Source organism: Spirillospora sp. NPDC052269, assembly GCF_040679435.1.
Taxonomy (GTDB): Bacteria; Actinomycetota; Actinomycetes; order Streptosporangiales; family Streptosporangiaceae; genus Spirillospora.
Map to the genome: position 1 here is coordinate 1 of NZ_JBFAUU010000019.1, position 57,126 is coordinate 57,126.

The window sequence follows — 57,126 nt, forward strand, 5'->3', positions numbered from 1 at the left end:
ATCCTGTCGGCCAGCTCCTACTTCATGAAGTCCCCGCCGGAGCAGTACTCCGACGACGACGCGCGCGACGCCGTCGAGGCCTTCATCAACGGCGAGCTCTGAGCAGGGAAGACGGCGCAAGCCGCCGAGGCCCGGGGGCCCGGCGGCTTCACCATGCCCGGCCGGTCAGTGCACCGTGAGGGCGCACGGCTCCGTCCCGGAGAGGGCGACGGCCGCGCCGAAGCCCTGGGGAACCGGGACGTCCCTCACCAGCCAGGGACCGGGCAGCGCGCCCGAGGGGTCGTGGACGGTCTCCCCGCCGACCAGCAGCGGGAGCCCCTGGACGAGCCGCCCGCCCGCCGCCTTCACGCAGGCCTCCTTGCGGCTCCACAGGCGGGTGAACTGCCCGGCCGCCACGAGCGCGCGTTCCGAGGCGGGGAAGAAGCGCGCCGCGAACGCGTCGGCGTCGAAGGCGGGTTCGGCCTCGACGTCCACTCCGATGGAGCGTCCGGCGGCCACGCCGAGCAGGGCCCGGTCCCCCGAATGGGACAGGCTGAACGACGTGTCGGGGCTGCCGGCGATCGCGGGCTTGCCGTGCGGCCCCCTGGTCCAGCGCAGGGAGCGCGGCGGGACGGACAGGTACGAGCCCAGCAGCCGTCGCGTGACGCCGTGGGACACCGTGTGGCGGCGGCGCCTCGCCGGGTCGTCGAAACCGTCCGCCCGCCGCAGCTCGTCGGGGTCGAGGAGGGCGCGCAGGAGGAGCACCTCCTGGACGGGGACGTCCAGTGAGATGCTCCACACGTGCACGCTCAATGAACGCTCAGCCGGTTCTGGGAAAGCCCCTGGAACACGGTGAGGTTCTGGATGTTGCTCGTGCCCTCCATGAACTCCACGCCTCGCGCGTCCCGCGCGTACTTGTCCAGCAGCGGGTGTTCCCAGCGCGCGCCGGGGCCGAAGTAGTCAAGCATCGCCAGGGTCACCTCCTCGGCGAGCCGCGCCGCCCGCGCCTTCGCCATGGACGCCAGGTACCCGAGCATCGGGTCGTTCTCGTCCATCGCCACGCCGGCCCTGCGCACCAGCTGCCGGACCCCGGCGATGCGCCGGGAGACCCGGTCGAGCTCGTCCCGCTCCCAGGAGGTCAGGTCGCTCCGATGCTCCAGGACGTAGTCCATCGCGCCCCTGGCGATCCCCACGCCGAGCGCGGCGACGCCCGGACGGAGCCGGTTGAACCCCTGCACCGCCCCGGCCAGCCCGCGCCGCGTCGCCGAGAGGTGCCGGCCGAGGACCCGCTCGGCGGGCACCTCCAGGTCGGTGAAGACCACCTCGCTGACCTGGTTGCCCTTGAGGCCGACGGTCGGGAACGGCTCGGCCCTGAAGCCGGGGGTGGCCGTGTCCACGAGGACCGAGATGATCCCGAGCGGTCCCGGGCGCACCCGGGCGAAGACCATGCCGACCGCGGCCCGGGCCGCGTTGCCGATGAACCGCTTGGTCCCGTTCAGCAGCAGCGGTCCGCCCTCGGGACCCGCCGGGGTCAGCGTGGACTCCAGGGCGGGCGCGTCCGAGCCCCGGTCCGGCTCGGTCAGCGCGAAGAACGACCAGGTCGGCCGCTCCAGCAGCCGGCCGTAGAACCAGCGTTTCTGCTCCTCGTCGCCGAGCAGCGCCACGAAGATCCCCGACAGGGAGGATCCCGGCGCGGCCAGCAGCATCCCGGTGTCGCAGGCGGCGAACTCCTCGACGAACGTCACCCGTTCGAGCCCGCCCATGCCGTCGAACAGGTGACCGTCCAGGACGATCGGGGCCGGGTTGTACGCGGCGGGGATGGCCGCCCGCGCCAGGAACGCGAGGCCGGGCCTGTCGAGGAGGTCGTGGACGAGCTCGGGGTCCACTTCGAGGTCCAGCGCGAGGGGCCGCAGGTCCCGCGCCCACTCGCGGGCGTGGCCCTGGAGCACGGTCAGCCGCTCATCGAGCTCGATCATGCCGGTCCTCCCGGTAGAAGTCCGCGAGCAGCTCGGACGCGTGGGCCGCCTGGCCCGGACCGTCGGCGCGGAAGCCGCTGCCGCCCAGCAGGCGGAGCAGGACGCGGTCGGCGCGGGTGATCTGGCGGTGCGGGTCGTCCAGCCGGTCCGGCGCGCGTCCAGCCAGCAGGGTCGAGAGCTCCACCTGCTCGGTGACGGCCTCGGCCAGCTGCCCCTTGACCATCTGCTGGAGCAGGAGCGGAGTGCCGCCCGTGGTGCGCGCGCCGAGATAGGCCACGGTCCGGTCCAGCAGCCACTCCGAGACGCCGAGCCGCAGCCAGAGCAGTCCGAGCGTCCACTCCCTGGGGGCGGGCGGCGCGGACGGATCCCTCACCACGCTCAGGCCGACGCCCTGGAGTTCGAGGTGGGCGGGCCTCCCGACCACCAGCGCGTGACCGGCGGGGCCGTGCCGGACCCCGTCCTTGTGCAGCAGTTCGAGCGCCGCGACCAGGCCCTCCTCACGGGCGGTCCGGCGGATCCCGGGGTACCCGCTCATTCGACCTCCACGGTGCACAGGCTCAGATAGCGCAGGACGGGGTCGTACTCGGCGATCACCACGCGGCGCCCCCGCCAGTCGGGGAGCGCCTCGGCGAGGGTCTGCCAGACCCCGGTGCAGGGCTGCCCGGACGGGGCGAACCGCACCTCCGCGACGTCCTCGGGGACGTGTCCGCGCAGGCCGTTCCCCGCGATGAGGGAGTGGTCCCCGGACGGGATCAGCGATGCCAGGTCGCCGGGGGCGACGTCGGTACGGCGCTCGACGGTGAAGCCGCCCGCGACGCCCGACGGCCCGAACACCAGGGCCACCCCGCAATCCGCCTCGGGCCGCTGCTCCGGGCCCAGCGGCAGGTCGTACCAGAGGCGGCTCTGGTCCAGGACCATGAGGATCGCGCGCTCCGCCCGGTACCCCTGGACGATCCGGAGCGCCGTGAACGGGCCGGCCGATCCCTGGTCCGTGACGCCGAGCGGCAGCGGCGCGCCGGGCACCAGCTCGGTCAGGACCGACGTCGGCGACCGCAGCACGTCGGCATCGGGTGCGCTGCCGGCGATCGCGACCACGTCCACCGGAAGGTCCGGCAGGTCCAGCCGCGGCACCAGGTCCTCGACCATCTCGGCGTAGCTGGTCCGGACGGTCTCGGTGAGCAGCCCCGCCCGCGGCTCCACTCCCCAGAGCGCGCCGAGGTCGTGGACGTAGTCGCGTAGCAGCGGGCTGTCGGTCTCTGACAGGTAGGCGCGGCCCTCTCCGTACAAGTGCCAGGTGATCCGCTCCAGCCGCATCGTCACCCCTGCTCGGTGGCGAAGTCGGCGAGGGTGCCCACGGTCTCGAAGTGGCGCTGCTCCAGGGAGTCGGTGTCGAACTCCAGGTCGAGCTCGTCCTCCAGGCGCATCAGCACCTCGAGCACGCTGGTGGAGTCCAGGCCGAGGTCGTCGAAGAGGCGGGTGTGCTCGCCGATCGTGGCCTGGTCGCGCCTCAGCACCGCGGCCAGCGCCTCGGACACGGCGAAGACGATCTTCTCGCGGTCGGTGGTCATGCCGGTCTCCTTCTCAGGGGGTCGGGTTCTGCGGGCGGAGCAGGTCGGCGGGAGTGTCGGGCACCCTCACCAGGAAGGGCTTGCCGTCCTTCACCAGCACCTCGGCGGGGGCGCCGTGGCTGAGGAACAGGACAGGCGAGGCGGTCGGCCCATAGGCTCCGGACCGCAGGACGCCGAGCAGGTCGCCCGGGCGGACGGGCGGCAGCGGGACGCCCTTGCCGATCGTGTCGTTGGGCGTGCACAGCGGCCCGGTGACGTACCAGCGCTCGGTGGGTTCCTCGTCGATCCGGCTCAGGGAGCGCATGGGGAAGTTCCGCTTGATGACCGAGCCGATCCCCACGGCGGCCATGTGGTGGTTGGTGCCGCCGTCGGCCACGGCGAAGTTGTCGCCCATCGAGGTCTTCACGTACCGGACGCGGACCACGTACGTGCCCGCCTTGGCCGTCAGGTAGCGGCCGAGCTCCAGGATGATCCGGGTGCCGGGGTACCGGTCCGCGAACGCCGCGACCACCGGGTTGAGCCGGTCGGTCAGGGTCTCGTGGTCGAGGTCGCCCTCGTTGTCGAAGTAGGCGATGCCGAGGCCGCCGCCCACGTCCACGACCTCCAGCGGGAAGCCGAGGGCGGCCGAGAGCCGCTCGGCCATCTCCAGGATCCTGGACGTGTTGGCCACGACGACGTCCTCGCTGAGGAACCGGGTCCCCAGGTAGGCGTGGACGCCCATCAGCCGCACGTTCGGGAACTCCCGCGCAAGGCCGGGCCGGGCCAGCAGCTGCTCCTCGTCGATGCCGAACTGCCGGGGCCTGCCGCCCATCGTCAGCCCCGAGCCCTTGACCTCGAAGGCGGGGTTGACCCGCAGGGTGACGTCGGCGGGGCGGCCCCTGGCCGCGCAGAGTCCGTCGATCAGTTCCAGCTCGCCGAAGGACTCGCAGACGATGGTGAAGACGTCGTGGTCCAGGCAGGCCTGGAGCTCCGCGCGGCTCTTGCCGGGGCCCAGGAAGATGATGTCGCCCGGCGCCACCCCGGCCTCCAGGGCCGTCAGGAGTTCCGTCATCGACGACACCTCCGCCCTGGCCCCGAAGGAGCGCAGCAGCGAGCAGACGGCGAGGTTCGGGTTGGACTTGAGGGAGAAGAAGATCTCCATGCGGGGGTGGAGCCGGTCGCGCAGGTTGCCGAACTGGCTCGCAAGGACGTCGCCGTCGTACACGTAGAAGGGGGTGCCGAACCGTTCGGCCAGCTCGGAGACGGGGATCCCCTGGACCTCGAACTCGACGCTCACGACGTGCTCCTCTCGCTCTCCTCGGCCAGGCGCTCGGCGATCCGCATGTCCAGGTCGTCCAGCCGGTGCCGGTCGCCTGCGATGAGGAGGCCATGGAGGCGTCCCTCCACCGGATGGGCGCCCTCGGCGGGTCCGGCCGCGTTCACGGTCGCGAAGTTGTTGACGATCAGCCCCTCTCCCCCTCCCTTCACGAACAGGAGGCCGTCGAGAAGGCGGCGCAGGGCGGCGTAGGGCAGGGGCCTGCCGAGCCGCAGCGGGTACTGCCGGGCGAGGGCGACCCGCCCCGGCCCGAGGAAGAGCTCCTGGAGCCGAAGCTGGTAGGTGGACATGTTGCTGCGGGCGTTGATCTCGACGACGGGGTAGATCCCGCCGTCGGGGTCCACCATGGCGTCGACGCCGACCACCCCGTGGAACCCGTCGGCGCTCAGCCGCTCGCCCAGGACCTGCGCGGCCTTCCGCAGCTCGGCGACCTGCGTCTCGTCCAGCCGCGCCGGGATGCGGTGGCCCTTGTGGACCCCGCCCTCGGTCAGGGCCTCCTTGACGAAGTCGAAGCGCACCTCGCCCGACCGGGCGATCGTGAACTGGTAGTTCAGGTCGGCCTTCTTGGCCACCCACTCCTCCAGGAGCAGCGCGACCCGGTCCTCCTCGTGCTTGAAGGCACGGCGCCTGACCATGGTGGCGAGCCGGTCGAGGCGCTGCTCGTCCCGGACCACGAGGATGCCCTTGCCCGAGACGCCGAACGCGTCCTTGGCGACCACGGTCCGGCCGGACGCGAGCAGGCCCTTGGCCTCCGCGGCGATCGCCTCGAACTCCCCGGCCGTCTCGGCGACCCAGCCCTCGGCCTGGCGCAGCCCGGTGTCGGCGGCGACCCTCCGGCTGTAGATCTTGCTGTTGACCGTCCGGCAGGTCGCGGCGTCCGGGCCGACCAGCGGCAGCCCGGTCCGCCGCGCGAGCTCCTCCTCCAGGTCCGAGGTGCCGTGCGTGAGCAGCCAGGCGCCCCGCGCGGCCAGGTCCGTGAGCTCCGCGACGAGCGCGGGGTCGTCGAGGACGTCCTGGGTGACGGTCCGCTGCGGGTCGTGCCGGGCCGCGCACAGGATCCGCGGGAGCTCGATCCCCAGCTCGGCCAGGTGGTCCAGGTACGCCGGGTCGGACGCCTCCTTGAGCAGGACGTGGTCGTCCGGACCGCCGAGGAGCAGGGTGAACTCCTCCATCCGGTTCACCAGGGCCGAGCTCGTGGAGAAGCCCATCTTCGGCAGGCCGGGCACGTCGCCCGCCCACCGCTCCTCGACCTCGAAGTTCCCGAGGAGGACGAGCGGGGTGCCGGGCGAGCCGGTCACGGCCGCCTTCAGCCTGCGGAGAAAGTCCTGCATGGGAACTCCTAGTGCTGGAATGCCATGGCCGAGAAGGTCGCCCCGAGGCCGACCGCGACCATGAGATAGCGGTCGCCCGGGTGGAGACGGTCGAGTTCGCGCGCGGACTGGTAGTTCAGGAACGGGTCGGCGCAGAAGCAGTGGCCGGTGACCGGGACGTTGTCGAGGAGGACCCGCTCCGGCGGGTAGCCGACCGCCTGGCAGAACCGGATCCAGGAGACCCGGTTGACGTTGTGCGGGAGGATCAGGTCGAGCTCGTCCAGGGTCAGCCCCGCCTGCTCCACCGCGCCCAGGACGACCTCCGCGAGCGCCTCCGGGTAGAGCTTCTGGAACTCGGCGGGCGCGTCGTCGGTCAGGGGCAGGAAGGCGTTGAACCGGCCGTGGGTGCGGGTGACATAGCTGAGCACCCGGTCGCGGTCGCCGTCCTGCCGGACCAGGAAGGCGCTGGCGCCCTCCCCGTTGAGCGCGGTCCCGGGGACCGTCCGCGCCGCCGGGGTGAACGTCTTCTCGCCCGTGAGGACGAGGGCGAGCGCGTCGGGGTCCCCGTCGGCCTCGAGCAGCCGTCCGCAGAGGTCGATGGCGAGCAGGCCCGACGCGCAGGCGTGCTGGAACAGCGCGAACGCCTCGGCGTGCCGGAGCCCGAGCCGGTCGCGGACGTCGTGGACCGGGTTGACCGGGTAGGGGGCGACCGTCGGCATGGTCCTCGCCTGGACCACGTACCGGACGAGGTGCTCCCGGCCGCGGAGCGCGTCCAGCTTCCCCGCGGCGGCCAGCATCAGGTCCGTCCCCGTACCCTCGGGCTCCCTGAGCACGTGCGACAGGCCGTAGAAGCGCCGGAACACCTTGATCTGCGTGTCGGTCAGCCCGAGGCCGTCCTGGAGGTCCCCGATCGGGACGCTCTCCGACGGGAGGTGGGTCGCGAGGCCGTCCAGGGCCGGCATCAGACCTCCGTCCGGTAGCGGCGGCGCACCGCCGGGGACAGGTCCTCGTGCACGACGTCGAGCTCGCCGGCCCTGAAGAGGTCCCGGGTGAGGGTCCGCTGGATCTTCCCGCTGGTGGTCCGCTGCACCTCCGAGGGCCGGACGAGGACGACGCCGCCGAGCAGGACGCCGAACTCCCGGGCCATCGCGTGCCGGATCAGCTGAGTCAGCTCCGCCGCGGAGAGTTCGCCGAGGTCACTGGCCCGGCACTCCTGGACGACGACGACCTCCTCGTCCGGCGCGGGCACCGCGAAGACCGCGCCGACGCCGCGCGACAGGGCCGGGTGGACGGCGCGGACCTCGGCCTCGAGGTCCTGCGGGTAGAGGTTGCGGCCCCGCACGATGAGCAGTTCCTTGATGCGCCCGGTCACGTAGACCTGGCCGTCCCAGATCGTCCCGAGGTCCTCCGAGCGCAGGTAGCCGCCGTCGCCGTCGGCGGTCTCCCAGCCGAACACCCGCCGGGTGGCCTCCTCCTGGCCCCAGTAGCCGCGCGCGACGTGGCCGCCCTTGATCCAGATCTCGCCGATCGCGCCGTCCTCGAGGCGACGGCGGGTGTCGGGGTCGACCACGATCGTGCCCGGTTCGAGGACGCCGCTGCCAGCGAGGGGCCGTCCGTCCGGGGCGGGCACGAACTCGCCCTTCTCCAGCAGTTCGGCGTCGACGTTCGTGACCACGGGGCCAGTCGTCCAGCGGGTCCCGCTGATGACGAGCGTGGCCTCGGCCATCCCGTAGCCCGGCAGCATCGCGGTGGGCGGCAGCCCGTGGGCCGCGAACCTCTCGCCGAAGGCGCGCAGGGTGGCCGCCCTGATCGGCTCCGACCCGTTCACCGCGTACAGCCAGCGGGAGAGGTCGAGCCCCTCGATCTGGTCGTCCTTGATCCGGCGCACGCACAGGTCGTAGGCGAAGTCCGGGGCCGGGGAGAGGTTCACCCGGTAGCGGTCGATCATGTGCAGCCAGCTGTGCGGACGCTTCACGAACGCGATCGGCGGCATCAGCACGGTGCTCGCGCCGTGCGCCAGCGGGATGAGCAGCATGCCGATGAGGCCGAAGTCGTGGTACATCGGCAGCCAGCCGCCGAACCGCATCGTCCGGGACGCCCCGGTCATCGCGCCGAACAGTTCCGCGTTGGCCAGGATGTTGCCGTGGTCGACCATCACGCCCTTGGGGCCGCCCGTCGAGCCCGACGTGTACTGGAGGAACGCGATCGTCCTGGGGCCGGTCTCCGGCCGGGTCCAGCCGTCGGGCGCGGGCAGGTCGGCGGGGGCGAGGCAGGCGAGGTCGCCGAGCCCCGCCTCCTCGGCCCACTCCTGGAGCACGTCCAGGCCGGACGGGTCGCACAACGCCACGGCCACGCGCGCGTCGCGGGCGATCGAGGCCAGGCGCTCGCGCTGCCTGCGGAAGCCGTCGGGCTGCGGGGCGGGCACCGCGATCATGCCCGCGTACAGGCAGCCGAGGAAGGCGCGCGCGAACCCGAGCGCGGTCTCGTGGACCAGGAGCACCCGGTCGCCCGGCCGGGCGTGGCCGCCGAGGAACACCGCCATCCGGCGCGCCTCGCGGTCCAGCGCGGCGTAGTCGAGCGTCGTGTCGGTGGACGGGTCGGCGGGGTTGTGGGCGATGAGGGCGACGTCGGTGCCGCCCGCCTCCACCCGCGCCCGGATCAGCGCGATGAGGTCGTCATGCTCGAACATGCGCTCGGCCTCTCCCTGAGTGTCGGTGTCGGAGTCCTTGCTCGACCGCGGTGACGCCGAGGTCGGCCAGGGCCTCCCGGGCGCCCGGGCCGAGCCGGGAGCGGTCGGACGGGCAGAGGCCGGAGTCGATCCAGGAGCCGACGGCCGCGCGGACCAGGTCGTCCCGGGCCGGGACGGCTCCGGGAGGGATCGTGGCGGCGTCCGCACCGAGGAGGTATCCGGCGGCCCAGAGTTCGGTCTGCGTCTCCCGGGGCAACCCGGCCGGTGCGCGCGCGGTGTCGAATCCGGCGAGCACCCGCGCGGCGTCGAGACCGTCGAGCACCTGCGCGTCGTCGAAGCCGGCAAGGCCGCACCAGTCGCGCCAGTGCCATCCGTAGTAGTGCTCCACCGGCTCGCCGGAGCCGGGCCTGATGAACTTGAGCTGGCAGCGGGACCGGACGAACTCCACGACGTGGGAGCCCGGGTCGCGGAACCCGGCCCGGTCCGCGAGTTCCCCGACCGTCCGCTCGTCCACCCGCCAGTGCTCGGACGGCAGGGGGCGTCCGGCCGCGAAGACCGTCGCGTGGAACGCGCCCGGATGGTCCGCGAGCGTCGGCCCCGCCGCGTGGTCCACCAGGTGCGGCACCGTCGCGACGACGGGGACGCCGCGGGACGCGCAGAACAGCGCGATCATCTCGTCGTCGTCGCGGACGTGGTCGGGGATCGGCTCCAGGTAGGCCGCCAGTTCCCGGGCGAGGGCGACGGGCAGGACGAACCCCTGGGTCGGCGTCCACTCCGCGGACGAGAGCGGGGCCCAGGCCGACCCCGCCACCGCCGCCCGGCGGACCAGGTAGGAGTTCTGGGGGCTGTTCCAGTGGGAGTAGAGCGTGACCCCGTGCTCCGGACGCCGGGACAGCGCGTCCGTCAGATGTCCGGCGAAACCCGGGGTCAGGGCGGCGTCGTCCTGGAGGACGAGGTGGTGGGTGGCGCCGTCCTCGATCTGCGCCCAGGCCCGTTTGGCGGTGCGCAGCGGGCTGGACGGGCCGGTCGGGTCGGGGTCGCGGACGACGCGCGGCAGCAGCGGACGGCAGGCGTCGACCAGGGCCGGCAGCCGTTCCGCCCGGGCCGGATGGTGCATGATCGCGACGCTGATCAGCACGGGTTCAGCCCTGCCCCGCGAACGTCGCGGGCCGGCCGTCCCGCCGGGCCGACGCGTACGCCGCCTCGATGACCTGCGCGGTCGACAGGATCTCGTCGAGGGGTCCCGCCCAGCGCTCCGGCTCGGCCCTCACCTCGGTGAAGTCCGCGAACATCGCGGCGAACCACTCCTCGTGGGCGCCGCCCTTCGCGGGCGACTCCAGCTCCCGCCGCTCGGTCCCGTCCGGGCCGGACAGGACGGCCACGTCGTCGGTGACGTCCAGCGTCCCGGTGGGCCCGGTCAGCCCGTAGTGGTTCGACCGGCGCTCGGCGACCCAGCTGAGCCGGATCTCCGCCGAGCCGAGGGGGAACTCGAGCCGGACGTCGATCGCCTCCTCGATGCCGTTGTCCTGGAACCGCGCGGTCGCGGCGACGGTGTCCGGGCGTCCGCCGAACAGCCGGGTCAGCATGTAGACGCAGTGCGAGCCGTGGTCGAGGAGGATGCCGCCGCCCGCGACGTCCGGGTCGCGCCGCCAGTCGGGACGCCAGGACGCGGTCCCGGCGGCGTGGGTGCTCCGCTCGATCCGGAAGGTCGCCGTGGCGGGCGTGCCCACCACCTTGACCACCGCCTCTTCGAGCAGCCGCATCATCGGCGAGAACCTGTAGTTGTGCGCCGGGTACAGCAGGCGGCCCGTCCGCCTGGAGGTCTCGGCCAGCGCCAGGGCGTCGGCCGTGGTGAAGGCGACCGGCTTCTCGCAGATCACGTCGCACGACGCCCGGAGCGCGAGCGTCGAGAGCTCGCGGTGGTAGGCGGGCGGCGTGCAGACGTCCACCACGTCGACGGACTCGGCCGCGAGGAGCTCCGCGAGGCCCGCGTAGGCCCGGACCCCGGCCTGGGCGCGGCGGTGCGGCGACGGGTCCGCGACGGCGACCACCTCGACTCCGGGCAGCGGAGCGTAGGAGCCGAGCCTGGACGTGCCCGCCATGCCGAGTCCCGCGATCGCGACCTTCATCGGGGACCTCCGGTGAGCGTGCGGACGATGATGTCGGCCGCCTCGCGGGCCTGGTCCTCGCCGAGGGTGAGCGGCGGGTAGAGGCGCAGCGTGTTGCCGCCGGTCATGGTGAGGACCCCGGCGTCCAGCAGGGCCATGAACGTCTCGCGCAGGACGGCCTTGGAGACGGGCTCCCTGGTCTCCTTGTCGGCCACCAGCTCGATGCCGATGGCCAGCCCCGCCCCGCGGACGTCGCCGACCAGCGGCGCCTCGTCGACCAGCGGGATCAGCGCGTCCAGGAGCTCGCCGCCCACCTTGCGGGCGTGGTCGACGAGCCGCTCCTCGACGAGGATGTCCACGACGGTGCCGACGGCGCGGCACGCCATGGGGAAGGCGCCGAAGCTGGAGGAGCTGGCGCTCGGGTCCGAGAAGGGCGGCGCGGCCATGTGCCCGGCGCTGGACAGCACACCGGTGACCGGGTAGCCGCCGCCCATGCCCTTGCCCACGGTCACGATGTCGGGGGTGACCTCGTCGCGGACGAACGCGAAGGTCTCGCCGGTGCGGCCGAAGCCCGTCATCATCTCGTCCACGAAGAGCAGGGCGTCGAACTCCTCCGCGACCTCCTTCAGCGCCTTCAGGTAGCCCTCGGGCGGCACGACGTTGCCGGAGCGGCCCTGGACCGGCTCCACCACGATCGCCGCGAGGTCGCCGGTGGAGTTCTGCTTGACCGTCTCGCGGGCCTGCTCGACGCACGCGAACCCGCAGGACGGGGCCGTCAGCTTGAAGGGGCAGCGGTAGCAGTTGGCGTAGGGCGTGCTGAAGTTCCCGGGAGGCAGCGGGCCCAGCCCGGTCCTGGCCCCCACGGTCAGGGCGAGGCTGCCCAGCGTCTTGCCGTGGAAGCCGCCCCAGAAGGAGAGGAACTCGGTCTTGCCGGTGACCGACTTGGCGAGCCTGAGGCCGGCCTCCACCGCCTCGGTGCCGCCGCTGTAGAGCTGGACGCGGTCGAGCGGCTCCGGCACGAAGTCGCGGAGCGACTCGGCCATGTCGCGCCGCGCGCCGGACCCGAAGGCCCCGATGGGCGCGGTGGTCAGCTCGTCGGCGAGCGCGCCGGTGAACCTCGGGTTCGCGTGGCCGACGGAGTTCACGCCGCCCGCGCCCTGGAAGTCGAGGACCCGGTTGCCGTCGAGGTCGGTGAGGACCGCGCCGTCCGCGGACTCGACGCACAGCTCGGACCAGAGCATGACCGCCTGAAGCCCCGGGCCGACCACCTCCTGTTCCGCCGCCCAGTGCTCTTTCGAAGCCTCTCGGGTGTTGTTGAGACCCCATGCATGCATGCTGCGCCCTCTTCAGCGTTGGCGTTCGACGATGCTGACCGGGTCCAGCGTGCAGAACCGGGTCCGGCGGCGATAAGCCTCGTTGGGCCGCCCACTCGGACCGGGGAGGTCGGCTATACCCATCGGGTGTCGACATTTGTCCTGAATGCGACAAATGGCACACCGAGCGGCGGCGCGGCGCTTTGATGTCGCTATGACGAACCAGACCTCCGCCATGGCGACCGCGAAACTGAACGTCGGGATCCTCGCGGCCAACGAGCTTCTCCATCGCGGGCTGGACACGGTCCTGTCGCAGGTCGCCCTCGTCGGCGCCGTCGCCCACTGCCGGCACCCCGCCGAGGTAGACCGGCTGCTGGCCGCCGGCGACGTCGACGTCCTGATCCTCGCCGGCCCCTGGACCCGGCCGCCGGCCCTCGCCCGCACGAGGATCCTGATGCTGCTCGACGAGGCGTCGGCCGCCGACCCCTCCGCGGCGTCCCTGGACGCCGACGGCTTCCTGTTCCAGCAGGAGCTGACCCAGGAGTCGCTCTCCGACGCGATCCGGCGCGTCGCGGCCGGCGAGACCCCGATGCCCGGACGCCTGGCCCGGCACCTGATCTCCCAGGTCACCGCCCCCGGCCGGGGCGCCGTCCCCGCGCGCAGGCTCATCGACCTCACCTCGCGCGAGAAGAGCACCCTCGACCTCCTCTACGAGGGGCTGAGCAACAAGCAGATCGCCCGGCGGCTCGGCATCTCCGAGCACGGCGTGAAGCGGCTGGTCGCCAGCGTGCTGCTGAAGCTCGACTCGCCCAACCGGACGAGCGCCGTCGTCACCGCGATCAAGGCCGGTCTCATTGACCACACCGCCTGACCGACGACCGCACCGTCCGACCATCGACCGTCCGACCATCGACCACACGGCCTGACCGCGGCCGTTCGGGCCTGGCCCTCCCCCGGGAGGACCAGGCCGTCCCGCTCAGCTCGCCAGGACGTAGCCGACCAGGTCGCCGACCGAGGTGAAGGCGTAGACGCTCTCGACCGGGATGCCCACGCCGAACTCGGTCTCGATCTCCTCGATGACCACCATCAGCGCCAGCGAGTCCAGGGCGAGGGTCACCATCGGGGTCTCCGGGACGATGGCGTCCAGGTCCCACTCCTTGAGGTACTCCTGGGGAAGGGCCATCTCCAGGGTGCTGCGCAGCACCTTGAGTACCTCGTCGGCGTCGATCTTTCGCTGGGTCACAGGGATCTCCTCATCCGTGGTCGGTTCCGGACCGCAGGCCCTTGCCCCGGGCCAGGGCGGCGAAGAAGACGTCGCGCATCGTCTCGGAGCTGCCGGCGAAGACGCCGAGCACCCGGGCGTCCCGGAACGCGCGCGAGACCAGGGTCCGCTCGTCGAACGCGCCGACGCCGAGGTGCTGGGCGGCGCTCCTGATCGCGCGCTGGGTGATCTCGACCGTCAGGAACTTGGCCGCGGCGACGTCCTCGACGCGGTACGCGCCCGCGTCCATCCCGTCGAGGGTCTGCCGGACGAACGCGAACCCCGCCTCCACCTCGGCCCGCTGCGCCGCGAGCCCCGGCCCGTCCCCCGCCGAGGCGAGGAGCGAGCGGGCGTTGGCCAGCGCCGAGACGGCGACCAGGATCCGCTCGTTGAGCAGCTTCGCCGTGGCCAGCGGGAACCCCCGGTTCACGGGGCCGAGCAGCGCGTCCTTCGGGATCCGGCAGTCGGTGAAGCGGATCCATCCGGTGGGCGAGCACCGGGCGCCCATCTTGTCCAGCCGCTCCTTGACCGAGAAGCCGTCCGCGGCCGTGTCGACGACGAACAGCGACATGCCGAGCGGCCCGCGGTCGGGCCTGGTCCGGACGAGCACGACCAGGAAGTCGGCGACCGGCGCGTTGGTGATGAACATCTTCTCGCCGTTCAGCACCCAGTGGTCGCCGTCCTCCACCGCGGTCGTCCGGATCGCGCCGATGAGGTCCGATCCGCCGGTCGGCTCGGTGATCGCAATCCCGGAGACCAGCTCACCGCGGAGCGACGGACGCAGGTACCGCTCCTTCTGCCGCTCGGTCCCAAGCTCCTCCAGCAGGGGCAGCACCGAGTGTGCCTGGGCGAGGAGGCTGGTGGCCATGCCGAGCACGGAGTGCTCCATCATCTCCTCGACCATGGCCCCCGCGTGCCGCATGGACAGGCCGAGCCCGCCGTTCCGGACGGCGACCCGGTGCCCGGTGAGGCCTCCCTCCGCGAACGCCTCGAACGCCTCGGGCGGCAGGTCCTCCGCGTCCTCCCAGGCCGCCATCCGCGGCAGGATCCGCTCGGCCAGGTACGCGCGCACCTGGTTCCTGAAGGCGGAGACGGACGCGGACTCGGCCGGCGCGCTCTCCCCTTCGAGGTTCAGGAGGTCCTCCCGGCCCAGCAGGACCGGCAGGAGCGCGGCGTCCCGGAAGGCGCTCGAGATCCAGTGGTCGTTGAGGAAGCCCCTGCCGCCGAAGAACTGGCAGCACTCCTCGACGCCCTCGGCGACCAGGCGGCCGGTGACCAGGGCGATGAGACCGGCGTCCGCCGGTTCCGCGGCGATCAGCTGGGCGTGGGCCATCCGGAGCCGGGCCCCGATCGTAGCCAGCCGATGCCGGATCGCCTGCTGGTTGACCAGCCGCCCGTCGCCGAAGGGCCGGTCCACCACGTGGTCGAGCGCGGCGGACAGCGCCCTGGCCTGGAGGCCGAGGCCGACCGCGGCGATCAGCAGGCGGGTGTTCGCGACGATCTCGGCGAGCTCGTCCGGACGCTCGGTGATGTCGGCCACCACCTGCTCGTCGCCGACGCGGCAGGCGCGCAGCGTGTAGGTGCCGAAGGCGAGGCCCTCCAGCCCGACGGGACGCACCCGGGCCAGGCTCAGCCCCTCGCCGCCGGCGGGGATCCGCACGACCAGCCGCCTGGGCCCGGCGTGGACCTCGACGAGCAGCGCGGCCGTCTCGTCCGGCAGCGGGACGTCGGCGGCGACGCCGTCGACCACCAGCCCTCCGCCGGCCGACGGCACGGCGTCCACCCGGACGGTCGTCCCGAAGATGCCTCCGGTGAGGTCCTCGCCGAGCGCCACCGCGGCGGCGGCCGGGCCCGGGGCGCCCGCGAGCAGGGTCCAGACCGGCAGCGCGTAGTCCTCCCGGAATATGCGGTCTATCTGATCGCCCGCTTTCCCCTGAGGAACCGCGCCGTGAATTCCCGCGCAGAGTTCAACGATCCGGGCGCCGACTGCTTCGTCCAAGGCGACCATTCCTCTCGCCGTTTCCTGGAGCCACATCATGACCAGGCACGATCGGCGGAGGTAAGACTCGATCAGACGCGCGGCCTGCTATACCCGAAAGAGCCCGGCGTCTTTCGTTCCGTCATTGCTAGCGTGCGGGCATGACCACCACCGAGATCGGTTCCCTTCTGCGCACCGCCGAACAGGCCGCCCTGGCGGCCGGACGGTATCTGGCACGGCATCACCGGTCCGGCGCGTCCACGCGGGTCAAGGGGCTGCCCCACGACGTGGTCACCGACGCGGACGCGCGGGCCGAGGCCATGATCCGCGAGGCGCTGACCGCCGCCCACCCGGCGAGCGAGGTGGTCGGGGAGGAGTCGGGACGCAGCGGCTACGGCGAGGTCACGTGGTACGTGGACCCGATCGACGGCACCCACAACTTCGCTCGGGGCCTCGGGCTGTTCGCCGTCTCCATCGGCGTCCACCTGGGTGGCGCGCCGGTCGCGGGAGTGGTCTACGAGCCGTTCGGCGAAGAACTGTTCACCGGCGCGGACGGCACGCTCCTGGTCAACGGGGTCACCCCGGAGAGGCGCGTCCCGGACCCGCTGCCGGTCGTCCTCACCGACATCCCCACCGCCGGGCTGCGCGACCCGGTCGAGTACGAGCTGTTCGCCGACCTGAACGACACCACCGACCTGCGGCGGATCGGATCGTCCGCGCTGGCCCTGGCCTATGTGGCCGGCGGCCGCGCCGACCTCGCGGCCAACGCGGACGTCTTCGCCTGGGACGTCGCCGCGGGCCGGGCCCTGGTCACCGCGGCGGGAGGCGGCTTCACCGGCGTCCCGGACGAGCCGGGGGCCGAGCGCCGGGGCGGCTTCGTCGCCTGGGGACCGGGCTTCGACCGGCACGGGGCCCGGCTGGCCGAGGCGATGGGCGCGATCTCCCATCTGACGGTCAGCGCACCCCGCTGACCCCCATGAGCCCCGTGAGCCCCGTGAGCCCGGCGATCTCCGCGAGCGGCACGTCCCACTCCACCAGCTCGATGAGCAGCGACTCCATGCCGAACAGCAGTGCCTCGTGCGCCGCGGGCGGGAGGAGGCAGGTGTCGGCGAACAGGGACAACCGGGTCATGTCCGGTTCGCCGAAGACGTCGCCGAACTCCATGAAGAAGGTCCCGCCGGTGGCCCGGCGGTCCTCCCAGGAGAAGACGGTCTCGCGGGCCGCCGTCCTCAGCTCGGCGGCGGTGCGGTCCTGCGGAAGGCGGTCCTTCCTCCCGCGCATGTCGTTGAAGAAGCAGTCCAGCTCCGGACGGCCGCCACGGCTCCGGGTGACGTCGTCGATCTCCTGCCAGGCCTTGGCGGGCGCGAACCGGCCGTGCCGGTAGGCGCCCATCGAGGCCGACCAGACCGTCCGGACCAGGTCCGCGAAACCGGGGCCCGCGAGATCGATCAGCACCGGGACGTTCTGGGCGAGCGAGCCGACGGCATACCGGAGCTCGGACGGGATCCTGTTGCCCACGATCAGCAGCAGCCCGCAGCGCGCCTCACCGGTGGCCGCGCCGAGCATCGCCGCCGTCGCCGCCAGGCAGACGGTCGAGGTGCTCACGCGGTAGCGCGTCGCGAGCACCTCCAGCGCCAAGGTGACGGCCTTGGACGTCAGGCCGCCGCGCCAGTGCCGCAGCTCCTCGGCCTTCCCCGGCGGGGTGGTGAAGTTGGAGGCGGGGAAGGCCGTCAGCGTGTCCCGGAGATGGGCCAGCGCCGAGGCCTCCCGCCTCAGCCCCCGCTCCGAACCCTCGTAGGCCGCGACGTCCACGGGCTGGAGGGCCGGAGCAGGACGGTGCGACCCCGCCAGCTCCTCGGCGACCAGACGGGTGCTCTGCAGATCCGCCGTGAGATGCGTGACGCAGACGATCACCGCCTGGGGAACTCCGCCCGGCGCGCAGATCGCGGCCCGGAAGGGAGGCTCGGAGTCGTGGGCGAACACCGCGTCCTCGAGGCGGCGGTTCAGCTCCATGGCCCCCGCGAGCAGTTCCTCCGGAGAACCCTCGGCGGTCCAGACCTCGACCTGGACCTCGCCCGAGTCGAGGACGCGCTGGACGAGCTCCCCCCGGTCGTCCTCGGAGAAGAGCGTCCGGAGCGCCTCGTGACGGCCGACGGTCTCGGAGATCTGGTCGAGCACCTGCCCGATCGTCCGCCCCTCGGGGACGAGCAGGACCTGGGTCACGTTGTACGGGGTGCCGGGCTTCATCCGTCCCATGTCCAGCCACGCCTGCCGCTGGCCCCAGGTCGAGGGCGCGGTGACCGAGCGCTCCCCGGTGAACGGCACCTTCTCCGTGCGCAGGTCACGCATGCCGTGCTCCCGCCAGCTCCGCCTCCGCCGCGCGCAGGCGCTCGCTCAGGTACAGGTCGTTCAGCCCGCCGGGCTCCGTGTGCGGGCCAAGGAACAGCGGAACGAGCCCGTCGCCGTCCGTCGGGCGGGTCGCGGCCGGGAGGGTGAGCGTTCCCACGAAGTCACCGGCGTCCAGGGCGTCGGACCACCGCTCCTCCGCGTCGAGCAGGCGGACGGCCTCGGGCGGCGCGGGCCGCCCGAGACGGACGAGCGACGCCGCCCGCGTGCTGAACCGGGCCATCACGGCACCGTGCCGCTCGATCGCGATCGCCATCGGCAGGACGGCGCGAGGGGCGAGCCATTCGCACCCGAGGATCGTCAGGGTCGGCAGCCCCTCGCCCTCCTCCCGCACCTCCCAGTGGGCGAACGGCACCGACCTGCCGTAGCGCCGGACCGCGTCGGCGTCCGCACCGCACTCCGGGCACGTCCGGACCAGCACCGTCACCGGCGGCGCCGGCGGACGGACCTCGCCCGGCGCCTGGTCGGACGGCACCAGGAAATGCGCCCGGACCTCCCGCAGGGCCATCCGCTTCACCACGGACTCGATGTCCATCACAGGTTCCTCCCGCATGTTCCGCCGTGGGCGACGGCCTTGACCGCGAGGTCCACGAGCTCGGCTCTGCCCTCGGCGCCCAGGGAGTCCCGGTCCTCGGCCGTCAGCCCCGATCCGACCCACGAGGCGACGGCCTCGGTGAGCCACGCGCCTGGGGCGCCGAGGTCGATCGCGGCGACGTCCGCGCCGAGGAGGAACCCCGCCGCCTGGAGCTCGGTCACGACACGTCCCGGCAGGTGGCCGGGCCTCTCCATCCGCCGCACCTCGTCCGGGTCCACGCCGAGGAGCCCGCACCAGTCGTGCCAGTACCACCCGTACTCGTGCCCGGACGGCTCCGTCGGCAGGGGCAGCCGCAGCACGCACCGGGACTCCCTCACCTCGACGATGTAGTCGAGGGACGCGGCAAGGACCTTGTCCTCCCGGGCGTCCGTCACCCAGTGCCCGGGCGGCAGCGGCCTGCCGCCGGCGAAGACGGTCGCGTGGCAGCCGGGGAGGTGACCGGGCGTGAGGCTCGGCACCTCGGACTCGTCGACCAGGTGCGGCACGGTGGCGACCATGGGGACGCCGCGCTCCCGGCAGAACCTCGCGATCATCTGGTCGTCGTCGGCGACCGCGTCGGGGATGGGCGCCAGGTACGCCGCGAGGTCGCGGGCCAGCGGAGCCGGCAGGACGAGCCCGAGCGCGGGGGCCCAGTCGGTGTCGGACAGCGGCGCCCACGAGGCGCCCGCCGCGGCGGCCCGGCGCACCAGGTAGGAGTTCTGGGGGCTGCGCCAGTGCGAGTAGAGCGCGACGGCGTGGTTCGGCCGCTGCGCGATCGCGCTCCGGAGCTGACCGGCGAAGTCGGCGCTGAGGCCCACGTCGTCCTGGAGCACCAGGTGGTGGGTGGCGTCCGGCGCGATCGCGGCCCAGGCCCGTTTCGCGGTGCGCAGGGGGCTGCGCACGCCGTCCGGATCCGGGTCCGGGACGATCCTGGGCGCCAGCGGCGCGGTGTCGCGCAGCAGCCTCCCGATGAGCCCGGCCCTGGCCGGGTGGTGCATGACGGCGACACTGATCTCGATCATGTGAGTTCCCGGGGCGCGCGGACCATCCGTCGGACGAACAGCCAGGTGATGAGCGGGACGGTGAGGATCCCGAGGAGGTTCAGGGCGGCGATCGTGCCGTACAGTCCCGCGGACTCGTGCCGGGACCTGGCGATCACGCCGCCGATCACGAACATCCCCCCGAAGTACGGGATGTTGGCCACCAGGGCGATGACGCCGCCGCCGATCTGCTCGATCAGGACGACGGCCGTGACGGTCACGCCCAGGCAGCCGTAGGAGAGTCCGACGATCGACAGGAAGTGCGCGGTCTCCACGGCCACCCGCGGGTCGTCGGTCATGAGCCGGGCGATGCCGTCCCGCCCGAGCCAGAGGGCGAGGCCGATCACCGCGTAGACCGCGACGGCGTGCCGCATCCCGCTGCCGAGCACCCTCGGGACGTCGTCCAACCGTCCCGCGCCGCGCAGCCGGTTCATGACGATCGCCGTGGCCGAGCCGATCGCGGTGGACGGGACGAGGACCAGGCTCTCCAGGGTCGCGGCGGCGGCGAACCCCGAGACCACGTCCGGTCCGAACGGCCCCAGGATCCAGAGCAGGCCGAAGTTGCTCGCCCCGATCACGACGAAGGACATCGCCAGGGGCAGGCCCGTCCGGGTGAGCTGCTCGGTCGCCTCGGACCGCCAGACCAGGGGGCCACGCGCCTTCCACACGCCGCGGCGGTGGACCTGGACGAGGCCGACCACCAGCGACACGGTGCCTCCAGCCCCGATCGCGATCGGCAGCGAGTACACGCCGAGGTCGGTCCCGTAGCCGAGCAGGGCCACGCCGCCGACCTCCACGGAACCACCCATCACGACGATCACGGCGGCGGAACCGGCGTGCCCGAGCCCGCGGAGGCTGGACGCGCAGAGGGTGGTCGGCAGGAACAGCATGCTGGCCAGGCACGTCCAGCGGACGAAGGCGGTGAACGTCCCGATCAGCTCCGGTCTCATGTGCATCAGCGACGCCAGGCCGGGCGCGCTCACCATCACCAGGACGGTCAGCGCCCCCCAGATCACCGCGCCCACCCGGCCCATGCTGAGCGCGACCGGGACGACGTCCCGCACGCGGTCGCGTCCCCGGGAGATCGCCGCGGCCACCTGGTTGCTGACGTCGAAGCCCATCTGGAGCGAGATGTACAGGAAGGCCAGCGGCATGTAGACCGAGCGGATGTACAGGACCTCCCCGTTGATCCGCCCCATGATCGCCATGACCGCCAGCGGGACGATCACCCCGGCGGCGCCGCTGAGCGCGAGCGAACCCGCCGACCGCCGGATCTCGCCCCCGCGGCCCGGGCCGTCCGCCAGCGGCTCCGCCGCCCGAAGTTGGTCGGTCCCAGCCATGACACCCCTCTGGTCGAAGCCGTGCGATCCGAAGCCGTGCGATCGAGACCGAGTGATCCGCGACCGCCGGTCGTGCGCGTGAGTTCGAAACTGCCAGTAGTGCGCGCGGGGGTTAAGCCCCTGTCGGGCGGTCCATCCGGGCGTTCGAACGGGGATGCCCGGTCGTGCGCCCGCCCCCTTGGGACCTGCACAGCGTGCAAACGGGACCGGTCGGGGAGTCGGCGAGCCTGGCGCTCCGGTCGGCCAGCATGATCCCCAGCTCGAGCCGGCTCCGCGCCCCGAACAGGGCCATGGTCTTCGCCACGTGGCGTTGCACGGTCCGGGCGGTGACGTCGAGCTTCTTCGCCACCGATTCGTCGGTGTAGCCGCAGGTCACCAGTTGCAGGATCGCCTTCTGCGTGTCGCCGATGAGACCCCTGTCGGAGAAGAGGTCGAGCAGTTCGGTGATGTTCGCGTGCCGCTGCGAGGCCGGCACCTCCCCGGGCACGGACCCGCCATGCACTATCTGCAGTCCAGAGCGTGATCGGGACATCTCTTCAACACCCTCCGATCGAGTCGACGTTCCCTGGCTCAGCCGAGCGGGGCGACGGCCGGGGCCGACACGTCCGCCAGCACGCGGCCGAACTCTGGCGAGGCGAGATAGGGACGAGGCGCTCGGAGCCTCGGGTCGCAGTCCAGCCAGGTGTCGGACACCAGGCCGTAGCTGGAGACCAGGCCCTCGTTGAAGGCGAGGGTGTCATGCACGTCCACGACGTTGCACCAGCGGCGGACGACCGGTCCCACCTGCGGGTTCAGCGCCAGCGGCGATCCCACCGTGACGAGCGCGTCCGCCGGGGCGCGGCAGACGGCGTTGAAGGCCGCCACCGCGCCGAGCGCGTGCCCGATGACGACGTCCGCGCCCTCCTCCATCGCCTCGAGGACCCGGTCGGCGCCGCGCCGCTCGAAGAGGAAGGCGCGCATGGCCGCCAGGGTGGACTTCAGCTCGTCGGCCGGTATCCCCGCGAAGTAGCGCGACCTGCCGAGCCGCTCCAGGATCTCCTCGGGCGACAGTGGTCCCCGCACGGGTTCGGGGACGTCGAACCGCGCGGTCTGCCACCAGCCGGAGATCACCGTGAGGTCCCAGGCGGTGAGCTCTCCCCGCCAGGGTTCGACGTCCCCGTCGTCGAGGTTGACGAAGGAGACGTCGGGCTCCACGATCGGCCGGCCGGCCAGCGCGAGTCCGTCCATCATGGAGGTGACCCATTCAAGCCGGAGCGAGTCCGGCGTCCTGCGCGGACCTCCGGTCCCATGGACCACCACGACGCGTGACACCACGAAACCCCGTTTCCGCGAGGCTGTAGCCGTGTCCGTTCACGGCGTCCTCGAGATCGTGGAGGTCGTGCCCCTCGGGGGACGACCTCCATTGTTCGAAATACCTGTCGTTGGCGGCGTCGTCGACACTCGACGCGTCGAACGACGGAGCGAGCCCGATGAAGTCGGAGATCTCCGCGAGCGTCTCCGACGGGCGCTTCATCAGTTGCTCGTAGCGAACCGTCATGAACGCGTCCAGGAAAGCCGAGTCGGCCATGGCCAGATCGTGGGCGTGGATCCAGTGCTCGACCAGCCGGCGGACGGAGAGCGCGGGCGTCCATTTCCGGGTGCTCAGTGAGACCGGAACGGGATGCCGGGTGATCAGAATGAATTTCGAATGGGGGAACGCCTGCTGAAGGAACCGGAACCTGAGCATGTTCGGCGGCGATTTCTCCAGGAGCACGGGCAGCGACAGGTCCCAGTAGCGCGACCACTGCGCGGCCAGGCGTTCGGCGACCTCCGGGGACGCCTCGGTCATGTGGGCCTCTTCGGTGAAGGCGAAACGGCCGGGGCCGCCGTGGTGCTCGTCCGTCGGGCAGACGGTCTGGAGGTGCTCGCCCTCGTCCATCGGGGCGCCGGTGTTCTCGAACGCGCTGATCTCGGGGTGCGTCCCCAGGAGCGACGCGAGGAGAGTGGTGCCGCTCCGGTGGAGGCCACCGATGAACACCGTCAACTGACCGTCCGGCCGAATCCGCCTCATGAGACCATCCGATCACGGTGTTCGATATGTCAGAAGAATTCTGTCGTATTCATGACACCAACTACGATCAGTGGCCTTATGGCGACGCATTGGAGGCGACCGGAGAGTGGGCGGAACGTTCAATTAACGATAATTCAAAAACCGTTCCCGGCGGCCCGATGGTACGGCGAGGCGACTCGGCGCCCGCCCCGTGATCCGGCCACACGGTCCAGGCATGCTCACGACGATTCCCCGCAGACAGAGCTCCCTTCCCCGGCCCCTTGACACTCTCGGAGTTCCGTGGTCATGCCGATGGTGCGGAACAGGCCGGGCACGAGTGCCGTCGCCAGAGCGGGCCGCCGCGATCCGAGCGTATGCAGGGAGGCTTACAGGTCGCTTACAGCTTCCGCTTCCGTCCTTTCACAAGCGTCGATATTCGCCTGGACGGCCGTGAGGGGAAGGGCGGCGGCCACCTCCTGGAGCAGATGATCGGCCTCCTGCCGGCTGCGGGCCGCCGCGACCTCGTCGCCCGCGGCCGCGTAGGCGCGGCCAAGGGCATGGAGCGTCTCGCCGAGGAAGGCGCGCCAGCCACGGGCGCGCCAGAGCCGGGTGGCCTCCTCCAGGCGCGCGACGGCCGCGGAGGGGCGCCCCTCGGCCAGGTCGAGTTCGCCGAGGATCTGCAGCGTCTCGGCGTGGTGGTGGCCCATGTCGTTGCGGAGGCTGATCGTCAGCGCCGCCTCGGCGGTGGGACGGGCGCGTTCGTCGCCGAGGGAGGTGTAGAGCCTGGCCAGGTGGATCAGGGAGAACGCCTGGGTGAAGTGGTCACCGAGGGCGCGGGCCACGTCCAGGGACCGGGTGAGCAGGTCGTGGCCGCGCTCCACCTGGCCGGCCTTGCAGAGGCCCGCGCCGAGGAACTGCATCGCCGTCGCCTCGAAGCGGGCGTTGCCGAGCAGCCGCGCCAGGTCCCACGCCTGCGTCATGTGGTCGATGACCCGGTCGAGGTCGGGGTCGAGCTCGGCGTCGCGGCGGGCGCGGGCGCCGGCGTCGGCGTCGGCGTCGGCGTTGCGGCGCGCGCGGGTGTGGGCGTCGTGGTGGGCGATGGCGAGGATCTGGTGGGCGCGGGCCTGCCCGCCCAGGTGGCCGCTGTCGGTGGCGAGGCGCAGCGCCTGCTCACCGGTGTCCAGGGCCTGCCGCGTGCGGCCCTGGGCGACCTGGCTCCAGGCGATCATCACCAGGGCGTCGGCCATGCCGCGCCGCTCGTTCAGGCGCTCGAACAGCTCCAGGAGACGCTGGGCCCGGTCGTACAGGGCGACCATGGTCTGCGCGCCCTGGTCGGGAGTGGCCCAGATGGTGACCTCGATGACGCCGCGCTGGAGCACCGCCTCGCCGAGCCGGTCGCCGTCGGCCCTGCAGGCCCGGAGGGCGTGCCGGTGGGTGCCGCGCCACTCGGCGTACAAACCGCGCAGGTCGCAGTACTTCTCCTGGCACGCCGCCAGGTCCCAGGCAGCCTGGGCGAGGTGCAGCCGGGCGGCCTGGCGGACGGCGGCGCTCAGGGCGGGCTGTTCCGCGTCGAACCAGGCCATCGGGTCGTCGAGGAGGCGCGCGGCGAGCGGCGAGGGGAGCGGCCAGCGCCGCGCGGGCCCGTGGATGGACGCGTGGCAGCGTCCGGGGATCTGGTCGGCGGCGCGTTCGGCCAGCCACAGCCAGCCGCCGAAGGCGCGTTCCACCGCGGCCAGGCGCGCGTCCGCGTCGTCCTCGGCGACGGACCGTTCCCGCGCGTACAGGCGGACCAGGTCGTGGACGCGGTAGCGCGGTCGCGGCTCGGTCCCGACCTCGGTGAGCAGCTGGGCGTCGATGAGCGCCTCGAGGTGCCGCTGGGCGTCGTCGACGCCGATGTCGGCGACGGCGGCCGCCGTCCAGGAGGCGAAGTCCGCGCACTCCAGCAGGCCCAGCAGCCGGAACACGCGGCGGGTCTCGGCCCGCAGGCGGGCGTAGCTGAGCGCGAAGCTGGCGTGCACCGCCAGGTCGTCGTCGCTCAGTTCGGTCAGGCGGCGGCGCTCGTCGCCCAGCAGGCCCGCCAACCGGGTCAGGGCCCAGCGCGGCCGCCTGGCCAGCCGCGCCCCGGCGATCCGCACCGCCAGCGGGATGTACCCGCAGAGCCGGACGATGTCGGACGCGGCCTGGTGCTCGGCGGCGGTCCGGTCGTGCCCGGCGATGCTGCCGAGCAGGTGGACGGCCGCGCCGGGGTCGAGCACGTCCACCTCGACCAGCACCGCCCCGGGCAGGCCGGTCGCGGCGGACCGGCTGGTGATGACGGCGGCCGGTCCGGACGCCCCCCGCGCGGCGGTGCCGGGCAGCAGCGGCCGCACCTGCCGCTGGTCGGCGGCGTTGTCGAGGACGACCAGGACGCGCCGTCCCGCCAGGACGCTGCGGTACAGCGCCGACCGCTCCTCCGTCGTCTCGGGGATCCGGCAGGCCGCCACGCCCAGCGCCCGCAGGAACCGGGCGAGCACCTGCCCGGGGTCGACCGGCTGCGCCTCGGCCCCGCGCAGGTCCACATACAGCTGCCCGTCGGGGAACTCGGCGGCGATCTGGTACCCGGCGTGCACGGCGAGGGTCGTCTTGCCGATGCCCCCCATGCCCACGATCACCGGCAGCCCGCCCTGCCGCAGGACGCGCTTCACCGAGGCCAGGTGCTCCCGGCGGCCGGCGAAGTCGGGAACGTCGGCGGGCAGCTCCGCCGGGGTCACGGGCGATCCGGCGCCGGCGTCGCCCTCCGGGGCGCCGTCGTGCGCGAGGATGGCGAGGAACGCCTGCTGGACCGCTCCCCCGGGTTCGACGCCGAGCTCGTCCGCCAGCCGCCGCCGCAGGGCGTGGAAGCACCGCAGGGCCTGGGCGGGGCGGTCGTCGGCGGCCAGCAGCCGCATCCGGGCGGCCTGCAGCGGCTCGTCCAGCGGGAAGTCCTCGGCCATCGCGGTCACGACCCCGATCCCCGTCGCGGCCGTCCCCGCGTCCAGGGCGCGGTCGGCGAGCGCGAGGGCCGCCGAGCGGACCCGGTCGTCGATCGTCGTCAGCAGCGGGTCGCTGCGCTCCAGCCGGGCCAGGCCCGCGAGCACCGGCCCGCGCCGCAGCGCCAAGGCGGCCGCCAGGTCACCGCGGGCCACCAAGGCGCGGAACCGGCCCAGATCGACGGCGGACGGCGCGACGACCAGCCGGTACCCGTCCTCGTCGAAGTCCACCGCCACGCCGTCGTCGCCGAACTGGCCGAGCCAGTCGCGCAGGCGCGACACCCCGGTGTGGACGGCGCCGCGCCCGACCCTGTCGCCCTGCCCCGCCCACACCAACTCGACCAGCCGGGCCAGTGGCACCCGCTGCCCCTCGGCGGCGAGCAGGACCCCGAGCAGCGCTCTGAGCACGGGAGCGCGCGGCATCGGCACCGGAGTCCCGTCCGCCTCCACCCGCAGAGGGCCGAGCACGCCGAAATTCAAGATCATCCATTCCCACGCTCTCTGACGGAACGGTGGACCGCCCTTTCGGCGACCACCGGGTTTTCGACGGCCACCGGGCATCGCGCCTCTCCGAACCGTGCGGGGAAAACGAGAGAAACGAAACCCATCGACGTTTCCTCGACATCATCGATTCGGGCCGTCCGGATTTCCCGGACATGAACGAACGCGGCAGGGCGGGCCGCGGGCGAACCCGCCCTGCCGAATCGAGCGTGAATCCCCGGACGGCACGAGTCGTCGCGACCGGCCTCCCTCCCTGGCCGGACGGCTCCCTCTGATCACCCGCCTCGCGGCCGCCGGCGTCCGGGCGGCCCGCGCGCAGCGGCGCGACGCGCGCCCGGCCCTCCTGCCGCCGCTGGCCGAATCCGGCCATCAAGGCGCAGGCCAGGGACGCCCCGGTCGCGTTCGAGCGGGGCGTCCCGATGGCCGGGCACATCGACGATCGCGCCCGCGTCGACCCGCGCTCCGCGCGCGGGGTCGGCGAACACGACATCGGGGTTCTCGTCGAACGGTGGACCACGCCCAAGCCCACACCACCCAGCGTCCGGATCGGCGACCTGTCCGGGCAGAGCCCGGCCTGGTCCACTTCGAATATCGTCGAATCGACACCAAGTCAATGACGAAAACGTCAGCCGACGCGTGAACGACGTGACCGGCAAGCAATCCCGTCGATCTTTCCCGTACGATGGCACATCAGCTCGACGGGGGTCTCATCAGGAGATGACAATAGGGGTCAACCTCCGGGTCCAGGCCAAATCCTCCCCGCCGGATCCCGGTCACCAGGGGTGGCGGTCCAGGAAGTCGCCGACCTCCTTGGCGAAGGTCTCGGGCTCGACGTTGAGGACGGTCATGTCGACGACGACCAACGCCGACACGAGGTCGGGGCGCTGGGCCGCCAGCAGGAACTCGACCGCGCCGCCCATCGAGTGTCCGAGGACGGTGACGGGCCCGCCGCCGAGCGCCTCGATGACCGCGGCGGCGTCCACCTCGCCGCGCACGTCGCCGTCCGGCGGGTACAGAAGGGTGACACCAGGGTCACCTGATCTCCGTTGACCTGTCCGCGGGCAGGTCTCATCCTCGCAAGAGGAATCACTCGCTGTGATCGGTGAGGTCGACGAGCGTCGCGGGGACGAGGCGGCGCGGCCATCGCGCAGGTGGCGGCCCACGCGCCGAGCCCAGCGGGTCAGCGGGTCAGCGGGTCAGCGACCGAAAGGGAGGCCGGTCATGGGAGATGCCGACGATCACGCGATCGTCATCGGCGCCGGTGTCACCGGGGTGCTCACCGCCCGGGCGCTGGCCCGCCGCTTCGCCCGCGTCACCGTCGTCGAGCGCGACGCGCTGCCGGAGCGGGAACCGGGTTTCCGGCCCGGGATTCCGCAGTCCCCTCAGATCCACGCGTTCTGGAAGCGCGGTGTCGACTCCGCCGAGTACCTGCTCCCGGGGCTGACCAGGGAACTCACCGAGCGGGGCGCACACCGGCTGGTCGTCCCCAGGGACTTCCTGTGGCTGAGCCCCGCCGGCTGGTTCCCCAGGGTCTCGGGCACCGGCGACCTGTCCTGCAGCCGGGTCCTGCTCGACTGGGTCCTGCGGCGCAGGGCGGGTGAGGACCCGCGCATCGAGTTCCTGCCGGAGAGCCGGGTCACGGGATTGGTGGCCGCACCTGACGGGGAGGGCGTCCAGGGCGTCCGCGTGCGCACTGTGGGCTCCGCCGAGCGGCTCCTCACCGCGGGCCTGGTCGCCGACGCCAGCGGACGCCGGTCCACCACCGCCGAGTGGTTGGCCGAACTCGGTTACCCCGCACCCGAAGTGGAGCGCTACGACGCCGGATTCGGCTACTCGACCCGCTCCTACAAGCCGTCCGGGTCCGCCGCGCGGGACTGGAAGGCCATCTACATCCAGACCAGCCCGGACACGCCCCGCGGCGGGGCGCTGGTCCCCGTCGAAGGCGGCCGCTGGCTGGTCACCCTGATGGGCTGCGGCGAGCATGTCCCGCCCACCAAGGACGACCAGTTCCTCGACTACGTGCGCAGCCTGCGCAGTCCCGTCCTGTACGAGGCCCTCCGGGAGGCCGAACCCCTGTCCGACGCGCAGGCGTTCCGCGACACCGCCAACGAATGGCGCCACTACGAGGCCCTGGACCGCTCGCCGCGCGGCTTCGTGGTCCTGGGCGACGCGCTGTGCCGTTTCAACCCCGTCTACGGCCAGGGCATGACGGTCGGGGCCATGACCGCCAAGGCCATCGCCGACACGATCGACGGCATGGATCCCGCGCGGATCCACCGCGAATCCCATCGCCTGCAGCGGGCGGCCGCCGCGCAGTCGGCCGACGCCTGGGGCCTGGCCACCGGAGAGGACCTGCGCTTCCCCTGGACCCGGGGCCGTCCCCCGGGAGCGGCGGTCAAGGTCCTGCACCGGTACATGGACCACGTCGTGGCGGCCGGGAACGTCGACGCGGCGACCTGCCGGGCGATCTTCCGGGTCTTCGGCATGGCCGCCCCGCCCGCGACGCTGTTCAGCCCGCCGGTCGTCGCCCGGGTCCTGGCCCGCTGGCGCGTCCCGGCCCGCCCGTCCCGCTTGGCGGCCGCCCCTCCGTCCCCGTCCTCGGCCAGGTGACCCGCCCGGCGGGACCGCCGGGGTCGGCCTGACAGGGTCTCGGCGGCCCTGCCGGGGTCAGTGGGGCGCGGGGGACGGGAGCGGTTCGGCGGCGGCCTCGGGGAGGCCCAGCCCGTCCAGGATCACCGCGAGCATCCGGGTGGCGTTCACGACGGGCTCGGCGGTGCGCTCGGCGGCGATGCCGACGGCGTTGGCGAGCCGGACCAGGTCGCGTGCGTCCACGTCGCCGCGCGCCTCGCCCGCCTCCTGCGCGCGCACGAGGAGGCGCTCGGTGACGGTGCAGATGGCGGCCTGCGAGTCGCCCAGCGCGGACGCGCCCCACGGCGAGGACATAGCGGCGATCAGGGCCGCGGACGTCCCCTTCTGCGCGGACACACCGGAGAGGTAGACGCGTAGCCAGGCGCCGAGCGCGACGCCGGGGGACGGCTCGTCCGCGAGCCGCCCGGCCTCGGCGACCAGGCCCTCGATCCAGTCCGACAGGACGGCGTGCAGCAGGTCGTCGCGGGTCGGGAAGTGCCGGTACAGGGTTCCCGGGCCCACGCCGGAGCGCTTGGCGATGTCGTCCAGGGACGCGTCGACGCCGTGCTCCTCGAACGCGACGCGGGCCGTGGCCAGCAGCCGCTCGTAGTTGCGCCGCGCGTCGGCGCGCTTCGGTCGCGTTGCCATCGCCCTCTCCTCGGACCCGTTGCGATCCGGAGACAGTCTCCGTATATTCGCAGTCAAGCGGAGACAGTCTCCGAATGATGCTCGCCGCCTCCGCGACGCCCGCCGTCCGCTGCCTCCCGTCCAGTGTCCCCCACCTCGGAGGAGGTCTCCCTCGTGGTCGAGTCCACCGTCTCCGACGCCCCGCCCGGCACGCGTCCGCACCGGTTCGGGTTCGCGCTCGCCCTGAGTGTGATCGCCGCCTGCCAGCTCATGATGGTCCTGGACAACACGGTCGTCACCATCGCGCTCCCGCGGATCCAGGACGGGCTGGGCTTCTCCCCGACCGCGCTGTCCTGGGTGATGAACGCCTACGTGGTCGCCTTCGGCGGGCTGATGCTGCTCGGCGGCCGGACCGGCGACCTGCTCGGACGGCGCCCGGTGTTCGTCGTCTCGGTCGTCGCGTTCACCGTGGCATCCCTGCTGTGCGGGATCGCCGCGGACGGCGCCTGGCTGCTCGCCGCCCGGACCCTCCAGGGCGTCGCGGCCGCGTTCGCCTCGCCCGCGGCGCTCGCCCTGATCGCGGGCTCCTTCGAGGGTGAGCGCCGGGCCCGGGCGCTCGGCGTCTACGCCGGCGTGTCCAGCGTCGGCTGGGCCGCCGGGATGATCCTCGGCGGCCTCTTCACCTCCTGGCTGTCGTGGCGGTGGGTGTTCTTCGTCAACCTCCCGGTCGGCGCCGCGATCGCCCTCGCCTCCCCCCGCGTCCTGCCCGCGCCCTCCCGCAGGCCCGGACGGTTCGACACGGCGGGCGCGCTCACCTCGACGCTCGGCTGCGGCGCCCTCGTGTACGCGCTGGTCCGGGTGGCGGACAGGGGCTGGGGCGACGCGTCCGCGCTCGCCGCGTCCGCGGTCGCGGCCGTCCTGCTGGCGGCCTTCGTGTTCGCCGAGTCCCGGGCGTCCCAGCCGATCACGCCGCTGCGGCTGTTCGCCGGCCGCACCCGGACCACCGCGCTGCTCGCCCGGATGTGCGTCAACGGCGCGATGATGGGGATGTTCTTCTACCTCACCCAGGTCCTCCAGAGGGTCATGGGCTACAGCGCCCTCCGAACCGGGCTGGCGTTCGTGCCGATCGCGGTGGCCATGCTGGTCTCGACGCGCGTCGCCCCGAGGCTCGCCGCCCGGACGGGACATCGGTCACCGGCGGTCGTCGCCGCGCTGGCGCTGGCCGGGGGCATGTGGTGGCTCGGGCGCCTCGGCCCGGACAGCGGGTACGGCGCGGGCATCGTGGTCCCGCTCGTCCTCGCCGGGCTCGGGATGGGCGTCGCCTTCGTGCTGCTCACCGCCATCGCCCTGGACGGCGTGGGCGCCGAGGACGCCGGGGCGGCGTCCGGCCTGGTGACGGTCTCCCAGCAGCTCGGCGGCGCGCTCGGCATGTCCGTCCTGGTCACCGCCTACGGGACCGCCGCCCGAGGGACGCACGGGACCGAGGCGCGGGTCTTCCTGCACGGCGCGCGCTCCGCGTTCGACACCGCGGCGATCCTCTGCCTGCTGGCCGCGGTCGCCGTCCTGGCCGGACTCCGGCGCACCGGCGACGGGAGGACGACGGGAGGACGACGGCATGAGCGATGACGGATCGGGCGCCGTGAGCCTGACGGCCCTTCCGGCCGGGGTCAGTGGCCTTGCTGCTTGAGGCGGTCCTGGGCCTGGGTGGCGAGGACGGCGGCCTGGATGCGGCGCTCCACGCCGAGCTTGGCCAGGAGGCGGGAGATGTGGTTCTTGACCGTCTTCTCGGCCAGGAACAGGCGCTGCCCGATCTGGCGGTTGGTGAGGCCCTCGCCGATCAGGACGAGGATCTCCCGCTCCCGGTCCGTCAGGCCCGGCAGGGCGTCGGGCTCCGCCTCCGGCTCCGGGCCCTGGCGCAGGCGGGCCATCAGCTTGGCGGTGGCGCTGGGGTCGAGCAGGGACTGGCCGCCCGCGACCGTCCGGACGGCCGACACCAGGTCCGAGCCCTGGATCTGCTTGAGGACGTAGCCGGAGGCGCCGGCCATGATCGAGTCGAGCAGCGCCTCCTCGTCGTCGAACGAGGTCAGCATCAGGCACGCCAGCTCCGGCATGCGCGAGCGCAGCTCCCGGCACACGGTCACGCCGTCGCCGTCGGGCAGGCGGACGTCCAGCACCGCCACCTGCGGGCGCAGCGCGGGGATCCGCACGAGGGCCTGCTCGACCGTGCCCGCGTCGCCGACCACCGTGATGTCCGGCTCGTCGCTCAGCAGGTCCTGGACCCCGCGCCGCACCACTTCGTGGTCGTCCAGCAGGAAGACCCGGATCGGGTCGTCGGGTCCGGGCCGCTCGCCGTCCGCCATCGGAAATGCTCCTCGTTCTGCGCCGTCTGGTGCCTGCCCCGGATGGCGCCCACCTGGGCGGACGGCACCCACCAGCGACGATATTGCACGATCCAGGGTCGAACGGCCAGGGCCGAACGGCCCTATCACCCGGGCCGAATCCACCTCGGGCGGCCTCGGGCGGGACCAACAGCCCTCGGCGAAGGGGCTGTTCGGCCCGAGCGTCCCACCGGCCGTCCGGAGCTGCTGTTCCAGACCGAGCGGGAGGGCGGCGCGGACTCCCGCTCCCAGGAGGTCAGCCGGTGCGGGGCGGGCGGGTCGTCCACACCTGGGCCATCAGGACGGCGCCCATGCCGAACAGCACCACGCCGAGCGGGACGTGGACGGCGACGTCGCCGTTGGAGCCGAGCATGAACTGGACGCTGGTGAGCACGATCATCAGCAGGGTGACCGCCGCGTAGCGTCCCGGTCCGCGGCCGACCCGCCACACCAGGAGCGCGGCGATGATCTGAAGCAGCAGCGCGACCGACACGACGCCGCCCGTGGCGTGGTGCACATGCCGGTGGGAGTCGTCCTCGTCGGCTATCAGCTGTCCGGCGGTGATCCCCTGCGTCAGCAGCGCGGTGGCCAGGAACACCGTGGTCGCCTTCATCAGGCCGAAGAACCGCGGACGCGACCCCTGCTCCGTATGGGCCAGAGGGGGCGACATGGTCGGTGAAGACATGGATCACTCCTTGTTGGACGTCGCCCTGGGCGGGACGAGCGGGCGAGGTCGACGCTGTGGGGATGGGCGCGGGCGGTGCCCCGACGAACACAAGACGCCGGTGCCGCGGCCTCTGTAACAGCCGAGGGGTGTGACATGGGCCACCGGCCGCGGGTCGCCGGCTCACCTACCGGGCACGGTCGCAAGTGGAAGCAGCCCGGCGGGAGGACGGTCGGACCGGTGCGGGTCAACGGTGGCCCGGGACTGCTCCTCCGCGTCGATGGGGAGGTCGACGGCGTGCCGGCGATCCAGGTCGTGAACGGTTACGTCACCGGAGCGGGGGTGGTGGGCCATTGGGCGGCGAGGGTGGAGGCGCGTTGGGCTGCGGCGGCCACTGCTTCCGGGCCGCCGTCGGCGCGTCCGGCGGCGTAGCCGACCAGGAAGGTCGTCAAGGGGGCGGCCGGACGGGCGACGCTGTGGGCGGCGTCGCCCGCCAGGGCCAGGAGGAGGGCCTGGTCGACCTCCAGGTCGATGCCCAGGTCGGCCTTCACGGCGGCCGTCCATTCCTTCAGTACGTCGGACATGGGTGTCGTCTTTCGTCGTTGTGCGGTCGGCCCGCGGGTCAGGCGTGGTGGCGGGAGGTGGGGGTCGGGCGGGGGCGGCGCGCGGCGCGTGAGGACGGGGCGGTCCGCCTGCGGTAGACGAGGTAGGGGCGGACGAGGTAGCCGATCGGGGCGCTCCACACGTGGACGAGGCGGGTGAACGGCCAGGCCGCGAAGAGCAGGCAGGCGGTCAGGGCGTGCAGCTGGAACAGGAGCGGCGCGCCGGCCATGGCCTCGGGGTGCGGGTGGAGGGAGAACAGGCCGCGGAACCAGACGGAGACGGTTTCGCGGTAGTCGTAGCCGGGGCCGAAGACGTTGTGCGCGGCGGTGGCGGTCATGCCGAGCAGGACGGTGACCGACAGCAGCGGGAAGAGGAGCTTGTCGCTCCGGTTGGTGCCGAGGCGGATCTGCCGGTTCAGCAGCCGCCGGGCGCACAGCATGCCCAGTCCGGCGACCATGGTGACCCCGGCGATCGAACCGAGCACGGTCGCCGCCGTGTGGTACATGTGCTCGGTGATCCCGGCGGCCTCGGTCCAGGAGTCCGGGACGGCGAGTCCCACCACGTGGCCGCCGATCACCATGAAGGCGCCCAGGTGGAACAGCGGGCTGCCCCAGCGGAGCCAGCGGTGCTCCAGGAGCTGGCTGGTGCGGGACGTCCAGCCGAACTGGTCCTGGCGGTAGCGCCAGACGTGCCCGACCGCGAACACGGCGAGGCAGACGTAGGGGACGGCGACCCACAGGAGGAGGTCGCCGCCGCTCGTGGACGCGGCGGCCAGGGGGGTGGGTGCGGCGTTCATCGGGAGCCCTCCGGACGGCTGGACGGGGCGGGTGGCACGCGGGTGGGCGGGGCGGGGATGGGGGGCACGAAGGTGCCGGGGGGCGCGAACTCGCCGTCGCCGTAGGCGCCGTAGGGGTCGAGGCCGACGTCCTCGTTCGGCGGGCCCTCGGCGACGAGCCGGGCCACCGCCTCGCGGTCCGCCTCGGTGGACGGCGGCAGCAGGGTGAGCAGCGCGGCCAGGACGTGCCGGTACGGGGAGGCGGAGTCGGACAGCGCGCGGTGGATCAGCTCCAGTCCGCGCCGGTGCTGGCGCAGCGGCGCCTCGCCGTCCCCGGGGCCCGCCAGGGCGGCGAACTCCAGCACGACCGGCAGGTGGTCGGGCAGCTCACCGCCGCCCGTGTCCCATCCGGCGGCCCGGTAGCGCTGGTTCAGGGTGAGCAGGGCCATGCCGCGGCGGCGCGTGTCGCCGTGCAGGTAGTAGGTGACGTAGAGGCTGCTCTTGCGGCGCAGGTCGAACATCTCGACGTAGTGCCGCTCCAGCGCCTCGGGCTCCTGACCGGTGAGCCACGTGGTGAACGCGGCCAGGTGCTCGGCGGCGGGCGACTCCGGCAGCCCTTCGACCGCGGACTTCAGCTCCGGCCGGGCGGCGGTGAGTTCGGCGTCCGGGTACTGGAGCAGCAGCGAGCACAGGCGCAGCAGCAGGGTTCGCTCCTCGGACGCCTCGGGCAGGGGCCGGGACGGGCGGCGGGCGGCCGTCCGGGGGCGGCCGAGGACGGGGATCGTCGGGGGCAGGAGGTTCATGGACGGCCTCCGGTGGGGCCTTCGGGCGCGCGGCGGCGCAGGGTGGGAATGCCGAGTGACACCCGCCGGCCGCCGTCCGCCGGGGCGCCGGACGACTCGACCGGGCAGCGGTCCTCCATCGCGGTCAGCGCGGCGGCGTCCTCCTTGTGCGCGGCGGGGACGACGTACCGGTCGGCGTACTTGGCGACGGCGATCAGCCGGTGCAGGTCCCGCGCCTCATCCGCCGTGAGGCCCACGGCCTTCAGGACGGCCTCGTCGCCCTCCTCGCCGAGGGTGCGCTCGCGCATGTACGAGCGCAGCGCGGTGAGCTTCATCAGGACCCCGGCGACGACGTCGGCGTCCCCTGCGGTGAACAGCTCCGCGAGGTACTCCAGCGGGATGCGCAGCCGGGTGACGGCGGCGAAGACGTGGTCGGGGTCGTCCTGGTTCCCGCCCGCCGAGCCGACGGCGTCGAGGACGGGCGACAGCGGCGGGACGTACCAGACCATCGGCAGGGTGCGGTACTCCGGGTGGAGCGGCAGCGCCACCTTGTACCGCATGACCAGGTCGTACACCGGGGAGCGGCGCGCTGCGTCCAGCCAGTCCTCCGGGATGCCGGACTCCCGTGCCGCGGCGATCACCTCGGGGTCGCGCGGGTCGAGGAAGACGCGGCGCTGGGCGTCCAGGAGGTCCTTCGGGTCGGGGGTGGCCGCGGCCTCGCCGACGCGGTCGGCGTCGTACAGCATCAGGCCGAGGTAGCGCAGCCGTCCGACGCAGGTCTCGGAGCAGACGGTGGGCTGCCCGGCCTCGATGCGCGGGAAGCAGAAGGTGCACTTCTCGGCCTTGCCGGTGGCGTGGTTGACGTACACCTTCTTGTACGGGCAGGCCGTGACGCACATGCGCCAGCCTCGGCAGGCGTCCTGGTCGACCAGGACGATGCCGTCCTCGACCCGCTTGTACATCGCGCCGGACGGGCAGGCGGAGACGCAGGCCGGGTTGAGGCAGTGCTCGCAGAGCCGGGGCAGGTGGAAGAGGAAGGTCTGCTCGAACTCGAACTTGACCTTCTCCGCCCACTCCCCCGTGAGGTTGGGGTCGCCGCCGGCGTGCTCGGGGGCTCCGCCGAGGCCGTCCTCCCAGTTGGCGCCCCAGGTGATGTCCGTGGGCTCGCCGGTCAGGACGGAGCGGGGACGGGCGACGGGCATGTCGTTGCCCGCCGGGGCGTTGACGAGGTTGTCGTAGTCGTAGGTGACCGGCTCGTAGTAGTCCTCGAGGGACGGCAGGTCCGGGTTGGAGAACAGCGAGAGGAGCCGCTTGCCGCGGCCGCCCGAGCGCAGGACGAGCCGTCCGTGCTTGTCGAGCGTCCAGCCGCCCTTCCAGTGCTCCTGGTCCTCGTAGCGGCGCGGGTAGCCGACCCCGGGCTTGGTCTCGACGTTGTTGAACCAGGCGTACTCGACCCCGGCGCGGTTGGTCCACGTCTGCTTGCAGGTGACCGAGCAGGTGTGGCAGCCGATGCACTTGTCGAGGTTCATCACCATCGCGATCTGTGCCATGACGCGCATGTCAGTACTCCACTCGCTGGCCGCGGCGGCGGATGACGGTGACCTCGTCGCGCTGGTTGCCGGTCGGGCCGTAGTAGTTGAAGGCGTAGGTGAACTGGGCGTAGCCGCCCGCGAGGTGCGTCGGCTTGAGCAGGAGCCGCGTGAGCGAGTTGTGCATGCCGCCGCGCCTGCCGCTGACCTCGGTCTTCGGGACGTTCACGTTGCGGTCCTGGGCGTGGTACATGTACACGGTGCCTTCGGGCATGCGGTGCGTGACCACGGCGCGGGCGGCGACGACGCCGTTGCGGTTGTAGGCCTCGATCCACTCGTTGTCCTTGACGCCGATCTTCTCGGCGTCGGCGGTGGACATCCAGATCACCGGGCCGCCGCGGGACAGGTCGAGCATGAACTTGTTGTCCTGGTAGTTCGAGTGGATGGACCACTTGGAGTGCGGGGTGAGGTAGCGGACGGTCACCTCCGCGCGGCCCTCCTCGTGCAGGTGCTCGTCGCCGAAGTGCCGGGAGGCGTTCAGCGGGGGCCGGAACACCGGGAGCTGCTCGCCGAGCTCGGTCGTCCAGTCGTGCTGGACGAAGAAGTGCTGCCGTCCGGTGAGGGTGTGCCAGGGCTTCTTGTGCTCGGTGTTGATCACGAAGGGCGAGTAGCGGCGTCCGCCGGTCTCCGAGCCCGACCACTCGTAGGACGTCATCACCGAGCGCGGCTGGGCGCGGGTGTCGGCGAAGGTGATCCGCTCGGCCTCGCGTTCGGCGGACAGCTCCACCAGGCCCTCGCTGCCGGTCTGCCGCTCCATCTCGCGGAAGCCCTCGGTGGCCAGGCGTCCGTTGGTGGTGCCGGACAGCGCGAGGATCGCCTCGCACATGTCGGACGCGGTGGCCAGTGAGGGGCGTCCGGCGGCGACGCCGTCCCGGACGGTCCCGCAGCGGTGCCGCAGGGCGTCGATCTCCTGGTCGGGGTGGACGGTGATGCCCTTGGTGGTGGTGCCAAGGGTGTCGAGGAGCGGGCCGACGGCGCGCATCTTCTGCGCGGTCGCGGCGTAGTCGCGTTCGACGACGACCAGCTTCGGCATCGTCCGGCCCGGGACGGGCTCGCACTCGCCCTTCTTCCAGTCCAGGACCGTCCCGCCCGGCTGGGCGAGCTCGTCGGGGGTGTCGTGCGTCAGCGGCACGGCGAGGACGTCGGTGCGGGTGCCGAGGTGCTCGGCGGCCAGCTCGCTGAACCGGTCGGCGAGGCCGAGGAAGGTGTCGTAGTCGGTGCGGGCCTGCCAGGGCGGCGCGATGGCCGGGGTGAAGGCGTGCACGAAGGGGTGCATGTCCGTGCTGGACAGGTCGTCCTTCTCGTACCAGGTCGCGGCCGGCAGGACGACGTCGGAGAGCAGCCCGGTGGACGTCATCCGGAAGTCCATGGTGACCAGCAGGTCCAGCTTGCCCTCGGGGGCCTCGTCCCGCCACACCACGTCCTTCGGACGTCCCTCGGGCGGGGTCTCCTCGGAGCGGACGGCCGCGTCGGTGCCCAGCAGGTGGCGCAGGAAGTACTCGTTGCCCTTGCCGGACGAGCCGAGCAGGTTGGCCCGCCACACGGTGAGGACGCGCGGGAAGTTGGCCGGGTCGTCGGGGTCCTCGGCGGCGAACCGCAGCCGTCCGGCCTTGAGCTCGTCGACGATGTGCTCGGCGACCGGACGGCCCGCCGCCTTCGCCTCGTCCGCCAGGTCGAGGGGGTTGCGGTCGAAGCCGGGGTGGCCGGGCGTCCAGCCCAGCCGGACGGCCTGCGCCAGGCAGTCGGCGAAGCCCTTGCCGGTGAAGCGGCCGTCGCCGAGGGGGGACGCCAGTTCGTCGGGTCCGAACGCCTCGTAGCGCCACTGGTCGGAGTTCAGGTACCAGTAGGAGGTGCCCGTCATGTGCCGGGTGGGCCGCTGCCAGTCGAAGGCGAACGCCAGGTGCTGGAAGCCGGTGATCGGACGGACCTTCTCCTGCCCGACGTAGTGCGCCCAGCCGCCGCCGTTGACGCCCTGGCAGCCGGTCATCGTGGTGAGCGCCAGGAACGCCCGGTAGATCGTGTCGGAGTGGAACCAGTGGTTGGTGCCGCCGCCCATCGCGATCATCGAACGGCCGCGGGTGCGCTCGGCGTTGCGGGCGAACTCCCGGGCGATCCGGGCCGCCTGCTCCGCCGGGACGGACGTGATGGTCTCCTGCCACGCGGGCGTGTACGGCTCCGACGCGTCCTCGTACGAGGACGGCCAGCTGCCCGGCAGACCGGGACGCTGGACGCCGTACTGCGCGAGCATCAGGTCGAACACCGTGGTGACCAGGCGTCCGCCGATCCGGCGCACGGGCACCCCGCGCACCATGACCGAGCCGCCCTCGGTGGCGCCCTCGTCGAAGCGGGGCAGCGACACGGCGACCGTGTCCTCCGCGCTCTCGAACAGGCTGAGCTCGGGGGTGGTGTCCCCCAGGTCGAGGTTCCAGCGGCCCGCCCCGGTCTTCCCCCAGCGGAAGCCGAGCGAGCCGTTCGGCACGACGGGCTCGCCGGTGGCGGCGTCCAGGAGGACGGTCTTGGACCCGGCGTTCTCGTCGTCGCGGCCGAGGTCGGCGGCGGTGAGGAAGCCGTCCGGGACCAGGCCCAGCCCGTGCTCGCGCAGCGTCACCAGGAACGGCGCGTCGGTGAACGTCCGCAGGTACTCCTGGAAGTACGGCACCTCGCGGTCGACCAGGAACTCGCGCAGGATCACGTGGCCCATGGCCATCGCCAGCGCGCCGTCCGTGCCGGGGTGCGGGGCCATCCACTCGTCGGCGTGCTTGACGTTGTCGGCGTAGTCGGGGCTGACCGCGACGACCTTGGTCCCGTTGTAGCGGGACTCGGTGAGGAAGTGCGCGTCGGGCGTGCGGGTCACCGGGATGTTGGAGCCCCACATGACCAGGTAGCCGGAGTTCCACCAGTCCGCGGCCTCCGGCACGTCGGTCTGGTCGCCGAAGACCTGGGGCGAGGCGACCGGCAGGTCGGCGTACCAGTCGTAGAACGACAGCAGGGTGCCGCCGATCAGCGACATGAAGCGGGAGCCCGCCGCGAAGGACGCCATCGACATCGCCGGGATCGGCGAGAAGCCCACGACGCGGTCCGGGCCGTACCGCTTGACGGTGTGGACGTGGGCGGCGGCGACCAGCTCGTTCACCTCGTCCCAGCCGGCGCGCACCAGGCCGCCCTTGCCCCGGGCCCGCTTGTAGGCGCTCGTCTTCGCGGGGTCGCCGGTGATCTCCGCCCACGCGGCGACCGGGTCGCCGAGGCGGTTCCGCGCCTCGCGCCACATCTCCAGCAGCGCGCCGCGCACGTACGGGTAGCGGACCCGGCTCGGCGAGTAGGTGTACCAGGAGAACGACGCGCCGCGGGGGCAGCCGCGGGGCTCGTACTCGGGGCAGTCGGAGCCGATGGACGGGTAGTCCGTGGCCTGGTGCTCCCAGGTGATGATGCCGTCCTTGACGTACACCATCCACGAGCAGGACCCGGTGCAGTTGACGCCGTGGGTGGAGCGCACCACCTTGTCGTGCGCCCACCGGTCCCGGTAGAAGCTCTCCCATTTCGGGTCGCCGTCCCCGAACACGGCGCGCCCGTCGGCCGACACCTCACGGCGGGTCAGCAGCCGACGGGCCGCCAGCGGCCAGCCCTCCCCTGCGGGGGACTCCTGGCGCCGCGCGTTCTGATCGTTCTCCATGCTCGGAACGCTAGAAGCCGCACCCCTTGGCGTGCCCGGGGCAGGCGGTCCACACCTGGCGGACTTCCGGCCCAATCCGTCCGGTCGCAATAGGGACCATCGGCCCCTCACTCGGGCCCGGTCGGCGCGGTCGGCGGCGGCGTCCGGCGTGCAGGCTGGTCACTGATCGAACCGACGGCCCTCCGCACGACCGCCTCCGTGCCCCGTCGGACGACCATTCCCCCGGCGCCCGCCGCCTCCCGCACGGCGCGCCCGGCGGAGGGCCCCCGGTTCGATCGGAAGTCCGGCCGCGCGCCGCGGCCGGACACGGCACCCGGATCCTCCCTTCGCACGGACCCTCCGCCGCACGGGCCTCCCGTTCGCGGATCCTCCCGTCGAACGGATCGTCCGCCCGCCACGGAGTCCCCTTCACACCGGCCGGCCCGCGCCGGCCCGACCCGCTGGAGCCACGACATGAGCGTGCTCACCCTCGCCTCCGACCCCAAGGACGCCGCGGCCCTCGACGCCGCGCGGGCCCACCACGCCCAGCTGACCGGGGAACTGGCCGGACGCGTGACGATGCTGGTCACCGCCGTGGACTGGGACCCGAACGCCGCCGAGAGGATCCACGCCGACCTCGTCGTGTTCTGCGACCGCTCGCTGCTGCCGCACGCCGCCGCCGAGGAGGCCGCGATCTACCCCGAGGCCCACCGCGTCCCCGAGGCCCGCCTGCTCGTCGAGAGCATGATCGGCGAGCACCGCCGCATCGCCGCGCTCGTCGAGGCCCTGCGCGTCGCGCCCGGCCCGGTGGAGGCCGCGCCGGACGCGCGGGCCCTGCAGGTGCTCTTCGAGGAGCACGCGGCCAAGGAGAACGACCTCGTCCTGCCCCTGCTCGCCATGACGCCCACGGTCTCCCTGGCGAAGCTGCTCGCGGACACCCACCACCGGCTCACGGGGCCCGCCACGGGCTCCCACGGAGATCAGAACGCCGAGGAAGGACGGGACATGCGGGATCAGGCCGAGGAGGCGGGCGGTTGCGGCGGAACGTGCGACTGCGGCGGCGCGGACGGGACGGGCGAGCCCGAGCTGGACGTCCGGACGGTCCCGCACGCCCTGCGCCACGCCACGGTCTTCGGCGCGCTCGACGCCGTCCCGGCGGGCACCGCGATGGTGCTGGTCGCCCCGCACGACCCGCTGCCGCTGCTCGCGCAGATCGAGCAGCGCAGCCCCGGCGCGTTCTCGGTGGAGTACCTGGAACGCGGCCCCGAGGCCTGGCGGCTGCGGCTCGCCCACAACTGATCCCGACGTCGCGGGAAGAAGGGAAGACACGTCATGGACGGATCCCGCCTTCGGGCCGGCGCCCTGCTCGGGACGGTCGGCCTGGGCCTGGCGGTCGCCGGGCCGGTCATGGTGCTCCGCGGACGCGGCGGCAGGAAGGAGATCCGGGCCGAGCTGGCCGCCCAGAAGATCACCTTCCCCGACCAGGGGCTGCCCGCCGAGCTCGCCGCCTACGCGGGCCGCCAGGTGGAGACCGGCCCCGAGGCCCATGCCTACGCCCAGTACATCAAGGGCAATCTCGCCAAGGCCACCGGCGGACGCACCTACTCCGAGCTCGCGACGGAGCTGCACGCCGCCGGAGGCGACGACGAGAAGCTCGTCAGGCTGCGCCAGACCGCGTTCATGGGCCAGTCCCTGCGGGCCTCGCTGATGTCGGCCTACCAGGCGTGGCAGCTCACGACCCTGGCCACGGGCCTGGGCGCCGCGCTGACCGGCCTGGGAGCCGCGCTGGTGGCCACCGCGGGCGTCCTCGCGCCCCGGTCCCCGAACCAGTCCTGACACGGAGGATCCGATGAGCGGCGCAGCCCACCCGACAGGCACGGCCCAGGTCACGGACGCAGCCGAGGTCACAGGCGCGGCCCGGGTCACAGGCGCAGCCGAAGTCACAGGCGCGGCCCGGGCGATTCGGCGGCAGCGGCACGACGCGGGCGAGCGGCCGTTCATCGTCATCTGGGAGTCCACCCGGGCCTGTCCGCTGGCCTGCCGCCACTGCCGCGCCGAGGCCGTCCCCGACCGCGATCCGCGCGAGCTGGACACCGCCGCGGCCAAGGACCTGCTGGAGCAGGTGGCGGCCTTCGGGCAGCCCGCCCCGCTGTTCGTGATCACCGGTGGCGACCCGTTCCAGCGGCCCGACCTGGCCGAGCTCGTCGCCCACGGCAGGGAGACCGGGGTCCGGGTGGCCGTGTCCCCGTCCGGCACGCCGACGCTCACCGAGGAGCGCCTGCGGGCCGTCCACGCCGCGGGCGCGTCCGGGCTCTCGCTCAGCCTGGACGGCTCGACGGCCGCGCTCCACGACGACTTCCGTGGCGTCCCCGGCGTGTTCCGCCTGACCCTGGACGCCTGGGACACCGCCCGCGCCCTCGGCCTGAAGGTGCAGATCAACACCACGGTCGCCCGGCACAACCTGCATGACCTGCCCGACATCGTCCGCCTGGTCGCCGATCACGGGGCGATGCTGTGGAGCGCCTTCTTCCTGGTGCCCACGGGCCGCGGCCGCGACCTCGGCGCGCTGACGCCCGGCGAGGTCGAGGACGTCCTGAACTTCGTCTACGACGTCGGCCTGACCGTCCCCGCCAAGACCACCGAGGCCCACCACTTCCGCCGCGTCGCCCTTCAGCGCCGGGTCCTCGCCGAACGCGGCGACGACCACGCGGCGGCGCTGGGCCTCGGGCCGCTCTACCGGGAGCTGACCGGCCGGGCCGCCGACCTGGGCCTGGACGCCGCCACGCGCCGGGTGCGGCGGCCGCCGCTGGACGTCAACGCGGGCCGCGGCTTCGTCTTCGTCTCGCACACCGGCAGCGTGCACCCCAGCGGCTTCCTGCCGCTGAGCGCGGGGAACGTGCGCGAGACGCCCCTGACCTCGATCTACCGCTCCTCGGCGCTGTTCACCGGCCTGCGGGCCGCCGACAGGCTCGGCGGACGGTGCGGGCAGTGCGAGTTCCGCCGTGTCTGCGGCGGTTCGCGGTCGCGCGCGTACGGCGTCACCGGCGATCCCTACGCCGAAGAGCCGTGGTGCGGATACGTCCCGGGGTCCTTCCCCTATCAGGAGGAGCTGGCGGCGCTGCTGCCCGACAGCGCCCTTGCGGCACCCGCGCCGCCTCCTCGTCCCGGCCCTGCGGCCGGCATTGGCGGCAGGGAGCCCCATGGACGTCAAGAAGGTTGATCCGGCGCTGGGCGGCGGTCGTCCGCCCAACAGGTTCAAGGCGTCCGGACTGCGCAGTCGGCACCTGGTCGCCCACGCGGTGGTCGCGGCGTGGGTGGTGCTCGCGCTGCTCGCGGGGAGCGTCCAGCACACGCTGCCGGTGGCCCGCTGGCTGGCCGTCCACCTGTTCCTGCTCGGCGCGGCCACCACCGCGATCATGGTGTGGAGCGAGCACTTCGCCACCGCCATGCTCCATGCCCAGCGGCCCGACCGGCACTGGAGCGACGCCCGGCTGGCCGGTGCGAACCTCGGGGTCGTCGGCGTCCTCGGCGGCGTGTGGGCCGACCTTCCGGCCCTGACCGGCGCCGGGTGCGTCCTGCTGATCCCCGCCGTCGCCGCGCACCTGGTGGTGCTGGTCCGCATGGGCCGAGGAGCGCTGGGAGGACGGCTCGCCCCGATCGCCGACTACTACCGCGCCGCCGCGATGGCGCTGATCGTCGGCGCGGCGCTGGGCTGGCTGCTCGCCGCCGGCAAGGTCGGGCCCCAGCACTTCAGCGCGCTGAAACTGGCCCACGTCCACGTCACGCTCCTCGGCTGGATCGGACTGCCCGTCCTCGGCACGCTGTTCATGCTGTGGCCGACGGTGCTGGGCGTCCGGATGGCCGAACGCACCACCCGGCTGGCGCGCTGGGTGCTGGGACTGACGGCGGGCGGCCTCGCCGTCACGGTCACCGGGCTGGCGGCCGGGTGGCGTCCCGCCGCCGTCCTCGGGATCGCCTCCTACGCGGCCGGTCTCGTCGTCACGATGCAACTGCTGGCGCGCACAGTGCGGCGACGGCCCGCGATCTCGACGGCGGCCGCGTGGACGCTGGCCGCCGCCGCGGCCTGGCTGTGCGTCGGCGTGGTGGCGGACCTGGTGCTGCTGATCGTCCGGCCGCTCGCCGAGGTCCTGAACGGTGTCGCGTCCCTGGTCCCGGTGCTGCTCGTCGGACTGGTCGCGCAGGTGCTCATCGGGGCACTCACGTATCTGCTGCCCATCGTCCTCACCGGCGGCCCCAAGGAGCGGGCCGCGCTTCGGACGGTGCTCGAGTGGGGCTGGGTACCGCGGCTCGCCGTCCTCAATGCCGGAGTGGCCCTGTTCGGGCTTCCGCTGCCCGGCCTCTTCGGCCGGGTGGGTGTGCTGCTCGCTGGTGCGTCCGGGGCCGTGTTCCTCACCGTGGTGGTGCGCGTGCTGCTCCGCAGCGGACAGGGGCTCCGCCGGGACGCGGGCAAGGCCGGAGTGCGGCGGCGTCCCATCCTGTGGGGTGCCGGCGCGGGGGTTGTGCTGCTCGTCCTGGCTGTGCTGGTGGCGAACGGCGGCCGGGACACCGGCGGCCCTGCCGTCGCGGGCGGGACGACCGGTACCGGCACTCGCACGGTCGCCGTCACCCTGGCCGACATGCGCATCCGCCCGGCCAAGATCGAGGTCGCCGCGGGCACCGTCCTGCGACTGGAGGTCACCAACGCCGACGCGCAACAGCACGACCTCAAGGTGGAGGGCGGCCCCACCACCCCGATGCTCTCCAAGGGCCGCACCCATGTGCTCGACGTCGGACGGATCACCAAGAACCGCCAGGCCTGGTGCACCCTGCCGGGCCACCGGGCGGCCGGAATGACCATGGACATCGTCGTGACGGACGGCGGGACCACAGGCGGGACGGCGAGCGGGACGACGGGCGGCACCGGACACGAGGGGCACACGTCCACCGCCGGGGGAAGCGGCGAACTGGACCTGTCCGCCCCCTTCTCCGCCGGCTGGCGTCCGCGCACCGCCGATCTCGCGCCCGCGCCCGGCGGCAAGGTCCACAAGGTCGAGCTGCACGCCGTCCACGCCACGGTCGAAGTGGCCCCTGAGGTGAGGCAGGAGATGTGGACCTTCGGCGGGACCGCGCCCGGCCCCACCCTCCACGGCGAGGTCGGCGACACGTTCGAGGTCACCCTCATCAACGACGATCCGTCCATGGGGCACGGCATCGACTTCCATCCCGGCTCGCTCTCCCCCGACGAGCCCATGCGCACCATCCCGCCGGGGCAGCGCCTGGTCTACCGGTTCCGTGCCGAGAGGGCCGGGGCCTGGCTGTACCACTGCAGCACCATGCCGATGCTCCAGCACATGGGCAACGGCATGTACGGCGCCGTCATCATCGACCCGCCCGGCCTGAGGAAGGTCGACCACGAGTACGCCCTGGTCTCGTCCGAGATCTACCTCGGGACGCCCGGCAGCACCGCCCAGGTGACCAAGATGCGCCAGAACACCCCCGACGCCTGGGTGTTCAACGGCGTCGCCGATCAGTACGCCCAGCGTCCCCTGAAGGTGAGGGCCGGTGAACGGGCCCGGTTCTGGCTGGTCGCCGCGGGTCCCAGCGACGGCGTCGCCTTCCACATCGTCGGCACCGTCTTCGACACCGTGTACAAGGAGGGCTCGTACCTGCTCAGGCCGGACGAGGCGGGCGGCTCGCAGGCGCTGGACCTGGGCCCCGCGCAGGGCGGCTTCGTCGAGACGACGTTCCCCGCGGCAGGCCACTACGCGTTCATCGACCACGACATGCGGCGCGGCGAGGCCGGAGCCCACGGCATGGTCGAGGTGACCGGCTGACCGTCCGGCGTCCGTGTGGCCTGTCGGTGATTCCGTGTGGCCTGTCGGTGATCAGGACCCCGGCCACCGGGCTTCGGCCTGCCTCCTGAACCTGATCAGGCCCCGAGCAGCGGGCTTCGGCTCGCGGGGCCGAGGGCGCGGGGGGAGCCGTTGAGCTCGCGGCCGGTGATGATCTCGGATTCGATCCGCACGAACACGGCGTCCCGCAGGGGCATCCAGGACGTGGGCCCGGTCCGCGTCAGCCGTTCGTGCTCGGCGGGGTCGGTCACCAGGGTGGCCTGGCCGGTGACGACGACGCTCCAGCCGGACCGGGTCTCCGCGTCGTACTCGTCCGCCTCGAACGCGACCACGACGCCGTCGATGGCGCGGACGAGCTCGGAGTCCGGCGAGGTGCTCAGCACCACCGAGGCGTCCACGTCCAGCGAGAAGTTGATGGGCAGCACCGCGGGCAGCGCCCGCCTCGTGTAGACCACACGGCCGACGGGCGCCTTGGCGAGCAGGCTCAGGCTCTCCAGCCGGTCGAGTGCACGAAAGGCGTCGTTCTTGAGCATGACCCCATCGTGCCTGGCAGGAGCGGTGGGGGGTTAGGGCCGGTCGGCCCTAACCCCCCACCGGCCGGGCGCCGGACCCGGGGCGCGGGGAGGGACGACCGGGTCCCTGGTCCGGGGACCGTTCGCCCGCCGGCAGGGACTGATGGCCCCTGCTTCCGGCGGCCCGCCGGGCGGAGAGTGGAGGCGCACAAACCCCCTTTCGCAGGCAAGGGGCTCGCGCTGAGCCTGCGAACCCGGTGGCGTCGTACCGCCAGAAACAGGAAAGGGACGGACACCATGGTCCAGCCGTTGAAGTCGAAGAGCGGCAGCTCACCGTCGGGCGCTCCGGTGCCCGGCCAGGCCTGGCTGATGCTGGTCCTGGCCACGGCCGGTTTCGCCGTGAACTTCTGGGCGTGGGCGCTGCTCAGCCCGCTCGGCCCCCGGTTCAAGGACGGCCTCGACCTGAGCTCCTTCCAGCAGTCGCTGCTGGTGGCGGTGCCGGTCGTGGTCGGCTCGCTGGGCCGCATCCCGGTGGGCGCGCTGACCGACCGGTTCGGCGGACGGGTCATGTTCCCGATCGTCTCGGCGGCCACGATCGTCCCGGTGCTCTACCTCGGCCTGGCCGGACACTCCTCCCTCACCGCGCTGCTGGCCGGAGGGTTCTTCCTGGGCCTCGGCGGCACCGCCTTCGCCGTCGGCGTGCCGCTCGTGAACGCCTGGTTCCCGCCCGCGCGGCGCGGACTCGGCATCGGCCTGTTCGGCGCCGGCATGGGCGGGACCGCGATCAGCGCCCTGACCACGGTGAAGCTGGTGGACGCGCACAGCATGTCCACCCCGTTCCTGATCACCGCCGCCGTCCTGGCCGTGTACGCCATGATCGCCGCGCTGCTGCTGCGGGACGCGCCGGGCCGCAGCGTGCCGTCCGAGCCCCTGGCCCGCCGGCTGGCCGCCACCGCCCGGCTGGGCATCACCTGGCAGGCGTCCGCGCTGTACGCGGTGGCCTTCGGCGGCTACGTCGCCTTCTCGGTCTACCTGCCGACCTACCTCAAGACCGGCTACGGCCTCACCCAGGCCGACGCCGCCAACCGCATGGCCGGGTTCGTCCTGCTCGCGGTGGCGATGCGTCCGATCGGCGGCTGGCTGTCGGACCGGATCGGCCCGGTCCGGGTGCTCACGGGCACGCTGGTCGTGGTCGTGGCCGGCGCCACCGCGCAGGCGTTCACCCCGGCCCTGGCGCCGGTCGGCACGATCGCCTTCCTGGCCATGGCCGCCGCGCTCGGCGCGGGCAGCGGGGCGACCTTCGCCCTGGTGGCCCAGCGCACCCCGGCAGCCCAGGTCGGCTCGGTCACCGGCGTGGTCGGCGCGGCGGGCGGACTGGGCGGATTCCTGCCGCCCCTGGTGATGGGGTCGCTGTACGGGAAGTACGGAACCTACGCGGCGGGCCTCGTCCTGCTCGCCATCGTGGCCGCCGCGGCGCTGGTCTTCACCGTCACCGGCGTCCGCGCCGCGTCCGAAGGCGGGAAGGAGCCGCGCACCGGCCGCCGGGGCGGAAGCCGCCCCGCGGGCACCACCGCGTAGACCGAACCACCGCGTAGACCGAACCACCGCGTGGACCGAACCACCGCGTGGACCGAACCACCGCGTGGACCGAGCCACCGCGCAGGACGGGTGGCCAGGGCCACCGGCACATCCGGCCAGGCCGGGTCCGACGGCACGACGCCGTCAGACCCGGCCTGGCCGTTCCGGGCGCCGGAGACGCCCGGCTAGGCGATCACGCTCATCCGTCGGCCGAGGGCAGGGGCACGGCCCAGACCAGGATCGTGCCGCAGGGCTCGTTCGGGGAGACCTCGAAGTGCCCGCCCAGCTCCTCGGCGCGCTGCCGGAGGTTGGCCAGGCCGCTGCGCCGGGTGACGGCCGGGTCGATGCCGCAGCCGTTGTCGGTCACCCGCAGGCGGAGGGTCCGGTCGCTCGCGTCGACGCCGACGTCGACGGCCGTGGCCCGGGCGTGCCGGGCGGCGTTGGACAGCGCCTCGCCCAGGACGGCCAGGAGGCGCTCGGCGTACTCGGCGGGCACCTCGGTGTCCAGCAGGCCGGTCATCCGCAGCGCCGGGGTGAAGCCGAGGGCCGCGGCGGCCCGGTCGGTGGCCGTGACCAGCTTCGCCCGCAGGCCGCCGTCGCTGCCGCGGTCGCTCTCCCGCAGGCCGTAGATGGTGGAGCGGATGACCTTGATCGTGTCGTCCAGGTCGTCCACGACCCGCTGGATGCGCTCGCTCACCCGGGGCCGGTCGGCGACGCGCCCGAGCGTGGACTGCAGCGTCAGGGCGCCGGCGAACAGCCGCTGGATGACCAGGTCGTGCAGGTCGCGGGCGATGCGGTCCCGGTCGCCGAGGACCAGCATGTGCTCGGCGTCCTGGCGGTGCTCGGCGACCTCCAGGGTCAGCGCCGCCTGGTTGCCGAAGCCGATGATCATGTCGACGACCGCGTCCGGGAACGCCCGTCCGCCGGGCGCGTTCGCCACCAGCAGGACGCCGCGCACGTGGTCGCGGGTGCCGAGCGGCACGTAGAACGCCGGTCCGAGGTCGACCGCGGACGGGCCGCCGCCCTCGGCGCGCAGGTCGGCGCCGACCGCGTCGCTGGTGACCGTCTCCCCGGTGGTGAACACCTTCGACGCCAGCGTCGTGGCGGGCAGGACCAGGCCGCGGATCTCGTCCTCCCGCGTGCCGGAGGCGACCTCGACGACCAGCTCGCCGCTGTCGCCGACCGGGACGGCCAGCGTGACCAGGTCGGCGCGGGCCAGCTCGCGGACGGTCGCGGCGACCGACGCCAGGACCTCCGACGGCGCCCGTCCGGCCAGCAGGCTGCGGGTGAGCTCGCCGCTCGCCGCCAGCCACTGCTGCTTGCGGCGGGCGTCGTCGTACAGCCGGGCGTTGTCGATCGAGACCCCGGCCGCCGCCGCGAGGGTGCGCAGGACCGCCTCGTCGTCGGCGTCGAACTCCGCGCCGCCGTGCTTGTCGGTCAGGTACAGGTTGCCGAACACCTCGTCGCGCACCCGGACGGGGGCGCCGAGGAAGGTGGTCATCGGCGGGTGCCCGTCCGGGAAGCCCGCGGAGGCCGGGTGGTCCTTCAGGTCGGCCAGGCGCAGCGGCTCCGGACGGTGGATCAGCTCGCCGAGGATGCCCTCGCCGCGCGGGTAGTGCCCGATCCGGGCGACGACGTCCTCGCCGACGCCGACGGTGATGAACTGCTTGATCGTGCCTTCCTCGCCCAGCACGCCGAGCGCCCCGTACCGGGCGTCGACCAGGGTGACCGCCGACTCCACGATGCGGCGCAGCACCACCTCGAGGTCCAGGTCGGAGCCGACCGCCAGGACCGCGTCCAGCAGGGTGCGCATCCGGTCGCGCGCCGCCCGCACCTGGTGGACCTGCTGCTGCAGGCCGTCCAGCAGGTCGTCCAGCCGCAGCTGCGGGGAACCCCCAGGCACCGCGCCTTGGCCCCGTTCCTGCGCGCCCTCGTCCACCAGAACACCCCTCACACCAGCACCGTCGAAGCACTGTTCAGCATGCCCGATGGGTCGACCATGTTCGATACCGCCCCGGCCCACGACCTCGGCGGACGGTTCCTCCGGGCGATTCCGGCCTTCCGTCACAGGCTGCTCCGCGTGCCGAAACGCCTGCCCGGGCGGTGAGTGCCCGCTCCCCGCCGCGCTGGAGTGGCTCCACAGGGCTCCCGAGTGTACGAAGCGCAGGTCATGCTCAGACCATCACGCTCCGTGACCGCAACTCCTAGGAGACGACCATGCCCGGCACGACGACGACCCTCGCACTGGCGGCCGGCGCGGCGATGCTCGCCGGCGGCGCCGCCCTCGCCCTCCCGACGCAGGCCGCCGGCCCCGGGGTGAAGGCGCCCATCACCGCCTACGCCAACGTCACCGCCAACGGCAGGATCAAGTGGGGGTGGGGCATCGGTTCGGTCACCAAGCCCAGCGCCGGCATCTACTGCGTCCGCGCCAACAGGGCCGACATCAGCAAGACCTTCCCGGAAGCCACCGCCGTCAACTACGGCCGCGTCGTGTCGATCATCGCCGAACCGCACAAGGACTGCGGCAACCGGAACGACACCTACCGCGTGACCGTCTACAACGCCGACACCCGCAAGGTCACCGACGGCGGCTTCTACATCACCGTCGTCCCCTGACAGGGGGTCACAAGGGGCGGACGGACTGTTCGACGACCTCGACGGCCGCGTCCACCGTGGCCCGCACGTCGCCGTCCGGCGGGTAGAGCAGAGAGCGGCCGACGATCAGCCCGCGCACGTTCGGCGGACGCAGCGCCCGGCGCCACCCTTCCAGGACGGCCCGCCGGTCGTCGGACACCTCGCCGCCGAGGATCAGCGCGGGCAGCGTGGTCGCCGCCATCACCCGCTCCATCTCCGGCACGACCGGGACCTTCAGCCACGTCCGGGCCGAGGTGGTGCCCAGCGCGGACGCCACCGAGATCGCGCGGATCATCGCGTCCGCGGTGAGGACGTTGCGCAGCCGGCCGTCCTCGCGGCGCGCCGAGAACGGCTCCACGACCGCCATCAGCCCGTGCCCGGCCAGCTCCGACACGGCCCGCCCGCACGCCTCCAGCATCGGCGCGGTCGCCGGGTCGGACTCGTCGATCCGCAGCAGCATCTTGCCGCCGTCCAGCCGGGACGCCGCGACCGCGGCCGCGTCGTAGCCGGTGAACCGGTCGTCGGTCTCGAACGCCGCCCCGGCGAGCCCGCCCCGGTTCATCGAGCCGAGCACGACCATCCCGTCCAGGACGCCGAGGAGCAGCAGGTCCTCGATCACGTCGGGGGTGCCGAGCACGCCGTCCACGCCGGGCCGCGCCAGCGCCGCGCAGACCCGCGCGAGGTAGTCCGACCGGTCGGTCATCGCGCGCGGGTCGCCGCCCGCGCTGAGCACGCCGCGTCCCGGATGGTCGGCCGCGACGATCATCAGCCGCCCGGTCTCCCCCGCCGGCCGCGTCCGCCGCACCCGCGACGCCGCCCGCTCGGCCACCGCCCCAGGGCTGCGCACCCGGACGGCGGTCAGCTCCGCGATCCGTTCCGCCCACTCGGTGGTCGCCGGCACCACGGCCTCACCTCACGCCTGAACATGGAACGTTCTCACCAAGACCTTGTCACCCGGACGTCCTCCCGCCAACCCCCCGTTTCCCACAGCCACCTCGCATGCCGTTCCCAGGACGTTGAAGGGGCGGTTATGGCGCGTTGATCCCGAACGGACAGCCTTCGCGTGGTAGCGGGCGGCGGGACGAGCCGCCCGCCGTCGAGGCACGAAGGAGCGCCCGTGAGAAGACTGACCGCCGCGTTGGCGGCCGGTGCGGCCCTGGTGGCGATGGCCGCCACGCCAGGGCAGGCCATGGCGACCTCGCCGGGGAGGGCGGCGCCCGCGCCTCCCTCCGGGCAGGGGGAGGCGTCGAGGCAGAAGGCGGTCATCGCGTCCCTGCAGCGCGATCTGCACCTGTCGGACGCGCAGGCGCGGGACCGGTACAGGGTCGAGGCGGAGTCCGGGCGGACGTTCGTCCGGGCGGTGCGCGCCGGGCTCCCCCGCGAGTCGATGTGGATCGACCGGACGACCGGGCGGCTGCGCGCCAACGCGGTGAGCGCGGCCGAGAGCGACCGGTTCCGCCGGGCCGGAGTCCTCCCCCGGACGGCTCGCCACTCCACCGCCGACCTCGCCGCGACCAAGCGCAAGCTGGACCGGTTCGTCCAGGGCGGCGGCAAGGCGGCCGGGGCGGGCGGGTCCTGGCACGCCGACGCGGCCACCGACAGCGTCGAACTGCGGGTGCCCGACGACCGGACGGCCCGCGCCCTGCTGGACGGGGCGCGCCTGACGGCGTCCGACCGGGCGAGGATCCGGATCGTGCGGAGTCCGGGCACGCCCCGGACGCACGGGATCATCAGCGGCGACGACATGGGCCCGCGGGACCGCTCGGTCTGCAGCGTGGGATTCATCGCGCGGGACCGGCAGGGCAACAACCGGGTCCTGACCGCGGGCCACTGCACCGGGGCGTACAACGACTGGTACCGGGACGGCGAGCGGATCGGGGCGCAGGTGCTCGCCGACTTCCCCGGCCGGGACTTCGGCCTGGTCAACATCGCCGACCCGTCCCTCTGGACGCCCCTGGGCGGCTACATCAAGACCGGCGGCGCGTGGCTGAACCTGTTCGGGTCGTGGGAGGCGCCGAACGGCGCGACGATCTGCAAGTACGGCATGACCACGTCCTGGACCTGCGGCGCCCAGGTCGCCGGGCAGGGTGTCACCGTCGACTACCCGGGCCAGGGGGTCGTCCGCGACCTGGGTCAGGCCGACCTGTGCTCCTCGGGAGGGGACAGCGGCGGGCCCCTGGTGTGGGACAACACCTACTTCCCCGACTCGGGGCACATGGAGGCCCAGGGCGTGCTGAGCGGCGGCTACGACTGCTCACGGCGCATCACCTACTTCCAGCCGGTCAACCCGATGCTCCAGACGTACGGACTGTCCCTCTACACCAACCCGCGCTGACGGCGAGGAGAACCATGAACAGAACGATCACGTCGGCGGCGCTCGCGGGTGCGACGGCGCTGGCGGTGCTCACGTCCTCCCCGGCGCATGCCGACCAGCGAGCGCACGCCGACCGGGGAGAGGTGTCGGCACAGGCGGCGCGGAGCACCGCGGTGACCTTCGTCAACCAGTCGGGCTGCAACGCCAGCCTGTGGTCCGCCGACCTCGCCCACGGCATGTGGACCGGGTACCCGGCCAATTGGATGATGACCAACGTCACCGGCACCTGGGCGTCGGAGTCCAACGGGTTCATGACCGGCACCGAGGGGACGGTCGTCTACGGCCTCTCCAGCTGCGAGGATCCGGCCCGCGAGGGCGCGTGGGTGACGATGCGCTGGGACAACCCCTATGTCGGCAGCAACTCCTACAGCGAGGACGTGCAGGCGCTGAACGGCGCGAACCTGCACCTGACGCACAGCGGCGGCTCGGGGAACAACGCGGAAGTGAAGTGGATCCTGTGGTGACGTCGAAGACGAGGATGAGGGCTCGAGCGGGGATCACGGTCGCCGCGGCCGTCGCGCTGCTGGGGGCGGGGTTCGCGCAGCAGGCCGGAGCGGCGACCCGCGACGGCACGACCGGCGGGGCGGCGACCCGCGACGGCTCGGTCAGCGCGTCGGCCGCCCGGAGCACGGAGATCTGGTTCACCAACAACACCGGGTGCGAGCTGCGCCTGGCGAACGCCGACCTGGACCACGGGATCTGGACCGTCTACCCGCTCTACTCCATCTCCCCCGGAGGCGGCGGGCACTGGATGTCGGAGTCGGACGGGTTCATGACCGGCACCGAGGGCCGGGTCCGCTACAACCTCTTCGGGGGGTGTGAGAACAAGGTGCTGCGCATCCATTGGAACAACCCCTACGTCGGATCCAACAGCTATGACTGCGACGATTCGTCCAGCGGCATCCGCTGCGGTTTCTGGGGCGGGTCGGGCAACAACGCCGTCGTCACGGTGACGGCCGATCAGGCCTGACCCACCTCATCCGCTGCGGCTCGGTTCCGGACGCCCGGAACCGAGCCGCACGCGCCGTCGGGGCCTCCCAGGGGTTCGAGCAGGGCGGCTACGTCGGACACGTCGGGGAGCCTCAGGGCGGTGAAGATGCGGTGGGCTTTCGAGAGGTGGGTCCTGGCCCGGTCGGTCTCGCCGAGTTCGCGGAGCGCCCAGCCGAGCTGCGTCAGTCCGCGGGCGTGGAAGTAGTCGTCCCCTTCGCTGGACGCGACCGCGCAGCCGTCCTGCGCGTGCTCGCGCGCCGCCTCGAAGTCGCCCGCATGGTTGTACGCCCGCGCGAGCCAGCTCAGCGCGAGGGACTCCCAGTAGCGGCCGCCGATCACCCGCAGGATCCGCACGCTCTCGTGGAACCCGGCGAGGGCCTCGTCCGGACGGCCCGTCCACAGCTGGACGTTGCCCAGGTAGAGCAGGGCCCGCGCCCGGGCTCCCAGGTCGTTGATCTCGTGGGCGAGCGCCAGGGCCCTCTCGCCGTCCGCGGTCGCCTCCGCGGGACGGCCGTTGGCCAGCTGGGCGACCCCGCGCAGCGCGAGGGCGAACGACTCGCAGGCGGGGTTCGCGGTCGACCTGCTGATCCGGACGGCCTCGTCCAGCGCCACGAGCGCCCCGGGGAAGTCCCGCTCGGTGAGCCGCTCGCCGCCGAGATGGTTGAGCACGTAGGGGAGCATCCCGTCGTCCCCGATCCCGCGGAGCAGGTCGACGGCGCGCCCGGTCAGGGGCAGCGCCTCGTCGACCATGAACCGGCGGCTCACCGCGCCGCCCTCCAGGAACAGCGCCCGCCCCTCGGCGGCGGGATCGCCGCGCTCCGCCGCCGCCCGGCCCAGCACGCGCGCGCTGCCCTCCAGCCGGTCGGTGCGGACGTCGTTGAACGCCAGCGGGGTGATCGCCATCAGCACGTCGGCGGGCAGCGCGATCGGGATCCCGGGCTCGCGGGAGGCCCGCTCGATCGCGTCGAAGACGTCGTCCTGCGCCTCGTGGAACCAGACCACGGCCCGCCGCCGGTCGGCGAACTCCCGTCCCGCCGCCGACGTCGGCGTCACGCGCCGGGGCAGGCGCTCCGACGGCGAGATGACCGGATGGGTGTTGCGCAGGGTGACCAGGTAGAACTCCAGCAGCCGCAGCAGCGCGGGGATCGGCTCCGCCTCCCCGGCCAGCTCCCTGCCGTACAGCCGGAGCAGGTCGTGGAAGCGGTACTCCCACTCCCCCGTCGAGGTCATCAGGCCGACGTCGACCAGCGCCTCGCACAGGTCCTCCGCCTCGAGCGGCGGCCGGTCCAGCACGGCGGCGGCGACGGCGGACGACACGGGCTGCGGGGCGACCGCGGCCAGCAGCCGCACCGCCCGGGCCTGCTCGGGCGGAAGCTGCCGGTAGCTCAGCTCGAAGGTGGCCCGGACGTCGAGGTCGCCGGTCCTGAGCCGCCGCAGCCGGTGGTGCTCGTCGTCCAGGCGTCCGGCGAGCGACGCGACGGTCCAGCCCGGACGGGTCGCCAGGCGGGACGCGACGACGCGCACCGCGAGCGGGAGCTGCCCGCAGAGCGCGGCCAGCTCCCGCACGGGCTCCGGCTCGGCCCGGGCGCGCTCGGCGCCGATGATCCTGGTGAGCAGGTCCACCGCGTCGTCCTCGTCCAGGACGTCCAGGCCGATCCGGTGCGCGCCCGCCAGCTCGGGCAGCAGCGCGCGGCCGGTCAGCAGGGTCGCGCAGTGCGGCGTCCCGGGGAGGAGCGCCTGGACGTGGGCATGGTCGCGGACGTTGTCGAGCAGCACCAGCATCGGCCGCCCGGCGAGGAGCGTCCGGTAGAGGGCGGCCCGGTTGGCGAGGGAGTTGGGGATGTCGCCCTCCGCCACGCCGAGCCGCCGCAGGAACTGGTCGAGCGCCTCCCCCGGCTCGACCGGGGGGCCGTCGGCTCCGCGCAGGTCGATGTAGAGCTGGCCGCCCGGGAACAGGTGCTTGACCTCGTGCGCGGCCCTGATGGCCAGGCTCGTCTTGCCGACCCCTCCCATGCCGTTGATGACGACGGGGCGCGCCGGATCCTCGCTGAGCGCGGCCACGATGTCGGCCGTCTCGCGCCGACGTCCGGTGAAGTCGGGCAGGACGGCGGGCAGATCCGCGCAGACCACCTGCCGGGCCTCAGCGGACATCTCCCCCTCGCCTACGACGGCCGCGTCATCGGAATCGGTCTCGGAGCGGCCGCCGACGGTCGTGGTCAGGTGGGCGGACGACGGGTCCGAGGCGTCCGCGAGGATCTGCGCGTGGCGCTCGCGCAGGGCCGGACCCGGTTCGAGGCCAAGATCCTCGGCGAGGGCGTGCCGGGCCCGGCCGTACGCGGCGAGCGCGTCGGCCGTCCGTCCGAGGCGGTGGTAGGCCGACATCAGCGCCGCGACCAGCCGTTCCTGGTGCGGGTCGTGGTCCAGCGCGCGGACCAGCCCGGGGATGGCCTCGTCGTCGCGTCCGGCCACGACGAGCAGTTCGAGGTGCCGCGCGGCGGCCGCTTCGCGCTGCGCGGCCAGCGATCCGCGAGCGGTCTCGGCGAACGGGCCCGGGATGCCCTCCAGCGCCTCGCCCCGCCAAAGGGAGAGCGCCTCGGAGAGGATCCGCGCCGCCTTCGAGGGATCGGCGCCGGCCGAGGTGTTCGCGGCGGAGACGGCGTCGGCGAACGCCAGGGCGTCGACGCCGGCGCGTTCGGCGAGCAGGCGGTAGCCCGTGCGCGGACGGTGCTCGAGGAGCGACGGCTCCCCCTTGCCCCGCTTCGGCTGGAGGGACTTCCGCAGCCGGTAGACGTGGCTGGCGACGACCCGCTGCGGGCCTTCGGGCAGCTCGTGGCCGTAGAGGCCGTCGACGATCGTCTGGACGGGGACGAACGCGCCGGGCGAGAGCGCCAGCATCGCCAGGATCGCCGTCTGCCCCGGAGACCCGGGCGCGACCGTCCGGCCGTCGACGGCGAGTTCGGCCCCGCCCAGCAGCCCGACGGAGACGGCCGGTGGAGCCGGCGGCGCCGCGTCCCCGGAGACCTCGGGATTCCCACCGGTGGTCACTGTCGTCCTCCCTCACGGCCGGCGGTGTCGCCCCCGGGGTCGATGCCGAGG

General features: G+C 73.2%; 49 protein-coding genes (1 of these 49 only partly in view). 13 read left to right on the forward strand and 36 right to left on the reverse strand.

The annotated features are described in order from the left end of the window. Positions 1-165: 165 nt before the first annotated feature. From AB0L06_RS33830 to AB0L06_RS33885, 12 genes are read right to left on the reverse strand one after another with little or no spacing between them, the layout of a single operon-like run. A complete protein-coding gene (locus AB0L06_RS33830; protein ID WP_500235228.1) occupies positions 166-780 on the reverse strand; it encodes a 4'-phosphopantetheinyl transferase family protein in 615 nt (204 codons plus the stop codon). 8 nt (positions 781-788) lie between these two features. Beyond that, positions 789-1,955: an acyl-CoA dehydrogenase family protein gene (locus AB0L06_RS33835; RefSeq protein ID WP_500235229.1), complete on the reverse strand. Its 1,167-nt coding sequence runs from the start codon at positions 1,953-1,955 to the stop codon at positions 789-791. Further along, complete coding sequence (locus AB0L06_RS33840; RefSeq protein ID WP_500235230.1) at positions 1,939-2,490, reverse strand: acyl-CoA dehydrogenase family protein; 552 nt, start codon at positions 2,488-2,490, stop codon at positions 1,939-1,941. Before AB0L06_RS33840 ends, AB0L06_RS33835 begins: the two co-directional genes overlap by 17 nt. Next, positions 2,487-3,275, reverse strand: a complete 789-nt coding sequence (locus AB0L06_RS33845) for a hypothetical protein (RefSeq protein ID WP_500235231.1) — start codon at positions 3,273-3,275, stop codon at positions 2,487-2,489. The genes AB0L06_RS33840 and AB0L06_RS33845 overlap by 4 nt, the downstream gene beginning before the upstream one ends. Then, a complete protein-coding gene (locus tag AB0L06_RS33850; RefSeq protein ID WP_122198285.1) occupies positions 3,272-3,523 on the reverse strand; it encodes an acyl carrier protein in 252 nt (83 codons plus the stop codon). The genes AB0L06_RS33845 and AB0L06_RS33850 overlap by 4 nt, the downstream gene beginning before the upstream one ends. A 13-nt stretch (positions 3,524-3,536) precedes the next feature. Next, the gene (locus AB0L06_RS33855) at positions 3,537-4,799 is read right to left on the reverse strand and encodes a type III PLP-dependent enzyme (protein ID WP_500235232.1); all 1,263 of its coding nucleotides are present in this window, start codon (positions 4,797-4,799) and stop codon (positions 3,537-3,539) included. Beyond that, entirely contained in the window at positions 4,796-6,169 is a 1,374-nt protein-coding gene (locus AB0L06_RS33860) for a preATP grasp domain-containing protein (protein WP_500235233.1), read from the reverse strand. The genes AB0L06_RS33855 and AB0L06_RS33860 overlap by 4 nt, the downstream gene beginning before the upstream one ends. An 8-nt stretch (positions 6,170-6,177) precedes the next feature. Further along, entirely contained in the window at positions 6,178-7,110 is a 933-nt protein-coding gene (locus tag AB0L06_RS33865) for a 3-oxoacyl-[acyl-carrier-protein] synthase III C-terminal domain-containing protein (protein ID WP_500235234.1), read from the reverse strand. After that, complete coding sequence (locus tag AB0L06_RS33870; protein WP_500235235.1) at positions 7,110-8,837, reverse strand: fatty acyl-AMP ligase; 1,728 nt, start codon at positions 8,835-8,837, stop codon at positions 7,110-7,112. Before AB0L06_RS33870 ends, AB0L06_RS33865 begins: the two co-directional genes overlap by 1 nt. Then, complete coding sequence (locus tag AB0L06_RS33875) at positions 8,824-9,975, reverse strand: hypothetical protein (protein WP_500235236.1); 1,152 nt, start codon at positions 9,973-9,975, stop codon at positions 8,824-8,826. The genes AB0L06_RS33870 and AB0L06_RS33875 overlap by 14 nt, the downstream gene beginning before the upstream one ends. Positions 9,976-9,979: 4 nt before the next feature. After that, positions 9,980-10,966, reverse strand: coding sequence for a Gfo/Idh/MocA family protein (locus AB0L06_RS33880; RefSeq protein ID WP_500235237.1), 987 nt, complete (start codon positions 10,964-10,966; stop codon positions 9,980-9,982). Next, positions 10,963-12,279, reverse strand: a complete 1,317-nt coding sequence (locus tag AB0L06_RS33885; protein WP_500235239.1) for an aspartate aminotransferase family protein — start codon at positions 12,277-12,279, stop codon at positions 10,963-10,965. The genes AB0L06_RS33880 and AB0L06_RS33885 overlap by 4 nt, the downstream gene beginning before the upstream one ends. A 193-nt stretch (positions 12,280-12,472) precedes the next feature. On the opposite strand from AB0L06_RS33885, the gene AB0L06_RS33890 reads away from it, so the two are divergent. Beyond that, a complete protein-coding gene (locus AB0L06_RS33890; RefSeq protein ID WP_500235240.1) occupies positions 12,473-13,129 on the forward strand; it encodes a helix-turn-helix transcriptional regulator in 657 nt (218 codons plus the stop codon). A gap of 105 nt (positions 13,130-13,234) precedes the next feature. Here AB0L06_RS33890 and AB0L06_RS33895 read toward each other — a convergent pair whose 3' ends face one another. After that, positions 13,235-13,501, reverse strand: coding sequence for an acyl carrier protein (locus tag AB0L06_RS33895; protein WP_500235241.1), 267 nt, complete (start codon positions 13,499-13,501; stop codon positions 13,235-13,237). 10 nt (positions 13,502-13,511) lie between these two features. Continuing rightward, a complete protein-coding gene (locus AB0L06_RS33900; RefSeq protein ID WP_500235242.1) occupies positions 13,512-15,518 on the reverse strand; it encodes an acyl-CoA dehydrogenase family protein in 2,007 nt (668 codons plus the stop codon). A gap of 140 nt (positions 15,519-15,658) precedes the next feature. On the opposite strand from AB0L06_RS33900, the gene AB0L06_RS33905 reads away from it, so the two are divergent. Beyond that, positions 15,659-16,468: an inositol monophosphatase family protein gene (locus AB0L06_RS33905; RefSeq protein WP_500235243.1), complete on the forward strand. Its 810-nt coding sequence runs from the start codon at positions 15,659-15,661 to the stop codon at positions 16,466-16,468. Here AB0L06_RS33905 and AB0L06_RS33910 read toward each other — a convergent pair. The 9 genes from AB0L06_RS33910 to AB0L06_RS33950 all read right to left on the reverse strand — a co-directional run bounded on the left by AB0L06_RS33910 (position 16,452) and on the right by AB0L06_RS33950 (position 27,390). Beyond that, positions 16,452-17,846 carry a condensation domain-containing protein gene (locus AB0L06_RS33910; RefSeq protein ID WP_500235244.1) on the reverse strand — a complete coding sequence of 465 codons (1,395 nt, stop codon included), beginning with the start codon at positions 17,844-17,846 and terminating at the stop codon, positions 16,452-16,454. The genes AB0L06_RS33905 and AB0L06_RS33910 overlap by 17 nt on opposite strands. Beyond that, the gene (locus tag AB0L06_RS33915; protein WP_500235245.1) at positions 17,839-18,438 is read right to left on the reverse strand and encodes a hypothetical protein; all 600 of its coding nucleotides are present in this window, start codon (positions 18,436-18,438) and stop codon (positions 17,839-17,841) included. Before AB0L06_RS33915 ends, AB0L06_RS33910 begins: the two co-directional genes overlap by 8 nt. Then, positions 18,438-19,499 carry a hypothetical protein gene (locus AB0L06_RS33920; RefSeq protein WP_500235246.1) on the reverse strand — a complete coding sequence of 354 codons (1,062 nt, stop codon included), beginning with the start codon at positions 19,497-19,499 and terminating at the stop codon, positions 18,438-18,440. Before AB0L06_RS33920 ends, AB0L06_RS33915 begins: the two co-directional genes overlap by 1 nt. Further along, complete coding sequence (locus AB0L06_RS33925) at positions 19,496-20,857, reverse strand: MATE family efflux transporter (RefSeq protein WP_500235247.1); 1,362 nt, start codon at positions 20,855-20,857, stop codon at positions 19,496-19,498. Before AB0L06_RS33925 ends, AB0L06_RS33920 begins: the two co-directional genes overlap by 4 nt. A gap of 112 nt (positions 20,858-20,969) precedes the next feature. Then, a complete protein-coding gene (locus AB0L06_RS33930) occupies positions 20,970-21,344 on the reverse strand; it encodes a helix-turn-helix domain-containing protein (RefSeq protein WP_500235248.1) in 375 nt (124 codons plus the stop codon). A gap of 83 nt (positions 21,345-21,427) precedes the next feature. Next, entirely contained in the window at positions 21,428-22,087 is a 660-nt protein-coding gene (locus AB0L06_RS33935) for a hypothetical protein (protein ID WP_500235249.1), read from the reverse strand. A gap of 13 nt (positions 22,088-22,100) precedes the next feature. After that, positions 22,101-22,907, reverse strand: coding sequence for a sulfotransferase family protein (locus AB0L06_RS33940; protein ID WP_500235250.1), 807 nt, complete (start codon positions 22,905-22,907; stop codon positions 22,101-22,103). A gap of 365 nt (positions 22,908-23,272) precedes the next feature. Further along, on the reverse strand, positions 23,273-26,380 hold the full coding sequence (locus AB0L06_RS33945) for an ATP-binding protein (RefSeq protein ID WP_500235251.1): 3,108 nt from the start codon (positions 26,378-26,380) through the stop codon (positions 23,273-23,275). Positions 26,381-27,168: 788 nt separating this feature from the next. Next, complete coding sequence (locus tag AB0L06_RS33950; protein ID WP_500235252.1) at positions 27,169-27,390, reverse strand: alpha/beta fold hydrolase; 222 nt, start codon at positions 27,388-27,390, stop codon at positions 27,169-27,171. Positions 27,391-27,616: 226 nt separating this feature from the next. On the opposite strand from AB0L06_RS33950, the gene AB0L06_RS33955 reads away from it, so the two are divergent. Further along, positions 27,617-29,005 carry an NAD(P)/FAD-dependent oxidoreductase gene (locus AB0L06_RS33955; RefSeq protein ID WP_500235253.1) on the forward strand — a complete coding sequence of 463 codons (1,389 nt, stop codon included), beginning with the start codon at positions 27,617-27,619 and terminating at the stop codon, positions 29,003-29,005. 57 nt (positions 29,006-29,062) lie between these two features. Here AB0L06_RS33955 and AB0L06_RS33960 read toward each other — a convergent pair whose 3' ends face one another. Then, positions 29,063-29,671 (reverse strand): TetR/AcrR family transcriptional regulator, encoded by a 609-nt coding sequence (locus tag AB0L06_RS33960; RefSeq protein ID WP_500235254.1) that lies wholly within the window; start codon positions 29,669-29,671, stop codon positions 29,063-29,065. A gap of 153 nt (positions 29,672-29,824) precedes the next feature. Here AB0L06_RS33960 and AB0L06_RS33965 point away from each other — a divergent pair, with 153 nt between their 5' ends. Beyond that, positions 29,825-31,276, forward strand: a complete 1,452-nt coding sequence (locus AB0L06_RS33965) for an MFS transporter (RefSeq protein WP_500235255.1) — start codon at positions 29,825-29,827, stop codon at positions 31,274-31,276. 41 nt (positions 31,277-31,317) lie between these two features. Here AB0L06_RS33965 and AB0L06_RS33970 read toward each other — a convergent pair whose 3' ends face one another. From AB0L06_RS33970 to AB0L06_RS34000, 7 genes are all read right to left on the reverse strand, one after another. Then, a complete protein-coding gene (locus AB0L06_RS33970) occupies positions 31,318-32,010 on the reverse strand; it encodes a response regulator (protein ID WP_500235256.1) in 693 nt (230 codons plus the stop codon). Positions 32,011-32,284: 274 nt separating this feature from the next. Continuing rightward, complete coding sequence (locus AB0L06_RS33975) at positions 32,285-32,713, reverse strand: hypothetical protein (protein ID WP_500235257.1); 429 nt, start codon at positions 32,711-32,713, stop codon at positions 32,285-32,287. Between the two features lie 302 nt (positions 32,714-33,015). Continuing rightward, on the reverse strand, positions 33,016-33,276 hold the full coding sequence (locus AB0L06_RS33980; RefSeq protein ID WP_500235258.1) for a DUF6457 domain-containing protein: 261 nt from the start codon (positions 33,274-33,276) through the stop codon (positions 33,016-33,018). 38 nt (positions 33,277-33,314) lie between these two features. Next, positions 33,315-34,091 (reverse strand): respiratory nitrate reductase subunit gamma, encoded by a 777-nt coding sequence (gene narI, locus AB0L06_RS33985; RefSeq protein WP_500235259.1) that lies wholly within the window; start codon positions 34,089-34,091, stop codon positions 33,315-33,317. Beyond that, a complete protein-coding gene (gene narJ / locus AB0L06_RS33990; protein WP_500235260.1) occupies positions 34,088-34,873 on the reverse strand; it encodes a nitrate reductase molybdenum cofactor assembly chaperone in 786 nt (261 codons plus the stop codon). Before narJ ends, narI begins: the two co-directional genes overlap by 4 nt. Continuing rightward, the gene (narH, locus tag AB0L06_RS33995; protein ID WP_500235261.1) at positions 34,870-36,411 is read right to left on the reverse strand and encodes a nitrate reductase subunit beta; all 1,542 of its coding nucleotides are present in this window, start codon (positions 36,409-36,411) and stop codon (positions 34,870-34,872) included. The genes narJ and narH overlap by 4 nt, the downstream gene beginning before the upstream one ends. A gap of 1 nt (position 36,412) precedes the next feature. Continuing rightward, positions 36,413-40,111: a nitrate reductase subunit alpha gene (locus AB0L06_RS34000; protein WP_500235262.1), complete on the reverse strand. Its 3,699-nt coding sequence runs from the start codon at positions 40,109-40,111 to the stop codon at positions 36,413-36,415. A gap of 453 nt (positions 40,112-40,564) precedes the next feature. Between AB0L06_RS34000 and AB0L06_RS34005 the strand changes: the two genes are divergently transcribed. Genes AB0L06_RS34005 through AB0L06_RS34020 form a run of 4 tightly spaced genes read left to right on the forward strand, consistent with a single transcriptional unit; the run spans position 40,565 to position 45,924 of the window. After that, on the forward strand, positions 40,565-41,389 hold the full coding sequence (locus AB0L06_RS34005; protein ID WP_500235263.1) for a DUF2249 domain-containing protein: 825 nt from the start codon (positions 40,565-40,567) through the stop codon (positions 41,387-41,389). 33 nt (positions 41,390-41,422) lie between these two features. After that, entirely contained in the window at positions 41,423-41,926 is a 504-nt protein-coding gene (locus AB0L06_RS34010; RefSeq protein ID WP_500235264.1) for a hypothetical protein, read from the forward strand. 13 nt (positions 41,927-41,939) lie between these two features. Then, positions 41,940-43,310, forward strand: coding sequence for a TIGR04053 family radical SAM/SPASM domain-containing protein (locus tag AB0L06_RS34015; RefSeq protein ID WP_500235265.1), 1,371 nt, complete (start codon positions 41,940-41,942; stop codon positions 43,308-43,310). Further along, positions 43,291-45,924, forward strand: coding sequence for a multicopper oxidase domain-containing protein (locus AB0L06_RS34020; RefSeq protein WP_500235266.1), 2,634 nt, complete (start codon positions 43,291-43,293; stop codon positions 45,922-45,924). The genes AB0L06_RS34015 and AB0L06_RS34020 overlap by 20 nt, the downstream gene beginning before the upstream one ends. A gap of 95 nt (positions 45,925-46,019) precedes the next feature. On the opposite strand, the gene AB0L06_RS34025 is transcribed toward AB0L06_RS34020, so the two are convergent. Further along, positions 46,020-46,475 carry a pyridoxamine 5'-phosphate oxidase family protein gene (locus tag AB0L06_RS34025; protein ID WP_500235267.1) on the reverse strand — a complete coding sequence of 152 codons (456 nt, stop codon included), beginning with the start codon at positions 46,473-46,475 and terminating at the stop codon, positions 46,020-46,022. A 276-nt stretch (positions 46,476-46,751) separates the two neighbouring features. Here AB0L06_RS34025 and AB0L06_RS34030 point away from each other — a divergent pair, with 276 nt between their 5' ends. Beyond that, complete coding sequence (locus AB0L06_RS34030; protein WP_500235268.1) at positions 46,752-48,032, forward strand: MFS transporter; 1,281 nt, start codon at positions 46,752-46,754, stop codon at positions 48,030-48,032. A gap of 199 nt (positions 48,033-48,231) precedes the next feature. On the opposite strand, the gene AB0L06_RS34035 is transcribed toward AB0L06_RS34030, so the two are convergent. Beyond that, positions 48,232-49,986 (reverse strand): sensor histidine kinase, encoded by a 1,755-nt coding sequence (locus tag AB0L06_RS34035; RefSeq protein ID WP_500235269.1) that lies wholly within the window; start codon positions 49,984-49,986, stop codon positions 48,232-48,234. Between the two features lie 263 nt (positions 49,987-50,249). On the opposite strand from AB0L06_RS34035, the gene AB0L06_RS34040 reads away from it, so the two are divergent. After that, positions 50,250-50,648: a hypothetical protein gene (locus AB0L06_RS34040; protein ID WP_500235270.1), complete on the forward strand. Its 399-nt coding sequence runs from the start codon at positions 50,250-50,252 to the stop codon at positions 50,646-50,648. Between the two features lie 7 nt (positions 50,649-50,655). On the opposite strand, the gene AB0L06_RS34045 is transcribed toward AB0L06_RS34040, so the two are convergent. Next, positions 50,656-51,567 carry a Cgl0159 family (beta/alpha)8-fold protein gene (locus AB0L06_RS34045; RefSeq protein ID WP_500235271.1) on the reverse strand — a complete coding sequence of 304 codons (912 nt, stop codon included), beginning with the start codon at positions 51,565-51,567 and terminating at the stop codon, positions 50,656-50,658. 216 nt (positions 51,568-51,783) lie between these two features. On the opposite strand from AB0L06_RS34045, the gene AB0L06_RS34050 reads away from it, so the two are divergent. Genes AB0L06_RS34050 through AB0L06_RS34060 form a run of 3 tightly spaced genes read left to right on the forward strand, consistent with a single transcriptional unit; the run spans position 51,784 to position 54,010 of the window. After that, on the forward strand, positions 51,784-53,001 hold the full coding sequence (locus tag AB0L06_RS34050) for a S1 family peptidase (RefSeq protein WP_500235272.1): 1,218 nt from the start codon (positions 51,784-51,786) through the stop codon (positions 52,999-53,001). 14 nt (positions 53,002-53,015) lie between these two features. Beyond that, complete coding sequence (locus AB0L06_RS34055; protein WP_500235273.1) at positions 53,016-53,504, forward strand: hypothetical protein; 489 nt, start codon at positions 53,016-53,018, stop codon at positions 53,502-53,504. 14 nt (positions 53,505-53,518) lie between these two features. Beyond that, a complete protein-coding gene (locus AB0L06_RS34060; protein WP_500235274.1) occupies positions 53,519-54,010 on the forward strand; it encodes an aegerolysin family protein in 492 nt (163 codons plus the stop codon). On the opposite strand, the gene AB0L06_RS34065 is transcribed toward AB0L06_RS34060, so the two are convergent. Then, positions 54,001-57,075, reverse strand: a complete 3,075-nt coding sequence (locus AB0L06_RS34065) for an AfsR/SARP family transcriptional regulator (protein ID WP_500235275.1) — start codon at positions 57,073-57,075, stop codon at positions 54,001-54,003. The genes AB0L06_RS34060 and AB0L06_RS34065 overlap by 10 nt on opposite strands. Further along, positions 57,072-57,126 carry the 3' end of an AfsR/SARP family transcriptional regulator gene (locus AB0L06_RS34070; RefSeq protein WP_500235276.1) on the reverse strand. It continues 3,101 nt past the right edge of the window, so the window shows 55 of its 3,156 coding nt (coding positions 3,102-3,156); the start codon falls outside the window, past its right edge; it ends in the stop codon at positions 57,072-57,074. The genes AB0L06_RS34065 and AB0L06_RS34070 overlap by 4 nt, the downstream gene beginning before the upstream one ends.

Coding starts and splice junctions, on each gene's coding strand:
- AB0L06_RS34015 (WP_500235265.1), top strand. CDS start 41,940: ATGAGCGGCGCAGCCCACCCGACAGGCACGGCCCAGGTCACGGACGCA.
- AB0L06_RS34000 (WP_500235262.1), bottom strand. CDS start 40,111: ATGGAGAACGATCAGAACGCGCGGCGCCAGGAGTCCCCCGCAGGGGAG.
- AB0L06_RS34025 (WP_500235267.1), bottom strand. CDS start 46,475: ATGCTCAAGAACGACGCCTTTCGTGCACTCGACCGGCTGGAGAGCCTG.
- AB0L06_RS33935 (WP_500235249.1), bottom strand. CDS start 22,087: ATGATGGACGGACTCGCGCTGGCCGGCCGGCCGATCGTGGAGCCCGAC.
- AB0L06_RS33865 (WP_500235234.1), bottom strand. CDS start 7,110: ATGCCGGCCCTGGACGGCCTCGCGACCCACCTCCCGTCGGAGAGCGTC.
- AB0L06_RS34060 (WP_500235274.1), top strand. CDS start 53,519: ATGAGGGCTCGAGCGGGGATCACGGTCGCCGCGGCCGTCGCGCTGCTG.
- AB0L06_RS33885 (WP_500235239.1), bottom strand. CDS start 12,279: ATGCATGCATGGGGTCTCAACAACACCCGAGAGGCTTCGAAAGAGCAC.
- AB0L06_RS33955 (WP_500235253.1), top strand. CDS start 27,617: ATGGGAGATGCCGACGATCACGCGATCGTCATCGGCGCCGGTGTCACC.
- AB0L06_RS34030 (WP_500235268.1), top strand. CDS start 46,752: ATGGTCCAGCCGTTGAAGTCGAAGAGCGGCAGCTCACCGTCGGGCGCT.
- AB0L06_RS34010 (WP_500235264.1), top strand. CDS start 41,423: ATGGACGGATCCCGCCTTCGGGCCGGCGCCCTGCTCGGGACGGTCGGC.
- AB0L06_RS34040 (WP_500235270.1), top strand. CDS start 50,250: ATGCCCGGCACGACGACGACCCTCGCACTGGCGGCCGGCGCGGCGATG.
- AB0L06_RS33960 (WP_500235254.1), bottom strand. CDS start 29,671: ATGGCAACGCGACCGAAGCGCGCCGACGCGCGGCGCAACTACGAGCGG.
- narJ (WP_500235260.1), bottom strand. CDS start 34,873: ATGAACCTCCTGCCCCCGACGATCCCCGTCCTCGGCCGCCCCCGGACG.
- AB0L06_RS34020 (WP_500235266.1), top strand. CDS start 43,291: ATGGACGTCAAGAAGGTTGATCCGGCGCTGGGCGGCGGTCGTCCGCCC.
- AB0L06_RS33835 (WP_500235229.1), bottom strand. CDS start 1,955: ATGATCGAGCTCGATGAGCGGCTGACCGTGCTCCAGGGCCACGCCCGC.
- narH (WP_500235261.1), bottom strand. CDS start 36,411: ATGCGCGTCATGGCACAGATCGCGATGGTGATGAACCTCGACAAGTGC.
- AB0L06_RS33840 (WP_500235230.1), bottom strand. CDS start 2,490: ATGAGCGGGTACCCCGGGATCCGCCGGACCGCCCGTGAGGAGGGCCTG.
- AB0L06_RS33980 (WP_500235258.1), bottom strand. CDS start 33,276: ATGTCCGACGTACTGAAGGAATGGACGGCCGCCGTGAAGGCCGACCTG.
- AB0L06_RS33880 (WP_500235237.1), bottom strand. CDS start 10,966: ATGAAGGTCGCGATCGCGGGACTCGGCATGGCGGGCACGTCCAGGCTC.
- AB0L06_RS33905 (WP_500235243.1), top strand. CDS start 15,659: ATGACCACCACCGAGATCGGTTCCCTTCTGCGCACCGCCGAACAGGCC.
- AB0L06_RS34005 (WP_500235263.1), top strand. CDS start 40,565: ATGAGCGTGCTCACCCTCGCCTCCGACCCCAAGGACGCCGCGGCCCTC.
- AB0L06_RS33920 (WP_500235246.1), bottom strand. CDS start 19,499: ATGATCGAGATCAGTGTCGCCGTCATGCACCACCCGGCCAGGGCCGGG.
- AB0L06_RS33860 (WP_500235233.1), bottom strand. CDS start 6,169: ATGCAGGACTTTCTCCGCAGGCTGAAGGCGGCCGTGACCGGCTCGCCC.
- AB0L06_RS33850 (WP_122198285.1), bottom strand. CDS start 3,523: ATGACCACCGACCGCGAGAAGATCGTCTTCGCCGTGTCCGAGGCGCTG.
- AB0L06_RS33945 (WP_500235251.1), bottom strand. CDS start 26,380: ATGATCTTGAATTTCGGCGTGCTCGGCCCTCTGCGGGTGGAGGCGGAC.
- AB0L06_RS33915 (WP_500235245.1), bottom strand. CDS start 18,438: ATGGACATCGAGTCCGTGGTGAAGCGGATGGCCCTGCGGGAGGTCCGG.
- AB0L06_RS33975 (WP_500235257.1), bottom strand. CDS start 32,713: ATGTCTTCACCGACCATGTCGCCCCCTCTGGCCCATACGGAGCAGGGG.
- AB0L06_RS33890 (WP_500235240.1), top strand. CDS start 12,473: ATGACGAACCAGACCTCCGCCATGGCGACCGCGAAACTGAACGTCGGG.
- AB0L06_RS34055 (WP_500235273.1), top strand. CDS start 53,016: ATGAACAGAACGATCACGTCGGCGGCGCTCGCGGGTGCGACGGCGCTG.
- AB0L06_RS33970 (WP_500235256.1), bottom strand. CDS start 32,010: ATGGCGGACGGCGAGCGGCCCGGACCCGACGACCCGATCCGGGTCTTC.
- AB0L06_RS33910 (WP_500235244.1), bottom strand. CDS start 17,846: ATGCGTGACCTGCGCACGGAGAAGGTGCCGTTCACCGGGGAGCGCTCG.
- AB0L06_RS33940 (WP_500235250.1), bottom strand. CDS start 22,907: ATGAGGCGGATTCGGCCGGACGGTCAGTTGACGGTGTTCATCGGTGGC.
- AB0L06_RS33870 (WP_500235235.1), bottom strand. CDS start 8,837: ATGTTCGAGCATGACGACCTCATCGCGCTGATCCGGGCGCGGGTGGAG.
- AB0L06_RS33925 (WP_500235247.1), bottom strand. CDS start 20,857: ATGGCTGGGACCGACCAACTTCGGGCGGCGGAGCCGCTGGCGGACGGC.
- narI (WP_500235259.1), bottom strand. CDS start 34,091: ATGAACGCCGCACCCACCCCCCTGGCCGCCGCGTCCACGAGCGGCGGC.